This is a genomic window from Micromonospora sp. LOL_023 (genome assembly GCF_048060115.1).
Classification (GTDB): Bacteria; Actinomycetota; Actinomycetes; order Mycobacteriales; family Micromonosporaceae; genus Micromonospora_E.
This window is the reverse complement of the sequence record NZ_JBHMIM010000042.1, coordinates 1-57671: the sequence shown is the minus strand read 5'-3', so window position 1 is coordinate 57671 and position 57671 is coordinate 1. Positions and strand designations below refer to the sequence as shown.

Sequence of the window (57671 nt, the reverse complement as noted above, 5' to 3'; positions counted from 1 at the left end):
AGGCCACGCTCACCGCCACCCTGAGCCGGGGCACCGCCACCGACACCAGGACCTTCGAGGTGACCGTACTGGCCGAGTTCGACGACGCGCAGATCGTCGCCGACGCCGCCACGGCGCTGACCGTGCACAACGTTGACGACGTGCGCGGCAACCTGACCCTGCCCACGGCGGGGGCCGTCGGCACAGCGGTCGCCTGGACGTCCAGCGACCCGGCGGTGATCGCCACCGACGGCACGGTGACCCGACCAGCGGCCGGAGCCGGCGACACCACCGTCACGCTGACCGCCACCGTCACCCGCAACGCGGCCAGCGCCACCCGCGAGTTCACCGCCAGCGTGCCCGAACTGCCGGCACCAGCCGCCCGCACCGGCTACCTGTTCAGCTACTTCACCGGTGAGGGCACCGCCGACGGCGAACAGGTCTACTTCGCCCTCAGCCAGGGCAACGACCCGCTGCGGTGGCAGCAGCTCAACGACGGCCGGCCGGTGCTCACCTCGACGCTCGGCGAGAAGGGGCTGCGCGACCCGTTCATCATCCGCTCCCCGGAGGGTGACAAGTTCTACCAGATCGCTACCGACCTGCGGATCCACGGCAACGGCAACTGGGACGGTGCGCAGCGGCACGGCAGCAAGTCGATCATGGTGTGGGAATCCACCGACCTGGTCAACTGGACCGACCAGCGCCTGGTCCAGGTCTCCCCCGACACCGCCGGCAACACCTGGGCACCGGAGACGTACTACGACCCGTCGATCGGCGCGTACGTCGTCTTCTGGGCTTCCAAGCTGTACGCGGCCAACGACCCGGACCACACCGGGAGCACCTACAACAAGATGCTGTACGCCACCACCCGGGACTTCCACACCTTCTCCGAGCCGCAGGTGTGGGTGGATCCCGGCTACTCGGTGATCGACTCGACGGTGATCGACCACGACGGCGTCTACTACCGGTTCACCAAGGACGAGCGCAACAACTCCTCGTCGACGCCGTGCAGCAAGTTCATCCTCGCCGAGACGGCGACGTCGTTGCGCGACACCGAATGGGACTTCCTCACCGACTGCATCGGCCGAGGCTCGATGTCCCAGGGTGAGGGACCCACCATCTTCAAATCGAACACCGAGGAGAAGTGGTACCTGTTCATCGACGAGTTCGGCGGACGCGGCTACATCCCGTTCGAGACCACCGACCTCGCCTCCGGTGACTGGACACCGTCGAGTGACTACGCGCTACCGTCGCACCCGCGCCACGGCACCGTGCTGCCGGTCACCCAGACCGAGTACGACGCGCTGCTCGCCGCGCACGGACCGGACCCCGGGCCGGAGCCGACCGACGGGCTGCTGGTGCACTACGAGTTCGACGAGACCGGCGGCAGTGTCGCCACCGACTCCTCCGGGCAGGGCCGGCACGGCCGGTACGAGCGGACCCCCGCGTTCGGCACCGGCGTCGACGGCAGCGGCTCGTTCAAGATGAGCGGCGGCGCCAGCAGCTCCACCACCGCGCCGTACGTCACCATCCCCAACGGCGTGTTCGCCGGGGTCACCAGCACCACCGTGGCGACCTGGGTCAAGTGGGACGCCTCCAGCACCGCCAACCAGTGGATCTACGGTCTCGGCCCGAACAGCGACCGCTACCTGTTCAGCACGCCGCGCAACGGCGGTGGGGTGCTGTTCTCGGCGGTCACCACCGGCAGCTGGCAGGCCGAGAAGCAGCTGCGGGCGTCGTCGGCACTGACCGGCGGCGAGTGGAAGCACCTCGCGGTGACCGTCGACTCGGCGACCCGTACCGCCGTGATGTATCTCGACGGAGTCGCGATCGCCCGGGCCACCGACGTCACCGTGCGCCCGGCGGACCTGCACGACAGCACCCGCGCCTACGCCGGATACATCGGACGGTCGCTGTACGGCGCCGACCCGTACTTCGCCGGTGAGGTCGACGACTTCCGGATCTACGGCCGGGCGTTGACCGCCGACGAGGTGTACGCCATCGGCGGTGACCCGACGGCGATCACCGGTGCGACGGTGCCGCAGCTCAAGGTGGATGCGATCGTCGACGCCGACGACCGCCGGGTGATTCTGCCGGTGCGACCGGACGCCGACGTCACCGCCCTGGCACCGGAGTTCACCCTCGCCCCCGGCGCCACGGTCAACCCGGCCTCCGGGACCGTACGGGACCTGAGCACACCGGTGACGTACACGGTCACCGGCGCCGACGGGACCACCGCGACCTGGACCGTCGAAGCCCGACTGATGCGCTCGCCGGTGCTGCCCGGGCTGTACGCCGACCCGAACATCGCGGTCTTCGGCGACCGGTTCTACCTCTACGCCACCACCGACGGGTTCGCCGGCTGGAGCGGCACCAAGTTCTCGGTGTTCTCCTCGGCTGACCTGGTCAACTGGACCGACCACGGGGTGATCCTGGATCTGGAGACCGACGTCGACTGGGCGGACAACAGCGCCTGGGCACCGACGATCGCCGAACGCGACGGCAAGTGGTACTTCTACTTCAGCGGCGGAAAGGCCACCGGCGACACCGGCAAGCACCTGGGTGTCGCGGTCGCCGACTCCCCGACCGGGCCGTTCCGCGACGCGCTCGGCGAGCCGCTGGTGCCGGCCGGGACGTACCCCGGTCAGATGATCGACCCGGCGGTGTTCACCGACGACGACGGCCGCTCCTACCTGTACTGGGGCAACGGCAACGCCCACCAGGTCGAGCTCAACGAGGACATGGTGTCGTTCGACCCGGCCGAGGTGACCTCGCACCGGCCGGCCGGATACAACGAGGGCGCGTTCGTCATCAAGCGGGACGGCCGCTACTACTTCATGTGGTCGGAGAACGACACCCGCAGCGAGGACTACCAGGTGGCGTACGCCGTCGGCGACTCGCCGCTCGGGCCGTGGAGCGAGCGGCGGGGCACCATCCTGCGCAAGGACCTGTCGTTGGGGATCAAAGGCACCGGCCACCACTCGGTGGTGCGGGTGCCGGGCACCGACGACTGGTACATCGCCTACCACCGGTTCGCCATCCCGGACGGCGACGGCACGCACCGGGAGACCACCATCGACCGGCTCGAGTTCGCCGCCGACGGCTCCATCGTCCCGGTGGTGCCGACCCTGGAGAGCATCGCGCCGATCCGGCCGGTCAACACCGCCCCGGTGATCATCGCGGTGACCGGGCCGGCCGGGCCGGTCGCGGCTGGTGCTGAGGTCAGCGTCACCGCGACGTTCAGCGACAACGGCGCCGACGACACCCACCGGTGCCTGGTGGTCTGGGGTGACGGGGCCGTCGGCACCGGCACGATCGACGGCTCCGCCTGCGTCGCCAGCCACGCCTACGCCGAGCCTGGCGTCTACCGGCCGGCTGTCACGGTGCTCGACGACCGGGATGCCGCGCACACCCTGGCCGGCGGCTATCTGGCGGTGCACCGGGCCGACGGCGGGCACGTCGCCGGCTCCGGCCGGTTCACCTCGCCGGCGGGGGCGTACGTCGCCGACGAGCAGGTGGCCGGGCGGGCCGAGTTCGGGTTCGTCGCGGCGGCCGGGCCGGACGCGACCGGGCCGGGCCCGGTGGCGCTGCGCCTGCGCGTCGGCGAGTGGGAGTTCGCCGCGACCAGCCACCGGGGGTACGTGGTCGACGGCCCGCAGGTGCGGTTCAACGGCCGGGGCACGGTCAACGGTGCCGGCGACTACGAATACATGGTCGGGCTGAACGACGAGGCGCTGCGCGAGCAGGGCAAGGATCGCTTCTGGATCCGGGTCCGGGAGGCGGCCACCGGGACGGTCGTCTACGACAGCCGAACCAACGCCAGCACCACGGCGCTCGACAGTGGAGCGGTCGTCGTCGATCTACCGTGAGCAACGCCGGGTCGCCTCCCGGACGGGAGGCGACCCGGTCGCCTGACCTGCGTCGTGACGGGCCGACGCGCCGCCGCGACCGGCGGCGCGTCGGCCCGTACACCGTCCTGGGTCACTTGGCGAGCGGCTGGCCCTGCTTGTCGCTGAACTTGCCGATCAGGATGACGATGAGGTCGATCAGCACCCAGAGGCCGAGGCCACCGAGGGTGACCAGCATCAGCACACCGGTGCCGATCTTGCCGACGTAGAACCGGTGCACGCCGAGCCCGCCGAGAAAGAAGCAGAGCAGCAGCGCGACGATCCAGGACTTCTGCCCGGTGGCCGGCCCTGACATGGTCTGCGACATTTAAGATCCTTCCGAAGTGGACCCCCGCCATGGAGACGCGGGCGGGAGTGGGGAAACCGTAGCCGAACGGGAGATACGTCCGGTCGAATACGACGACTGGGCACGGTACCGCAACCCGATAGGTCAGGTCACGACCGCCGTCGCAATCAGTAGGCAATCACCTCGTGTCGACCGGAACTCAGTGACGCCGCCGATCCTTCACTCCGGCGCCGTACAGCGTCGGTCGGCCGTGGTAGTCGCGGATCAACGCCGGCACGTCCTCGTAGCCTTCGGGATGCCACACCGAGCCGAAGAAGCCCAGTTCCGGTGGTCCAGCCAGTCGATCGCGGCGCCGACGAACACGGATCTCCCACCCGGTCGACCGGACCGCGTACGGGCCGAGCCTGTGGGCCACGTGTTGCGCGACCAGTTGGACGTCGTCGAGGACGAATTCTGGGCCTGTGTCCGAGACGGGACAATGCCCAAGCGGGACAACCCAGATACACCTGCGGAATCGCTTCCCGCCGAACTCGTGCATCTGCTGAGCCGACGGGTCGTGACGCCGCACCGCCCGGCGGCTGTTCGATCACCGTTCGTCACCCTCCGTGTCCTGCGTATGGTTACCGGGGCCAACCGGGACGACGAGAGGACGCCGATGACGCTGCGCGAGCACGCGTTCTGGCTGCGCACCCCCGGCGAAGGTGAGATCAGACCGGTCGAGGTCGGCCCGCCCGGCGAAGGTGAGGTGCTGGTCCGCACCCTGTTCACCGGACTGAGCCGGGGCACCGAGACCCTGGTCTTCCGCGGCGAGGTGCCACCCAACCAGTACGCGACGATGCGCGCCCCCCACCAGGACGGCGACTTCCCCGCCCCGGTCAAGTACGGCTACCTCAACGTCGGGCAGGTCGAGCAGGGTCCCGCCGACCTCGTCGGACGTACCATCTTCTGCCTCTACCCGCACCAGACCCGCTACGTCGTGCCGGCCGACGCGGTCACCGTCGTCCCGGACGCCGTACCGGCCCGCCGGGCGGTGCTCGCCGGCACCGCGGAGACCGCGGTCAACGCGCTGTGGGACGCCGCTCCTCTGCTCGGCGACCGGATCTCGGTGGTCGGCGCCGGCATGGTCGGCGCCACCGTAGCCGCACTCGCCGCCCGCTTCCCCGGCGCACGGGTGGAACTGGTCGACGTCGACCCCGGCCGGGCACCGGTCGCCGCCGCGCTCGGCGTCGACTTCGCCCACCCGGACGACGCCGCCGACGGACGCGATCTGGTCGTGCACGCCAGCGCCACCTCGGCCGGGCTGGCCCGGTCGTTGGAGTTGCTCGCCGTCGAGGGCACAGTGATCGACCTCAGCTGGTACGGCGACCGGACGGTCGCCGTACCACTCGGCGAGCACTTCCACTCCCGCCGGTTGACTATCCGCAGCAGCCAGGTCGGCCGGGTGTCGCCGGCCCGCCGGGACCGGCACGGGTACGCCGGCCGGCTCGCCGTCGCCCTGGACCTGCTCGCCGACGACGTCTTCGACACCCTGCTGACCGGCGAAAGCGACTTCGCCGACCTGCCCGGGTTGCTGCCCCGGCTCGCCGACGGCTCACTGCCGGCGTTGTGTCACGTGATCCGTTACCCGACTGGAGGATGAGAATGTTCAACGTCACCGTCCGTGATCACATGATGGTCGCCCACAGTTTCACCGGTGACGCGTTCGGCCCGGCGCAGCGGCTCCACGGAGCGACGTTCGTCGTCGACGCCAGCTTCAAGCGCACCGACCTCGACGACGACAACATCGTCGTCGACATCGGGTTGGCCAGCGAGCAGCTCAAGGCCGTACTGGCGGACCTGAACTACCGCAACCTCGACGACGAGCCGGCGTTCACCGGGGTCAACACCTCCACCGAGTGGCTGGCAAAGCTGATCGCCGACCGGCTGGCCGACCGGGTGCACGCCGGTGACCTCGGCGTCGGTGCCCGTGGCCTGGCCGGGATCAGCGTCACCCTGCACGAATCGCACATCGCCTGGGCGAGCTACGAACGGGCGCTCTGACCGATGCTCGTCGTGGTGCTGCCCGGCAACGTCGACGATCCGGCGACGCCCAGCGGCGGAAACGTCTACGACCGGCAGGTCAGCGCCGGACTGGCCGCCGCCGGCTGGCCGGTCCACGAGATCGCCGTCCCCGGCGGCTGGCCGCGCCCCGACGAGGCGGCCCGCGCCGCGCTCGGCGACACCCTCGCCGGCCTGCCGGACGCGACGGTCGTGCTGATCGACGGCCTGGTCGCCTGCGGCGTGCCCGAGGTACTCGCCGCGCACACCGACCGGCTGCGGTTGGCGGTCCTGGTACACCTGCCGCTGGCCGACGAAACCGGGCTGGCGCCAGCCGACGCGGCCGCGTTGAACGCGGCCGAACGCGCTGTGCTGACCGACGCCGCGGCGGTGATCGCCACCAGCGACTCGACCGCCCGGCAGTTGACCCGGCGACACGGGCTGGCATCCGACCGGGTCCGGGTGGCGGTGCCGGGGGTTGCTCCGGCGCCACTCACCGCTGGCGACCCGCCCGGCGGACGGCTGCTCTGCGTCGCGTCGGTCACCCCCCGCAAGGGGCACGACGTGCTGGTCGACGCGCTGGCCGGTGTCGCGGACCTGAGCTGGACGTGTGTTTGCGTCGGGGCGCTGGACGCCACCGCGCACGTGGCCCACGTACGCTCGCGGATCGCGCGGCACGGGTTGGCCGACCGGGTGCGGCTGGTCGGCCCCCGCGCGGGCGACGCGCTGGGTGACGCGTATGCCGGTGCGGATCTGCTGGTCCTCCCCTCGCACGCCGAAACGTACGGCATGGTGGTCACCGAGGCACTGGCGCGCGGCGTGCCGGTGCTGGCCAGCCGGGTCGGCGGAGTGCCGCAGGCGCTCGGCCTGGCCGACGACGGCACCGTACCGGGAATGCTGGTGCCACCAGGCGACCCCTCGGTGATCGGCGCGGCGCTGCGGAACTGGCTCGGCGACGCCGACCGGCGGACCCGGCTGCGGGCCGCCGCCGCGCAGCGGCGATCCACGCTGCCGAGCTGGGCCGACACCACCGCCGTGGTCTCCGCCGTCTTGGTCGAACTGCACCGGCGGCAGGAAGGGAGAACCGATGGAGACGATTGATTCGGCCGGCTACAGCCCGGCCTGGCTGGGGCTGCGGGAACCAGCAGACGCGCAGGCCCGGTCGACGGAGCTCGTCGCCGAGCTGCGCCGGCTGCTCGCCGCCGCCGGCCACACCCAGGTACACGACCTTGGATGCGGCACCGGGTCGATGGGGCGGTGGCTCGCCCCGCAACTGCCCGGCAGCCAACACTGGGTGATGCACGACCGGGACGCCGGCCTGTTGGGCTATGCCCGGGCCCGGATGGCACCCGCCGGTGCCGACGGCGGGCAGGTCACCGTGTCGACCCGACCCGGTGACGTCGCTGCGCTGTCCGCCGACGACCTCGCCGGGGCCGACCTGATCACCGCGTCGGCGCTGCTGGACCTGCTCACCCACGACGAGCTGGACGCCCTTGCGCAGACCTGTCTGACAGTGGCCTGCCCGGCGCTGCTGACCCTGACGGTGGTCGGCGAGGTCCGGTTCCATCCGGCGGACCCGCTGGACGACGAACTCGCCGCCGCGTTCAACGACCATCAGCGGCGGCACAGCGCCGGCCGGCCGCTGCTCGGCCCGGACGCGGTGGAGGCGGCCACCGAGGCATTCACCCGACGTGGCGCGACCGTGCTGGTACGCCCCAGCGCCTGGCAGCTCGGCCCCGAACACGCCGAACTCACCACCCGCTGGCTGGACGGCTGGATCGAGACCGCGTACGAGCAGCAGCCGGAGCTGGCCGGCCGGCCCAGCGGCTACCGCCAGCGCCGACTCGCCGCCGCCACCGCAGGCGAGTTGCGGGTCACCGTCGAACATCGTGACCTGCTGGTGCTGCCGAAGTGAACCGCAGGCGACGCCGCGCCGTATCAGTCGGCGGAGGCTCACCAAGGAGGGCTCGGATGGACAGGGCGAGGAGCCCACGGCGTACGGTCAGCACCGGCCGTGACGCGCAGTGAAGGGCAAGATCTGGCCCTGGGTACGGCTGATCGGCGGATTGGGCATCCTGGCGGTGCTGGCCTGGCGTCTCGGTACCGCGGCGTTTCTGGAAAGTCTGCGGGTCATCGACGCGGGGACCCTGCTGATCGCCGCTGGCATCGGACTGCTGACCACGATCGCCAGTGCCTGGCGGTGGTGCCTGGTCGTCCGAGGCATGGGCATGACGCTTCCGTTGGGTGGCGCGGTCGCCGACTACTACCGGTCAATATTCCTCAACGCGGCGTTGCCCGGCGGCGTACTCGGTGACGTGCACCGCGCGGTCCGGCACGGACGGGAAGTCTCCGACGTCGGGCGCGGGGTCCGGGCGGTGGTGCTGGAACGCACCGCCGGCCAAGTGGTGCTGTTCGCCGTCGCCGCGGGCGTTCTGCTGACCCTTCCGGTGCCGGCCCCGGCCGCACTGGTCACCGGCGCCCAGATCGCCGTGGTCGGCGTCGGGCTGGTCGCGACGGTGGCAGTGCTGGTCGCGACGGTACGTGGCCGCCGGCGGGCCGGCGGGCCCGAGCAGGACCTCGCGCAGCAGCCCGCCGCGGCTGCGGCACCGGTCCGGTCCTGGTGGGTGCGGGCGGTCCGGCGGACCATCGCCGACCTGCACGGCGGGCTGCTGGCCCGCCGTACCTGGCCCGGAGTGCTGGCGCTGTCCGTGGTGGCACTCGCCGGTCACCTGGCTACGTTCGTCGTGGCCGCCCGCGCCGCAGGCTCGACGGCTCCGCTGCATCAGTTGGCCCCGCTGATGGTGTTGGCGTTGCTGGCGATGGCGGTGCCGTTGAACGTGGGCGGCTGGGGGCCACGGGAAGGGGTGACGGCGTGGGCGTTCGGGGCGGCCGGGCTCGGCGCGGGCCTCGGCCTGACCGTCGCCGTGGTCTACGGGCTGCTCGCGTTGACGGCGAGCCTGCCCGGCGCGGGTGTGCTCGCCGTGCGGGGACTTCGGAAACTGTCGGTAGGTCGGCTACGGGCCCGACGCCAGGCCCAGCTGAGCCCGCAGCCCGCGACGTGACGGCGACCCGGGACGTGACCGCGTTGACGACCCAGACCCCCCGGCTACCGTCCGTCGAAGCGCGGAGACATGGCGTAGCGCAGCAGCGCCACATCACCGATCTGCCGAACCTCGGCCAGCGTGGCACGCCGGTCGGCGTGCCACGGGAAGCAGCCGTCGCCGACGAACCGGGGTGCCCGCGAGTCACCGACGAAGAACGGCGCGACGACCAACTGCAGCTCGTCGACCAGGCCGGCGGCGAGGAACTGGGTGTGGATCCGGCCGCCGCCTTCGACCATCAACCGTTCGACCCCCCGGCCGTGCAGGTCGTCGACGACGCGGGCGAGGTCGATCGGGTCGCCGCAGTCGATCACGGTGGCGACCCGGCCGAGCCGCCGCCGGGCACCGTCGAGGTTGCCGGTGGCGCAGTACACCAGCTTGTCGACCTCGCCGAGGGTGAAGAACCGGGCCTGCGGGTCCAGATCACCCCGTCCGGTGACGGTCGCCTTCAGCGGCGTCGGCCGCCGGCCGCCGGCCACCCGTTGGCGCCGCCGTTCGTCCGAGCGCACCAGCAGCCGCGGATCGTCCTGACGGACGGTGCCGGCCCCGACCAGAATGGCGTCGCAGCTGGCGCGTACGGCGTCGACCCGGTCGAAGTCCGCGTCGTTGGAGAGCAGCAACCGCTCATCGCCCGCGCTGTCCAGATACCCGTCGATCGACATGCCGCAGCTGAGCAGGACGTAGGGTCGCTCAACCACTGATGGCACCTCCTGGTCGATCGAAAGATAGCCTGCAGGTGAGGCCGGCACACATTCTTCCGTACCGCCCGCCTGTCGGTGCCGGCCGTCTCGACGTCGGCACCGCCGCAGCCCCACCACCACCGATAGGAAGCACCCATGCTTGAACCGCCGCCCCACGCACCTGTCAACGGTAAGCCCGTCACCGCCAACGGGTCGTTTCCCGTGCCGTCGGCTGCGGTCCGCCGGCAGGTCACGGTGCCGCTGCGGTTCTCCGACGGCTACTCCACCGACGCCCGGGTCTTCACCTTCGACGGTCTCGCCGACCGGCGGGAACACGTCGCGCTCGGGCTTGGCGACTGGCGTCGGGCGCTGGATCGGGCCGCCGGTGGCGGGGCATCACCGATGGTCCGCCCACACAGCGAGTGCCTGACCGGTGACGCCTTCGGTAGCCAGCGGTGCGACTGCGGACCGCAGCTACGGGAGGCGGTGGAACGGATCGCCGCCAGCGGCGGGTTCCTGCTCTACCTGCGGCAGGAGGGCCGGGGCATCGGGCTGTACGCCAAGCTGGACGCGTACGCGTTGCAGGACGCCGGCCTGGACACGTTCGAGGCGAACGTGGCGCTCGGCCGGGGCGAAGACGAACGGGACTACACCGTCGCCGCGCAGATGCTGCTCGCGCTCGGGGTGCGCCGGGTGACGCTGCTGAGCAACAACCCGGACAAGACGGCGCAGTTGACCCAGCTGGGAGTCACCGTCACCGAGCAGATCCCGACCGGGGTGCACGTCTCCGCCGCCAACGTCCGCTACCTGGCGGCGAAGGCCAACCACGCCGCACACACCATCGACCTGTCGGTCGCCGACTGAGCTTCCCCGAAGCAGATCGGGATCTCCGACGACGTCGGCGGGGTGGCCCAAAGGCGGCCGGGCGAAGGTCAGTACAGATGCGGCCAGCCGGCGGCGTCGTCGTAGCCGAGCCGGTTGACGCCCAGCAGGGCTGCCCCGCGGCACCTGCAGGCCGGTCGCGACCACCCCTGGGCGTTAGAAGTCGAAGTCGCCGAGGGCCAGCGTGCCGTGGTCGCAGAACACGCGCAGGCGGCGCGCCGGGACTCAATGGACGGAAACCGGCGTGGGGTTCTCATCGACCACCGGACAGAAACTGGACGCCGCCAACGTCCGGCACGCCTTCCGGCGGATCGCCTGACTCGCCGGGCTGGACGAAAGGAGTGGATGCACCGCGAATCGCGACACAGCTTCGTATCGCTGCTGTCGGACAGCGGTTTGAGTCTTGAGCAGATCGTCGACCTGCTCGGCCACACGGGTACCTCGGTCACCGATAAGGTCTACGGTCATCAGCTACGGCCGGTCTGTGCTCAGCGGAGCACGGGCGATGGATGAGATCCACGCGCCCGACGACGAACCCGGCGGAAAAGCACAGACACTCAAGGGCCGCACCGAGTGATCGGCACGGCCCCTGAACTGGTGGGCGATACTGGGTTTGAACCAGTGACCTCTTCCGTGTCAAGGAAGCGCGCTCCCACTGCGCCAATCGCCCTCGTTGTTGACGAGGTGGAGACGGGATTTGAACCCGTGTACACGGCTTTGCAGGCCGTTGCCTCGCCTCTCGGCCACTCCACCGAGGTTGCCCCCGACGTGCTCTGGTGGCATCTCCGAGCGGACGACGGGATTCGAACCCGCGACCCTCACCTTGGCAAGGTGATGCGCTACCAGCTGCGCTACGTCCGCTTGTCTTGCTCGACCGGACCACCCTGAGGTGTTCCTGCCGACGGATGGAAACTTTAGCCCAGCCCTCGCGGTAGTGCCAACTCGGGGTGCCCTCGGCGCGCCCCCGCGGATGCTCCAGACAAAAAGCCCAGACGGCAGCGACAGGCCATGAGTCGCCCGCCTGCGCGCGAACCAGATTCGGATTACCCCATGTCATCGGTTGCCTGAGTCAGGAAATTGACTGGTAACTCATCGTATCGATGATAGTGCGTTACCGTGTTCGCCGTGACAAGACGATCGGCCGAGGTACGCCTCGACTCGCTGCTGCGCACCGCCTGCCAGGTGATCGTGGAGCGTGGTCTGGCCAACACCCGTACCGCAGACGTGGCGGAGGCAGCGGGAGTCAGCCAGGCGCTGGTCTTCTACCATTTCGCCACCAAGGAGCGACTCCTCGCCGAGGCGTTCGCCTTCGCGGCCGAACAGGATCTGGCGCGGCTCGACGCCGTCGTGCGATCCGCGGCGGACCCGCTGGAAAAGCTCAAGAAGATCATTCGGCTGTACGCGCCGACAGGCAGGTCGAAGTCATGGACGCTCTGGATCGACGGTTGGTCCGAGTCGCTGCGGACCCCCGCGTTGAACCGGGTCTGCCGCAACCTCGACCTGCGCTGGAAGGAGGCGCTGACCGGGGTGATCGCCTCAGGATGCGCCGACGGCACCTTCGACTGCCCGGATCCCAAGGGTGCCGCGTGGCGGATCAACGCACTGATCGACGGGCTGGCCGTCCAGGCGGCGATCCACGATCGAGGAGTGACCCGCCGGCAGCTCACCGACTGGATCCGACTGGCCGTGGCCCGGGAGATCGGGCGGGAGCCGGCAGAGCTCGGCTGAACGGCCGGGACCGGCCCGTCGGGTGTAGCCGGTGTCGCGGACGTAGGTCCGGCCGCCCCAGCGGTTCGTGCCGGAGACGTCCTGCATAGTCAGCCGGAAAGAACTCGTCGATGTTGGCAGATTCCCGTGCGCCGGGCGGACCGCCCGAACCGGGCGACCGCCGGTGTTCAACAGCGGTCGACACGCGGATAATCGCCGCAGCGTTGTGACGTTTCAGGCCAGCGCACCGCCACCATCGAAGGAGACACAGGTGCCGGGACCAGCGATCAGCATCCGGGACGTCGCCTCCCGTGCCGGTGTCTCGGTCGGCACCGTGTCGAACGTGCTCAACCGGCCGGACATCGTCGCGGCCGGCACCCGGACGAGGGTGCTCGCCGCGATCAGCGAACTCGGCTTCGTCCCGAACGACGCGGCCCGGCAACTGCGTCGTGGCCGGGGCCGCACCCTGGGTCTGGTGGTGCTGGACGTGGCGAACCCGTTCTTCACCGACGTGGCCCGTGGCGTCGAGGACGCCACCAGTGCCGTCGGGATGCCGGTGATCTTCTGTAACAGCGACGGCGACGCCGCCAAGGAACGCGCCTATCTCGACCTGCTCGAGGAGCAGCGGGTGCAGGGGGTGCTGATCACACCGGTCGACGACGCGAGCGAACGGTTGATGCGGCTGCGGGAGCGCGGCGTACTGGTGATCCTGCTGGACCACCGGTCACGCCGGCCGGACATCTGCTCGGTCTCCGTCGACGACCGGCTCGGTGGCACGCTGGCGCTGCGGCACCTGATCGACGCCGGGCATCGGCGGATCGCGTTCGTCGGCGGACCGCAGCATCTGGAGCAGGTGCGGGACCGGTACGCCGGCGCGGTCCGGGCACTGGCCGAGGCCGGCCTGCCCGAGGGGCAGCTGCGCCGCTTCGACACGCCGAGCCTGACCGTCGCCGCCGGCCGCGACGCCGCCGCCCGGATGCTGGGGACGCCGCGTACCTCCCGGGTCACTGCGGTCTTCTGCGCCAACGATCTGCTCGCGCTCGGGGTCCTGCAGGGGCTTACCCGTCAGCAGGTGCGGGTGCCGGACGACATCGCCCTGGTCGGCTACGACGACATCGAGTTCGCCGCCGCGGCCGCGGTGCCGTTGTCGTCGGTGCGCCAGCCGCGGCAACGGCTCGGGCACACCGCCGCGACCCTGCTCCTCGACGAGGCAGCCAACCCCGGCACCCACCGGCACCGGCAGGTCGTCTTCGACCCGGAGCTGGTGGTCCGCGAATCCAGCCAGGAGTCCCGCAACCAGCGCTCCGGTGCCTGACCGCAGGCGTCCGGCGCGCCCGGCGTCCTTGACAGTCACATCGAAGCACTCGTATGTTCGGGATCCATCTTTGAAACGGTTCAGTTCAGGAGTTGGCGTGCGGCGATACTGCTTCATGCTGCGGGTCCGCCCGGAGCGACTCGCGGAGTACCGGGTCCGGCACGCAGCCGTCTGGCCGGAGATGCTGTACGCGCTACGCGACGCCGGCTGGCACGACTACTCGCTCTTCCTGCACCCCGACGGGCTGCTGATCGGATACGTCCGGACAGCCGACCTGACAGCGGCGCGGGCGGCGATGGCCGCCACCGAGGTCAACGCCCGCTGGCAGGCCGAGATGGCACCTTTCTTCACCGAGCTTGACGGCCGGCACCCGGACGAGGGCCTCGTCCTGCTCGACGAGATCTTCCACCTCGATGAGCAGCTTGCCGAGGTCCGGGACGCGCACCGGTAGGGCGCGGTCCGAAAGGCGCGACAGCACGACGGGATCCACCCGACGCGACACGAAAGGGCGTGAGATGGCCGAACGGATCAAGGCCGCGCTCCGCGACCAACAGATCGAGGTGCCGTCCTGGGCGTACGGCAACTCGGGCACCCGGTTCAAGGTCTTCGCCCAGCCCGGCGTGCCCCGTACGCCGCAGGAGAAGATCGCCGACGCCGCCCAGGTACACGCCTTCACCGGCATTGCCCCGATCGTGTCGCTGCACGTCCCGTGGGACCGGGTCGACGACTATCAGCAGCTCGCCGACCATGCCGATGGGCTCGGCGTACGGATCGGCACCATCAACGCCAACGTCTTCCAGGACGACGACTACCGGCTGGGTAGCGTCACCAACCCCGACCCGAGGATCCGCCGCAAGGCCGTCGCGCACCTGATCGACTGCGTCGACGTGATGGACGCGACCGGGTCGACCGACCTCAAGCTGTGGTTCGCCGACGGGACCAACTACCCCGGGCAGGACAGCATCCGGGCCCGCCAGGACCGCCTCGCCGAGGCGTTGCACACCACGTACGCCCGGCTCGGTGACCGGCAGCGGCTGCTGCTGGAGTACAAACTGTTCGAGCCGGCCTTCTACACCACCGACGTGCCGGACTGGGGCACCGCGTACGCGCACTGCCTGCGGCTGGGCGACCGGGCGAAGGTGGTGATCGACACCGGCCATCACGCCCCCGGGACCAACATCGAGTTCATCGTGGCGTTCCTGCTGCACGCCGGCAAGCTGGGCGCGTTCGACTTCAACTCCCGCTTCTACGCCGACGACGACCTGATGGCCGGTGCCGCCGACCCGTTCCAGTTGTTCCGGATCATGTTCGAGATCGTTTCCGCCGACGCGCTGCGCCCGGCGCGCGGCATCAACTTCATGCTCGACCAGTGCCACAACATCGAGCCGAAGATCCCCGGCCAGATCCGTTCGGTGCTCAACGTGCAGGAAGCAACGGCGAAGGCACTGCTGGTCGACGCCGAAGCGCTGGCCGCCGCGCAGGCCGCCGGTGACGTGCTCGGCGCCAACGCCGTACTGATGGACGCGTACCACACCGATGTCCGGCCGCTGCTGCGCGAGCTGCGCGCCGAGCAGGGGCTGGACCCGGACCCGATGGCGGCCTACGCCCGCAGCGGGTACGCGCAGCGGATCGCCGCCGAGCGGGTCGGTGGTCAGCAGGCCGGCTGGGGGGCGTGAGGACGATGAACGACGAGCCGCACCAGCCGGTCCACGACGAGGTCGCCGCGCTGCTGGCCCGGGGGCACCGACTCGGTGCCGACCGGCGGACCACCAACTTCGGTGGTGGCAACATCTCCGCCAAGGCCCACGCCGGCGACCCGGTCACCGGTGAGCCGGTCGAACTGATGTGGGTCAAGGGCTCCGGCGGCGACCTCGGCACGCTGACCGCCCAGGGGCTGGCGGTGCTGCGCGTCGACCGGCTGCGCGCGCTCGCCGAGATGTACCGGGGCGAGGCGGTCGGGTCGCGGCGGGAGGACGAGATGGTGCCGGCGCTCGACTACTGCCTGCACGGCCGGGGCGGTGCCGCGCCGTCGATCGACACCGCGATGCACGGCCTGGTCGACGCCGCGCACGTCGACCACCTGCATCCGGAGGCCGGGCTGGCGTTCGCCACCGCCGCCGACGGTGCCGAGTTGACCCGACGCTGCTTCGGTGATCGGGTGCGCTGGGTGCCGTGGCGTCGGCCCGGTTTCCAACTCGGCGTCGACATCGCCGCGATCGCCCGGGACCATCCGCAGGCGATCGGGGTGGTCCTCGGTGGACACGGCATCACCGCCTGGGGTGCGACCAGCGACGAATGTGAAGCACGTTCACTGGAGATCATCCGTACCATCGAGCGATTCCTGGCCGAACACGGCCGGCCCGAGCCGTTCGGCCCGGTCCGTGGCGGGTACGTCGCCCTCGCGGCCGGGCAGCGCCGGGCACGGGCCGCCGCGCTCGCCCCGGTGATCCGGGGCCTGGTCAGCACCGACACCCGGCAGGTCGGCCAGTTCAGCGACGACGACGCCGTGCTGGACTTCCTGGCCCGCGAGGCGCATCCGCGGCTGGCCGCGCTCGGCACGTCCTGCCCGGACCATTTCCTGCGGACCCGGGTCCGGCCGCTGCTGCTGGACCTGCCGGCGGACACCCCGCTGGACGACGCCGTCGCGCGGCTCCGCGAGCTGCACCAGCGGTACCGGGCCGACTATCAGGCCTACTACCAGCGGCACGCCGGACCCGACTCGCCACCGATGCGGGGTGCCGATCCGACGATCGTGCTGGTGCCGGGGGTCGGCATGTTCAGCTACGGGTCCGACGCCGCCACCGCCCGGATCGCCGGCGAGTACTACCGCAACGCGATCGAGGCGATGCGCGGCGCCGAGGCGGTGTCGACGTACGCGCCGATCGACGAGGCGGAGAAGTTCCGCATCGAGTACTGGGCCCTGGAGGAGGCGAAGCTGCGGCGGCTGCCGGCGCCCCGCCCCCTGGCCGGGCGGATCGCGCTGGTCACCGGTGGCGGGTCGGGCATCGGCGCGGCGACCGCCCGACGGCTGGCCGCCGAGGGTGCCGCCGTGGTCGTCGCCGACCGCGACAGCGCCGCCGCCTCGCAGGTCGCCGAGGACATCGGCGGGCCGGACCGGGCGGTGGCGGTCACCGTCGACGTGACCGACACCGACGCGGTCGACACGGCGTTGACCCGGGCCGCGCTGGCCTTCGGCGGCGTCGACCTGGTGGTCAACAACGCCGGGCTGTCCCTGTCCCGGCCGTTGCTGGAGACCACCGACGCCGACTGGGACCGTCAGCACGGCGTGATGGCCCGCGGGTCGTTCCTGGTGTCGCGGGCCGCCGCCCGGCTGATGATCGACCAGGGGCTCGGCGGCGACATCGTCTACGTGGTCAGCAAGAACGCCGTCTTCGCCGGGCCGGCGAACGTCGCGTACGGGGCGGCCAAGGCCAGCCAGGCGCACCAGGTGCGGCTGCTCGCCGCCGAGCTGGGCGCGCACGGCATCCGGGTCAACGGCGTCAACCCGGACGGGGTGGTCCGCGGCTCCGGCATCTTCGCCGCCGGGTGGGGTGCGCAGCGGGCTGCGGTGTACGGCATACCCGAGACGGAGCTGGGCGCCTTCTACGCGCAGCGGACCCTGCTGAAACGGGAGGTGCTGCCCGAGCATGTGGCGAACGCCGTGTACGTGCTGACGGCGGGCGAGCTGTCGCACACCACCGGCACCCACCTGCCGGTCGACGCCGGCGTGCCGGCGGCGTTCCTGCGGTGAGCGCGGGTACGGACGGCCGGCGACCCCGTAGGACCGCCGCCACGGTCGCCGCCGTCGACCTCGGCGCGGCCAGCGGGCGGGTGATGCTCGGCGAGGTCGACGGGGACGGCGTACGCCTGACCGAGCTGCACCGCTTCGACAACGGCGGGGTGCGGATCGGCGCCACGTTGCACTGGGACGCGCTCCGGCTGTACGCCCAGACCCTGACCGGGCTACGCGCGGCGCTGGCCCGCCGCGCCGACCTGGCGAGCATCGGCATCGACTCGTGGGCGGTGGACTTCGGGCTACTGGACAGCACCGGCGCGCTGCTGGCCAACCCGGTGCACTACCGCGACCGGCGCACCGACGGGGTCGCCGAGCAGGTCGTCGCCCGGCTCGGCGCCGAACGGCTCTACCGCACCACCGGCGTACAGCAACTGCCGTTCAACACCCTGTTCCAGCTGGTGGCGGGGGCCGCGTCCCCGGCCATGGCGGTCGCCGACCAACTGCTGATGATCCCCGACCTGATCGCCTACTGGCTGACCGGTCAGGCCGGTACGGAGGTCACCAACGCCTCCACCACCCAGCTGCTCGAGGTGCGTACCCGCCGGTGGGCGACCGACGTGATCACCGGCGCCGGCCTGCCGCAGCGGATCTTCGGACCGCTGCGGCAGCCGGGTGACGCCGCCGGCGAACTCACCGGGGAGGTACGCGCGGAGCTCGGCACCGACCGGGCGGTGCCGGTCACCACGGTCGGCTCGCATGACACGGCCTCGGCGGTGGTCGCCGTGCCGGCGACCGACGAGAGTTTCGCGTACATCTCGTGCGGCACCTGGTCGCTGGTCGGCCTGGAGCTGGCCGCCCCGGTGCTGTCGGCGGCCAGCCGGGTGGCCAACTTCAGCAACGAGGCCGGGGTCGACGGCACGGTACGGTACCTGCGCAACGTGATGGGGTTGTGGCTGCTCCAGGAATGCCTACGGCACTGGCGGGCGCAGGGCCGGCCGGTGGAGCTGGCGAAGGTACTGGCCGACGCCGCAGGCGTCCGGCCGCTGGCTGCAGTGATCGACCCGGACGACCCGGTCTTTCTGCCGCCTGGCGACGTGCCCGGCCGGGTGGCGCACAGGTGTGCGGCCAGCGGCCAGCCGGTGCCGGACTCCCCCGCGTCCGTGGTCCGCTGCGTCCTCGACAGCCTCGCCCTCGCCCACCGGGCGGCGGTACGCGAGGCGGCCCAACTCGCCGGACGTACGGTGACGGTGATTCACCTGGTAGGTGGCGGCGCCCGCAACGAACTGCTCTGCCAGCTCACCGCGGATGCCTGTGGCCTGCCCGTGGTCGCGGGTCCGGTCGAGGCGACCGCGTTGGGCAACGTGTTGGTGCAGGCCAGGGCACTCGGCGTGGTCGACGGTGGGCTGTCCGAGCTCCGCGGGCTGCTGCGACGCCGCTGCCGGCTGCGTACCTACCGGCCGGATCTGACCGCGGCCCCCGCCTGGGCGGCCGCCGCAGCGAGGATTCAGGCACCGCGATCGGGGTAGCCCCGTTCGTGGCCGCCGCCCGAAAGAACGCCGCCGGTGAGGAGAAGCAGTCCCAGCTGGCGGCCACCGTCGACCGGGTCCGGCGGGGGGTGCGGGCCCTACCGGCCCGCGGGTTGCGTGAAGGTCGTCAGCGGCTACGGCATCTGCGCGGCAGATCGATCATCCCGGTGCAGGCCGGCGTCGCCGCCGCGCTGGCCTGGCTGCTCGCCGACGACGTGCTGCGCAACCCGGACCCGGTGTTCGCGCCGGCGGTCGCGGTCGGCACCATCGTCTCGGCACTCGGTCAGCGGCTGCGGCGCACCATCGAGACGGTGGTCGGCGTCGCCGTCGGCATCGCCGCCGGCGACCTGCTGGTGGCGCTGCTCGGCGCTGGTCCGTGGCAGACCGGTCTGATCGTCGCGCTCGCCGTGGTGGTGGCGATCCTGCTTCGTGGCAGCAGCACCCTGCTCGTGCAGACCGGCGGCACCGCCGTGCTGATCGCCACTCTGACACCCGCGAATCCGGAGATCGGGTTGCCCCGCTTCCTCAACGCCCTGATCGGTGGTCTGGTCGGGCTCACCGTGGTCCTGGTGCTGCTGCCGCTCAACCCGTTACGCCTGGTGCAGCGGGCGGTCGGCCCGGCGCTGGAGCGGTTGGCAGCCCTGCTGGACCGGTCGGCAGCAGCGTTGGCCAGCCACGATCTCGACCGGGCCAGGGCGGCGCTCGACCAGGTACGCGACTTCGACCCTCGGTTGACCCAGCTCCAGGAGGCGTTGCAGGCGGCCAACGAGGTGGTCACGCTGGCACCGCGACGCTGGTCGAACCGGCATGTGCTGGCCGAGTTGACCGACGGCGGTGATCACATCGAACGGGCCGCCCGCAACTGTCGGGCGATGCTGCGCCGGGTCGTGTCGGTGCTCGAGGACGACGAGCCGGTCCCTGACCGGCTACCGACCGCGCTGCGCCAGCTCGCTGCGGCGCTGCAGGCGATGCACCGGGAGCTGGACCGGGGCCGGGAGTTCGCCGAGACCCGGGAACGGGTGCAGCGGGCGGTCAGCGAGGCGGGCGAGGCGTACGCGCTGGGGCTCGGATACTCGGGGAACGTGGTGGTCGCACAGGTCAGGACGGCCGGCAGTGATTTGCTGCGGGCTACCGGGATCGGCCGGCGGGACGCCAACCGGACCGTACGCCGGGCTGCCGGACGTAGCCGGCCACCGTCACCGCCGCCGGCCCCGCCCCGGCCGTGACCGTACCTGGGTCTGGGTCTGGGGCCAGCTGACAGCGGGACGGGGTGCGGTGGTCCGCGGTTGGCGCGCGGTTGGTGCGGTCGCCGACCGCCACAGGGTGCCGGTCCGGTCTGGGCTGTCGACGTCGCCGGTGGCCCGTAGCAACCTGGCGCGGACCCGCATCAGCAGGCCGAAGCCGACGAAGACCAGGGCACCGCCGGCGATGAACCACGCCACCGGGATACCGGACGTGTCGCCGGCCGGGATGGCGCCGGTCGGCTGGGCCGCGCCGCCGCCGGCACCGGCCGCCGCATCGGTGGCACCGCCGACCGGCTCGTCCTCCACCAGGTCCACCGGCGTCTCGGACGGTTGCGGGTCGGCCGACGCACCGGCCTCGGCCACCACCGGCAACGTCGCGGCGGTGTCGGCGAGCAGCTCGGCGTCGACGTTGTACGCCTCGGCGGTGAAGGTCACCCGCCCTTCGGCGTCGTCGGTGAAGCTGAACTGGTACTCCGCGGTGACCGTCCGGTCCTGACAGAGGTTGCCGGGGTCGAGTTGGACATCGGTGAGCCGGACGGTGTCCCCGTCGACCTGAACGTCGAGGGCGAACTCGCCGCCCTGCTCGATGCGGGCCGCCCGGATCTGGTCCAGGCCGACGCCGTCCGACCGCAGCACGATCGACCAGCGGACCTTCTCGCAGTCACCGCCGAGGTCCCGGCTGACCTCGACGGTCATCCCGACCGGCCCTTCGCCGGCCACGGCCTCCTCCGGCAGGTCGAGGATCTGCGCCCGGTAGCCGCCCTGGGCGAGTGCCGGTGTGGCGACGGCGAACAGAATTCCGGCTGCCCCGGCCAGCCCGACCGCGACGCGGGTCCCGAACCGCCCCACCGTGCCCACCACCTTCGTCACTCGTACCGCCGATCAGGTCCATCCGCCACAGTACGGGCGTACCGGTGGACCGGACAGGGTCCGTTCTTCTCACCCACTGCAAAGTAGACAGGGTGAATTCACCACCTGTGGTGAACCGGTAACGACGGGCCGAGGAGTTGGTCGGAAGACCGGCGCGGCACAATCCGGGTCGTGTCTGCTGATCTGTCTGGTTTCGTCCGCGCCCATGCCCGACTCGCTCCGGTGCCGCACGTCCCCGAGTTGCAGCTCTACCAGGCGGCCGAGCCGATCGGGCTCTGGGAACTGACCGAGGGCGAGTTCCGCAGCGAGCAGCCACCGCCGTTCTGGGCGTTCGCCTGGGCCGGCGGGCAGGCCCTGGCCCGCTATCTGCTGGACCACCCGGACACCGTCGCCGGGCTGCGGGTCCTGGACCTGGCGACCGGCTCCGGACTGGTCGGGATCGCCGCCGCCCGGGCCGGAGCGGCGGCAGTACGCGCGGTCGACGTGGATCCGGTGGCCGGCGCCGCGGCCGGGCTCAATGCGACGGCCAACCAGGTGCCGCTGCAGGTCGTCACCGGCGACGCGCTGGCCGGCGACCACGGGGACGCGCAGGTCGTCCTCGCCGGCGACGTGTTCTACAGCGAGGCGATGGCGTCCCGGGTCCTGCTGTTCCTGCTGACCGCCGCCGCCGACGGTGCTCGAGTGCTGGTCGGTGACCCGGACCGGGCGTTCCTGCCCCGGGGCCGGTTCACCGAGTTGGCCGGCTACCGGGTGCCGGTGCCGGTGGCGCTGGAAAGCGTCTCCCAGCGGCACGCCCGGGTCTGGCAGCTACGCCCGCCGGTACGCCGTCCGACGCGGGGGCTAGCGTGATCAGGTGTTGTTCCGCAACTGGGAGCGGGTCGACGACCGGTGGCCGCCGGTGGTCGAGGTCGCCGACCACACCGGCACCGCCCATCTGCTGGTGACCCGGCACGCCCTGGTCCGCCAGGTGCTCGCCGATCCGGAGACCTTCCGGCCGGACAACGCGCTCGACGCGGTCACCCCGATCCCGGTCGCGGCCCTGCGGATCCTCGCCTCGTACGGCTTCCGGCTACCACCGACCCTGGCCAACAACGGCACGTCGAGCCATCCGGGAATCCGGTCGGTGCTCGCCGAGGCGCTGCACCCGATGAGGGTCGCCGCCCAGCGGGACTGGCTGGCCGCGACGGTCGCCGCCCGGGTTGCCGGACTCACCGAGGCGCTGGACGCGGGCCGGCCGGTCGACCTGTACGCGGAGCTCGCCGCCGACCTGCCGCTGCTGGTGCTGGCCCGGTTGGTGCAGCTACCGGACGCCGCGACCGGCACGGTGAAGCGGTTCGCCCGCGCGGCGCTGGAGCTGTTCTGGGCGCCGGTCGACGCGGGGCGGCAGCGGGAACTGGCGCACACGGTGGGCCGGTTCCACACGGTGCTCCGCGAGTTCGCGGTGACCGGCGGTGGATTGGCGAAGGCACTGCGCGACGCCGGGCACCCACCGGACACCGTCGTCGGCGCGTTGTTCTTCCTGCTGGTCGCCGGGCAGGAGACGACGTCTCAGTTCCTTGCCCTGTTGCTGCACCGGCTGGCCGGCGAGCCGGTGGTGCTCGCCGGTCTGGTCGACGGCTCGATCGGGGTCGACGACGTGGTGGAGGAAGGGCTGCGGCTGGTGCCACCGATCGTCACCTGGCGGCGGCGGGCAGCGGTCGACACCACGTTGGGCGACACGGCCGTGCCCGGTGGTTCCAGCGTGGTGCTGTGGCTGGCCGCGGCCGGCCGGGACCGGTCGGTCGTGACGCACACCGACCAGTTCCAGCCCGGCCAGCGGGGATCCCGCCGGCATCTGGCGTTCGGGGCGGGCGTACACCGCTGCGTCGGGGCGCAACTCGCCCGGATGGAGACGGCGGTGGTCGTCGGGCAGGCGGCACCGCTGCTGGTGGACTGTGAGGTGGTGCGGGCGCCGTGGTCGCCGGACAACCTGTCGTTCCGGATGCCGGACGCGTTGGTGATCCGCCGGCACCGCGCCGACGTCGCGCAGCGGGCATCGGACGGGCCGGTCAGCTGACGTCGTCAGCCCAGGCCCGCCAGTCGTCGAGTACGCCGTACAGCGCCGGAGTCAGCCAGCCTGGTGCCGAGCGGCGGAACACCCCGGGTTCCATCGCGCCGGCCCCGTCCGGCAACGCGCCGACCATGGTGGGCACCAGCTCGCTCAGGTTCGCCCAGTGCACCAGCTCCGGCTCGGCCGGCCAGGCACCGAGCACGACACCCGCCGGGATCGCCCGACGTTCGAGCGCCTCCAGGGTGAGTGCGGTGTGGTTGAGGGTGCCGAGGCCGGCGCGGGCGACCACGACGGCCGGGGCGCCCAGCGACACCGCCAGGTCGGCGACGGTCCAGGACTCGCCGGAGGGCCGCAGCCCCATCGGCACCAGGAGTCCACCGGCGCCTTCGACGAGCACGAGGTCGTGTTTGTCGGCCTCTTCGCGTACCGCGTCGACCGCGGCGTACAGCTCCAGCGGCTCGGCGGCGGCGACCCGGGCGGCGGCCAGCGGCGCGAGCGGCTCCGGATAGCTGACGAGGGTGCGTACGGTCGCCGGGTCGGCGAGCCGGGTGACGATGTCGGCGTCCGACGGGTCGCCGGTGACCGTACCGGTCTGCCCGGGTTTGACCATGGCCACCCGCAGCCCTGCGGCCTGGGCGGCGGCGGCGATCGCCGAGGTGACGATGGTCTTGCCGACCCCGGTGTCGGTGCCGGTGACGACGACCGGCCCCCACCAGCCGGTCACGGGGCGCACTCCACGATCACGTCGAGCGCCCGGTCGAACTCGGCCCGGGGTACGCCGACGTTGACGGTGATCCGCAGCCGGGCCCGATGGTCCGGTGTGGAGGGCGGACGGAAGCAGCCGACCGCGACGCCCCGGTCGTGGCAGTCACGGGCCCAGGCCACGGCGGACTCCGGTCCGGGCGCGCCGATCGACACGACCCCGCCGGCAGGAGGGCCGCCGACGTCGAACCCGGCACCGGTGAGCCGGTCGACCGCCGAGGCGACCCGGTCGGCGAGCTCGGCCCGCAGCTGGTCACCGTCGCGGGCCAGGCATAGTGCGGCGTGCACCCCGGCGGCGACCGCCGGCGGCAGCGCGGTGTCGAAGATGAAGGTCCGACCGGTGTCGATCACGTGCCGGATCAACGGCTCGGGGCCGGCCAGCACCCCACCCGCGCCGCCGAGCGCCTTGGACAACGTGGCGGTGACCAGCACGTCGGGTTCACCGGCGAGCCCGGCGCCGGCCACTGCACCGGCGCCGGCCGGACCGGTCACCCCGAGCGCGTGCGCGTCGTCGACCAGCAGCAGCGCACCGTGCCGGCGGGCGACCGAGTGCAGTGCCGCCAGCGGTGCCGGGTCGCCGTCGACCGAGAAGACGGACTCGGTGACCACGACGGCCGGCCGCCCGGGATGCCCGGCCAGCACCGACTCCACCGCGGCCGGGTCGGCGTGTGCGACGACCTCGGTCTGCGCGCCCGACAACCGACATCCGTCGATCAGCGAGGCGTGGTTGTACGCGTCGGACACCAGCAGGGTGCGGGGCCGCACCAGGGCCCGGATCGCACCGAGGTTGGCCAGATAGCCGGAGGAGAAGACCAGGGCCCGGTCGGTGCCGAGCCAGCCGGCGAGGGCCGTCTCCACCTCGGTGTGCGCGTCGGTCGAGCCACGGACCAGCCGGGAGCCGGTGGCGCCGAGTCCGTACCGGTGCAGTGCGTCGGCCGCCGCCGCGACCACCTGGGGATGTCGGGCGAGCCCGAGGTAGTCGTTGCCGGCCAGATCCGTTCGCGCCTCGCCGGGCGAGCGGGGACGCAACTCGCGGGTCAGTCCGGCCTTGGCCCGTAACGCGCCACGGCGTCGCAGGCCGTCCAACCAGTCCGCCACGGGTCCCCCTCGTCAATTACGCCGCCTTGTAGGGTACGACCATGTCAGAGATCCTCGACCTAGCCAGCGCTCAAGTCCTGGAGCGTGGCGTCGGCCTGGACGAGGCCGGTGTCCTCGCCGTGTTGCGCCTGCCCGACGAGCAGGTGCCGGCCGCCCTGCAGCTCGCCCACGACGTACGGATGCGGTGGTGTGGGCCGGAGGTCGAGGTGGAGGGGATCGTCTCGCTCAAGACCGGCGGCTGCCCGGAGGATTGTCACTTCTGCTCGCAGTCGGGGCTGTTCGCCTCGCCGGTACGGGCGGTGTGGCTGGACATCCCGTCGCTGGTCGAGGCGGCGAAGCAGACGGCGGCCACCGGTGCCACCGAGTTCTGCATCGTGGCGGCGGTGCGGGGGCCGGACGCCCGGCTGATGGAGCAGATGCGGGCGGGCGTCGCCGCGATCAAGGCCGAAGTGGACATCCAGGTCGCGGCATCGTTGGGGATGCTCAGCCAGGAGCAGGTCGACGAACTGGTCGAGATGGGTGTGCACCGGTACAACCACAACCTGGAGACGTGCCGCTCGTACTTCCCGAACGTGGTGACCACGCACACCTTCGAGGAGCGGTGGGAGACGCTGCGGATGGTGCGCGACTCGGGTATGGAGGTGTGCTGCGGCGGCATCCTCGGTCTCGGCGAGACGATCGAGCAGCGGGCCGAGTTCGCCGCGCAGCTGGCCGAGTTGGACCCGCACGAGGTGCCGTTGAACTTCCTCAACCCACGGCCGGGCACCCCGCTCGGTGACCGACCGGTGGTCGAGGCCCGGGACGCGTTGCGGGCCATCGCCGCTTTCCGGTTGGCGATGCCGCGCACGATCCTGCGGTACGCCGGCGGCCGGGAGATCACCCTGGGCGACCTGGGCACCCGGGACGGGTTGCTCGGCGGCATCAACGCGGTGATCGTCGGTAACTATCTGACGACGCTGGGCCGACCGGCGACCGAGGATCTCGCGCTGCTGGACGACCTGAAGATGCCGGTCAAGGCGCTGTCGGCGACGATCTGAGGCCGGGCCGGTGGACCCGATCTGGTGCGACCGGTGCGGCGCGGCCGCCAGCACCGGTACGCATGACGACTGCGTCGCGGCGCGCGCCTGGGAGCCGCCACGCTACTGCGCCCGGTGCCGGCGCCGGATGAAGGTGCAGGTGCTGCCGGCCGGCTGGTCGGCGTGGTGCGTCGAGCACGGCAACGTGAATAGGGACAAGACCCCATCAGATCGGAGTTGACCTATCACATCTCCGACACGAAGAGTGACCGTTTACTGATCCTGAGTCACGCTTCTCCCCGGCGGTCCACCCGGTCCGCCGTATCCGGAGGAGGACACGTGACACCTCGCTCAGGCCCGACCCGCACCATGAAGCCCGGCGGCGTGCCGCGCCTGCTCGGCACCGTCGGCGCCGCCACCCTGCTCGTCTGCACCTTGCTCGTCGCCCCGGCCGGGGCGGCACCGGCCGCCGGGACCGCCGCCCGCGACACCGGCCGCGCTGCCGTGGTCACCGCCGCCATGGCCCAGGCATACCTCAACGCCCATCCCGGGCTGAGCGCCGACGCCGCGGCCAGGGCCGCCGAGGCCCAGTCCCACGGCGAAGCGCTCAAGACCGAACTCGTCAAGCGGCCGGAGACCTTCGGCGGCGCCTGGTTCGACCCGTTCTCGGCGACCTACCAGGTCGCGGTCACCACCACCGCCGCCGAACGCGATATCATCAAGGTCGGCCGCGACCTGGGCGTCCCGGTTCGCACCCACCGGGTCACCCGCACCTACGCCGAACTGGAACAACGGGCCGAGGCGCTGCGTACCGGCAGCGACCAGCTCGGCCGGGTCGCCGCCGGCCTGGTCGGCATCGACGTCGAGACCAACCAGGTCGTCGTCGCGTTGCCGCAGCGGCAACGCGACGCGCTCACCGGCACCGTCCCGGCCGGTGTCACGCTGGTGACCGCCGACGCCCGCCCGTTCGACCTCGACGTCTGCAACTCCCGCAACGACTGCAACGACAGCCTCCGGTCCGGCCTGGTGATCCGCCGCTCCGGCGGTTCCTGCTCCGCCGGTTTCGCCGCCCGAGGCAGCACCGGCGTGCGCTGGCTGCTCACCTCCGGCCACTGCGCCGGACTCAACGCGGCCTGGTCGACCGGCACCACGACCCCCACCACGATCGGCACGATGACCGACGCCATCGACTCCGGCGTCGTCGACGCCGGCGCCATCCAGGTCACCAACGCCGCCTACCGCGCCGACACGGTGGGACGGATCTACATGCACAACGCGGCGGGCCGCTCGGTGCCGGTCGACGGCGCGGCTCCGTCCATGGGCTTCATCCTGCAGGGCGAAACGGTCTGCCTCGCCGCCCGGATCATCGACCCGGCGAACCCGGGTAACCCGTGCGGCACCATCACCTCGGTCAGCGACCCGAACAAGCGCGGCATGGTCCGCGTCGGCGGCTACGACGCCTGCCCCGGTGACAGCGGGGGCGGCTGGTACTGGCTCAGCTCCAGCGGCAGCCGTTGGGCGTACGGCCTGCACAGTCGCAGCGAGAGCGGCTGCAACGCGGCCCCGAACAACTCGTGGTTCAGCCCGCTGCCGTCCTTCTGGACCGGCCTGACCTACGAGCTCGGCTGACCGGTCCGCCAACGGTGTCCCGGGCCGGCCGGTGGGTGACCCCGATCGGCCGACCCGGCCCGGCACCGGCCACCGGTCAGGGCGTAGTGGACTGTCGGCAACCACACCGACCGCCTACCGTGGATGGGTGCTGCTCCCCTCTGCCCCAGCGCTGCGCGGCGCCCGAGTCGTCCTGCGCCTGGCGACCCCGGCCGACGTCGCGGCGCTGTCCGCGATCCGGTCCCAGCCCGAGGTGACCCGCTGGTGGACCGACCCGAGCGACGAGGCGACCATCCGGGCCGAACTCGACGACCCCGACGTCGAACGGCTCGCGGTCTGGTTCGCCGGGCGGGTGGTCGGCGCCATCCAGTGGTACGCCGAACCGACGCCGGCCTACCGGCATGCCGGGATCGACATCTTCCTCGACCCACCGGTGCACGGACGCGGGCTGGGCAGCGACGCCGTGCGTACCCTCGCCCGGCACCTGTTCGACGCGCATCGGCACCACCGGTTGGTGATCGACCCGGCGGCCGGCAACGCCGACGCGATCCGCTGCTACGCCCGGGTCGGTTTCCGCCCGGTCGGGGTGCTGCGCCGCTACGAGCGGCTACCCGACGGCGGGTTCCGCGACGGGCTGCTGATGGATCTGCTGGCCGGCGAACTCACCGAACCGGCCTAGCCAGCGGCTGCCGGGTCAGGGCAGGGTGCCGGTGGGCTGTCGCCGACCGCCTCGGCCACGGTGCCGCTGATCTGGCACAGCCGCCGCACGGCATGGTCCGGGTCGAGCTGCCACAGTTGAAGGGTCGTGTCCCACGAGCCGGAGACCAGGACACCGTCGGGGGTGAAGGCGATCGCGTTGATGTCGCTGACGTGCCCGGTCAGCACCCCGACGAGCTGAGTGCTCCCGGTGTCCCAGAGCCGCAACAGGTCGTCAGTGACCAAGCTGGTGGCCAGCTGGGCGCCATCCGGGGTGAAGGCGATCCGTTCGACGGTGGCGCTGTGTGCCGGAAGTGCCCGCAGCAGTTGGAGTCCGTCGAGGTGCCGCAGCTCGACCCGCCGGCTTGTTCCGGCGACGGCGAGCAGTCGACCGTCCGGGCTGACCGCCAGGTCGGTGACTCGCTGTTGTCCCGCCGCTGCCTGACCAGCTGGGGACAGGTCGGCGGCCCGCCAGGACCAGATCTCGGCCCGCAGGGCCCGGTCGAAGCCTTCCTCCTCGGCGTGGTTGACCGCAGCGAGTAGCCGGGTGCCGTCCGGGGTGAAGGCCAGCGCGGCCGGTGCACCACCGCCGGTCAGCAGGAACGTCGCCGGCTGCGCCGTGTCGAGCTGCCAGACCGCGACGCCATCCTGCGCGGCACCGTCCGGCCCGATCCGGGTCGCGATCACCGCCAGCTGGCTGCCGTCCGGCGAGTACACCGGCTCGTACACCCTCTTCTCGGCCCCATCAGCAATCAGTAGCTCACCAGCGAAGGTGCCGTCGGCCGCGTAGCGCAACACGCGCCCATCGGCGGTCGCCACCGCCAGGGTGCCGTCCGATGCGAGGGCCAGACCTGCTGCCGTCGCCTCGGGGCGAAACGTCACCAACTCCCGGCGGGCCGCGAGGTCCCAGACCCGGACCACTCCGTCACCGCCGGCGGTGGCCAGGCTGTCCCCAGTGGGGGCGACGGCCAGGTACTGAACCGACTCCGGATGCTGCAGTCGGCTTTCGCCCCGGCGGAACAACATGGTGGGGGCGTCCGGCCCGGTGACCGCGACGACCCGCCCGTCGGTCGAGACGGTCAGGTCCACCAGGGTCTGCCCGGCGAAGCCGACGTATGCCCGCCCGACGGTTCCCTCGGTGATCGCCCAACCGTCCACCCGGACCGGCTGCCAGCCGCCGAGGCTGAGCAGTGTCCCGTCCGGCGTGACGGCCAGCGGGGCCGGCGGGCGTCGCGGGCCGGTCTGCAGCGGACGGGGCGGCTCGTCGGACCCGAACGTCCAGACCGCCAGGTCGCCGTCGAAGCCACTGACCGCAAGGGTGTCCGACGGGCCGAACGCGACGTGCTGGGCGTCGCCCGGAATCGCCAGCGCCTGCGCCTGGTCAGCCAGCCGCCATACCTGAGCGCCACCGTCGGTGGGATTGGCGATCGCCAGCAGCCCGCCGTCCGCATTGACGGCCAGGTCGTAGGCCAGCATGCCGGTGGGCAGCGCCAACACGAGTTCCCCGCTGGTCACGTCCCATCCGCCGACCTGCAGGTCCGGAGTCAGGTCGGCACCGACCCGGCTCGCCACCAGGGTCGTGGTGCCGGGCAACCAGCCGAGCGCACCGACAGCGGGCAGCCGATGGAGCAGGCTACCGGTGGCCACGTCCCACACCTGCACCCCCTCGGCGCTCAACGAACCGGAGGCCAGGAATCGCCCGTCCGGGGAAAAGGCCAATGAGATGACCGGCTTGCGGTCGGCCTGCCACAGCACGACGTCCCGGGGGCGCAGGCTGGCCACCTCCCAGATCCGCACCGTGCCGTCGGTGTGCCCGACCGCGGCCAGGGCACCGTCGGGGCTCAACGCGACCGACATGCCACCCGACTCGGTGCCGAGCGGACCCAACGTGACGGTGGCCTGCGCCGAGATCAACGCGCCGTACGCCTCGACCGTCGGCGCCTGCGCCCAGGCGTCGAGCGCCTTGCGTACCGACAGCAGTTCGTCGCTCTCGGCTGCGATCAGCGACTCGGCGGCGTACTGCCGGGACGTCGCCTGGCGACGTTGCTCGTTCGCGGTGCCCTGTTGGTCCAGCGCGACCAGTCCACCGGCGACCGCCAGCAGCAGCGCCGCCGCCAGCCCGACCACCAGGCGGCGCAACCGGCGGACCCCGCTGCGCCGGGCCGCTTCGGCGGCGTCGGCGGCGGCGACACTGGCCGCCAGATAGTCGATCTCCGGTGGCCGCAGATCGTCGCGGCTGACGGCCCATTCCCGGACCGCCGTGAGCCGGGATCCACGCAGCAGCAGGTCCGGATCCTGACCGGCGGCCTGCCAGTCCTGAGCCGAGGCGATGAACCGCTGCCGCAGGATCAACTCGTCGCGGGCCTGCGTCAACCAACGGGCCAGCCGGGGCCAGCTGGTCAGCAGGGCCTCGTGGCTGATCTCGACGGTGTCTTCGCCGGTGGTGACCAACCGGGCCGCGACGAGCCGAGCCAGCACATCGGGGTCCGACCCGGTGCCGTCACCGCGTCGGCGTACCACCGCGCCGGTGTCGGCGACGGTCACCAGGTTGAGCAGCGCCGCCCGCAACGCCCGGCGGCCGGGCTGGTCGAGGTCGAGGTAGATCGCCTCGGCTGTCTCGGCGACCGCGCGGTGGATGCCGCCGGTCGCGCGGTAGCCGTCGACGGTCAACCGGCGGCCGTCGCGCCGCGCCCAGGTCGCGCGCAGCGCGTGACCGAGCAGCGGCAGCGCACCGGGGTCGTATCCGGCGGGGGCCGACGCGCCGAGGTCGGCGAGCAGCAGCTCGACCAGGCCAGCCTCGATGTCGAGACCGGCGCGACTGGTCGGCTCGAGCACTGCCCGGCGCAGTTCGTCGACGCTCAACGGGCCGAGGAACAGATGGTCCGCCGCCAGTACCTCGGCCAGCGGTGGCAGCTCGGCGCAGGCGGCGTAGAAGTCGGCCCGGACGGCGATCACCACCAACGCGGGGGCGGCGTTGGCCAACGCGGTGGCGTAGGCGAGCCGCTCGGCGGGGTCGGCGCAGTGGGTGAACAGCTCCTCGAACTGGTCCACCACGATCACCAGCCGGCCGGTCGCGGCAACCGGGCCGGCGGCGTCGGTAGTGGTAGCTGCCCGGGCGATTCGGGCGGCGAGTTCCCCGAACCGGGTCGGATCGTCGAGTACCGCCACGGTGTCCAGCTCGCCGGGGTCGGTGCCGCCGCTGGCGACGGCGCGCTCGACGAGCCCGGTCAGCGGATGCGCACCCGGGGTGGTCAGCAGCCAGGGCCAGCCGGCTGGGTCGCCGAGCGCCCCGCCGGCCACGGCAGGCAGTACTCCGGCCCGCAGCAGTGAGGACTTCCCGACTCCGGACACGCCGGTCAGCAGCAGCGGCGGCCCCCCGGCGGTCTGCTCGGCGAGGCGGCCCAGCACCTGTGCCACCTGCGCCTCACGGCCGCGGAACCAGGCCGCGTCCGCCGGCTGAAAGCTGGCCAGACCCGGGTACGGGCAGATCAGCGCCGGGTCGGTGCCCGACTGTTCGGCCACCGCCGGCTGGGTGCCCGGATCCCGCCGGTCGGTCAGGCCGGGGCGGTCGGTCCGGGCTTCGTCGACCCGGCCGGTCAGATAGGTGATAGTGATCAGTTGCCGCCTGATCCGCTCCATCTCGACGCGCTGCTCGTGGCTGCGCTCGGCAAGCTGCCGCTGCAGCTCACCGAGCACCTGCTGCACGTCGGTGACCATCCAGTGCAGTGCGCCGATGTCCCGTCCGAGCAGGTGGAACGTGGCCGCGAGCTCGTCGCGCAGCTGCGGGTCGCTGCGGACCGCCTCGGAGAGCGCGACCTCCACCGCGTCCACGGCCCGCAGCAACCGTCCGATGTCGGCGTGGATCGCGTGTGCCTGCTCGTCGTCGGCGTTGAGCCGGGCCAGCAACTCCTCGGCGATCGCGTCGCGCCACTCGGACTCGGTGACCTTGCGGCCACGCAGCCGCTCGGCAGTGTTGGACAGGACATCGCTGAGGTAGCCGCCGCCGACCTGGCCGAGCTGGTCGAGGGCCGCACCGAACAGACCACCGGCACCCAGACCGGCACCGGCGATCGGGGCGAGGGCCGAAGCCGCCAGGAACGCGAGGATTCCGTACGGCGTGGCGTTGCGGAGCCCACGCCCGGTGCGCCGGCCGACCTCCCGGACCCATCCGCGTACCCCACGCCTGGCCCGGTCGACCGGGGCGTCGCCGTCCTCCACCGACATCGGCGCTCCGTCCCGAAGACATACGTCGCTGGCCGTCCAACCCAGACACTACTCAGGGGCGGCCGATCGAGATGACCCGTTGACGGGACGACAGTCTTCGTTGTCATAACACCAGCGATATACCAAAGGTGACGGGTAGTCATATCGCTACTCTTCGCGACAGTGAAGGGATGGACACCTCATCGATACGTAGGCTGCTGGCCGCCGGTATGCTCGCCGCACTGGCAGCCGCCGGCAATCCCGCCCCTACGCACGCCGCCGACCGATCCGCCGACCAGGTCGGCGAGATCCGCCGAGCCGGTGGCGCCACCGCCCTACCAGACAGCTACATCGTCGTGCTGCGGGCCGACCGCGTCGACGATGCCACCGTCCGACTGCTGAGCCAGCGGTACGCCGCGAGCGTCGACCGTGTTTACCGCAACGCGGTCACCGGCTTCGCCGCACGGATGTCCGCCACGCAGGCCAGCCGACTCGCCACCCATCCCGCGGTCGCCTACGTGGAACAGGATCACGTCGTCGCACCGTTGGCCGCCGGCGTACAGCTGAACCCGCCGTCGTGGGGCCTGGACCGGATCGACCAGCGCAACCTGCCACTGGACGGCCGATACGCGTACCCGACGACCGCGCCGAACGTGCGGGTGTACGTGATCGACACCGGTGTCCGACGTTCCCACACCGACTTCGGTGGCCGGGTCACCGCCGGGTTCGACGTCATCGACGGCGGCCCGGCCGACGACTGCAACGGGCACGGCACCCACCTCGCCGGCATCATCGGTGGCCGGTCGCATGGGGTCGCGAAAGCCGTCCAGATCGTGCCGGTACGGGTGCTCAGCTGCGCCGGCTCCGGCACCACCGCAGGGGTGATCGCCGGCATCGACTGGGTCACCGCCAACGCGGTCAAGCCGGCGGTGGCCAGTCTGGCCCTGGGCGGCAGCCCCAGCGCGGCGCTGGACGCCGCCGTCACCAGTTCGATCAACTCCGGGATCAGCTACGCGGTGCCCGGCGGCAGCTCCGCCACCAGCGCCTGCAACACCTCCCCGGCCCGGGTGCCGGCGGCACTGACCGTGGCCGGCACCACGGTCACCGACGCCCGGATGAGTTCGGCGAGCTACGGACCGTGCATCGACCTCTTCGCCCCAGGTGCGGGCATCACCTCCACCTGGCACACCGGCGACACCGCGACCGCCACGATCAGCGGCAGTTCGATGGCGGCCGCGCACGTCGCCGGCTGCGCCGCACTGGTGCTCGCCGGAAATCCGCTGTGGAGCCCCGCACCGGTCGCCGACCGGCTGGTGTCGACCGCCACGGTCGGCGTGGTAACCAACCCCGGCAGCAACACGGCCAACCGTCTCGTCTACTGCGTCGGCTGATCCCGGCCGTCCATCAACCTGGAAGGCAGCACTCGGCCCCCACTGTCCGGTCCAGGACCGATGCACATGGTCAGCGGAGCCTGGTCGGCGGACGGCCGGACCCTGCCGGCCGCGCTCGACAGCGAACACAACCTGTCCGGGGGCACCGTGCTACGGGCCGGGCCAGGCATCGATGCGAAACTGGATCACCGACTTCCCCGGCGCGGGTGCCGACAGGCTGTGTCTGTCGGCACCCACGCCGGTCGGTCCTACTCGACGCCGGTCAGCCGATTGAGCAGACCAGATCGTTCACGGTGAACGAGGTGGGTCGGGGGTTACCGCCCGAGTGGGTGCCGTTGAAGCCGATGCTGACGCTCGCCCCCGGTGCCAGGCCACCGTTCCAGGACGCGTTGCCGGCCGTCACCCGATTGCCGGTCTGCGACCAGGTAGCCGACCAGCCCTGGGTGACCTGCTGAGCGCCGGGGAAAGCAAACCGCAACGTCCACCCGTTGATCGGCGCGCTGCCCGTGTTGGTGATCGTGACCGTACCGGTAAACCCGGTCGACCAGTCGTTGGTGTTGTATCCGACCCGGCAACCCCGCACCGGCGGCGTCGGGGAGATCGTCGGTGTCGGCGTCGGGCTGATCGTCGGGGTCGGCGTCGGCGTCGGGGTCGGGCTGATCGTCGGCGTCGGAGTCGGAGTCGGAGTCGGGCTGATCGTCGGCGTCGGCGTCGGCGTGGGGCCGGTGGGCTCCTGCCCCCAGATCAGGACACCGTCGTCGTACAGCGGCACCGACCTGTTCGGCCCGGCAGCCGCCTGGTAGGACGGGTCGTTCGCGGGGGTCCAGGTGCCGCCCTCGGCCACCCCGACCTTGAGCTGCACCTCCATCCGGTGCGCCGACTGCCCGGCCGGTGCGATGGTGTGGCCGGCGCAGTCGACCTCGACGTACCACAGGTCACCGGAATGCTGCCGGGCCGTCGTCGGCTTGGGGCAACCCTGGCTGTACGGGCTACTCACCTCCAGCGCCCCGGAGCCGTCACGCACGAAGTAGTAACGGAACTTCGCCCCGGTGAGCGCACGCGCAGGGAACGCCGACTTGTTGTAGATGATCGCCTTGACACCGGTCGACCGCGTCTCGTTCTGCATGATCGTGGTCTCGATCGACATCTCGTCGATGTCCGGCGTCCCCGGCTGCGGGAAGTTCGCCAACGGTGTGCCACCGTACTCTTGGTGGAGCCGGACCAACGCCGAGGTGAAACCGGCGTTGTAGTCGGTGGCGACCTCGTTCATCACGTAGTCGTCCCGCCGGTCGGTGTAAGCGTCGTCCGGCGCGGACGGACCGCCGACCAGGGCACCGGTCAGGACGTGCCGGGTCTGCTCCGGCACCTGCATGCTGTCCCACCAGGAACCATGCGCGGTGCGGTGGTGCGGATTGCGCGGCGGGTTGGCACCGAACCCGATGACGTAGCTGGAGGCGCGCGGGTTGTCGCCGAGCGCGTAGTTGATCTGCCGGACCGCGAAGTCGTGGTAGCGAACCTTGCGGGTGCTGTCGGTGATCTGATCGCTGTAGACCAGCGCGGCGAATGCCGTGTTCGCCGCGTACCGCAGTGCACCCCAGGTGTCCAGCACCGCCATGCCACCGGGCGAGGTACGGACCCGTTCGCCCCCCACCCCGACCGTCCAGTAGTCCAGCCACCGGTTGGCATCGTCGACGTACTTCTGCTTGCCGGTCAGATTCGCCAACAGCACGTACGCGCCGAACTGTTTGTTGTCCCAGGCCAGGGTCCACTTGTAGGCCCGGGTGGTGGTCTGCGGTTCGGTGCCGAGGTTGTCGTACCCGGCTTCGGCCTTGGTCAGGTACGCGGCCTCGCCGGTGGCCCGGTGCAGCCAGATCGCCCCCCAGACGAGCTCGTCCTGGTAACCGCTCCACGAGCGGTAGAAGCTGGTCGCGTCGGTGATGCACTCGTGGTAGGCCCTACGTACGGTGTCGGCGAAGGTGTAGAGCTGCCGAGCGTGGCTGACCAGTGTGTTCGCGTACGCCGGATCCGTCGGACGGAAGACCATCGAGGATGCGGCCATCGCCGCAGCGGTCTCGGCGGCAAGGTCCGAGCCGCCGCAGGTCGCGTCGATGCGGTACGCCGGCCGCGCCATCGGCATGACCTCGGCCGGCCCCCACCACTTGTGGTCGTCGTCGCCCTTGCCCACCTGGCCGTACAGCACGTTCGGGGCCGGATGCGCCTTGATGAAGTAGTCGTTGACGAATCGCAGGTTGTCGAGCAGGTGCGGCAGCTGTCCCGAGGTGCTGTACCCGGCCCGGTACTCGATGGCTCCCCAGGCGAGCATCGTGGTCGAGAAGGCCATCGGGAAACCGAACTTGACGTGGTCCCCGGCGTCGTACCAGCCGCCGGTGAGATCCAGGCCGACATCGGCGCCGTCGTTGAGGGCCGAGTCCCCGCGCCACGAGACGCGGTTCCACTGCGGCAGCGGACCGGACTGCTGTGCCTCGTAGAACAGCAATGACTTCTGCAGCGCCTCGGCGTAGTTGAACGGGGGTGCCACGGCGGCGTCGGAAGGCGGTGCCGCCGCCACGACAGCCGCCACGACACCGGTGGCGGTGAGCAGTACGGCCAGCCCGGTCGCGGCCAACCGGCGGTACCACTGATTCTGGCCGGCCGGGCGGGCCGGCCGATTGCTGTCGCGCACTACACTCGCTCCTGTCCGTGGAGCCGCGCGCGACATCGCGCAGTGGAGGGACACCAAGGGGCGGATGTGGGCGCATCCGCCCCTCACCTCGTGCTGGACGCGCCGTCACGGCGGAGTCAGCGGTCGACCTGACGGTCAAGCCGGGCCGGCCGGGTGATACTGGGCGTGGAGCCACATGGGACACCAACGCCTGGGAGCGCTCCCATCCATAGAGAGCGATCACCACGCGCACCGATGATTTAACCGCCTCGAAACCGATTTGGGAAGCCCCGCCACCACCAGATCCAGCCACGACTCGGCGGTCGGCGGTCGAGAGCAACCCGGACACGAAAAGAGCGGGGTCTCCTCCTGCCGTCCTACAGGAGGAGACCCCGCGTGCCACCGCAGACCGAGTCGACCGACGCACCGGCCCCGCACCAGGACCGGGACGTCGGGGCAACCGCCTAGGTCATGGTGGCGGGAGTCGGTGCCGCGACGTCGACCGGCCGATCGACCAACGGCACCGTAACGCTCATCAGGTCACCATCACGCTCCACCTCGCCAGGGCGGTTCAGCCGGGCCAGGGTCCGGAGCATCCCGAGGTCACCGGCGGCGACGTGGGCCACCAGGGCGGACTGACCGGTCCGGCCGGCGTAGGCGACCAGCCGGCGCAGCAGCGCGGTGCCGACCCCGCGACGACGCCAACCGTCCTCCACCAGCACAGCCACCTCGGCGAGGACACCCTCGACGACGAGCCGCCCGGCACCGACGATCCGCTCGCTCGTACCGCTGCTGTCGACGGCAACCAGCAGCAGCCCCCGCGGCTGGTCGAGGATCCGCCGCAGACGCGCGGTGACCACCTCGGCGGGGCAACCGACCAGACCAGGGGTACCACCCTCCGGCGAGCAACGGCCGACCATCGCCTGCAGCTCGGCGAGGTCGTCGGTGCTGGCTCCACGCAGCACCAGCTCCGCGCCGCCGGCGAGCATCAGGGCCAGCTGGTCGCCGTTACGCCGGCTCACCCCCGCCGCCAACTCCACCAGGGCCTGCGCCCGGGCGAACTCGGCCGGGGTGAAGCTCGGCTCCCGCCGGACGATGTCGTAGCAACCGCCGGCCGGGTCAGGCAGGCGCATCGTGTCGGTCAGCCGGGTCGCGGTCTGCGCCGCTGGTGCCGGACGCCAGGTCACCGACGTCGCGCCGAGCAGCGTACGCAGCACGTCGCCCAGCGCCTCCGGATCCCGGACCAACCGGTTGGCCAGGGCCAGCGCCCGGGTCGGCTGGTCCGCCAGGCCACGGGCCTCGGCCCGGGCGACCCACGGGTCGCGGCCTCGGCCACGCTCCACGGCGGCGATCAGGTCCGCCTCGGTCATCGTCTCCGGTCCGTCGACCAGAAAGTCGTCGACCGCTCCGCCCTCAGTGGTGTGCACCTGGACGGCAAGGATGTTCACCGCACGCAACGCCAGACTCGCGGTGAGCACGGCCAGGTAACCCGGCCGGTCGTCCACCGTCGCTCTGATCCGCCACAGCGCCATCGGCTGTTCCTCTCCCCCAGGGTGCTCGGTGCCCGCTCGATCAGCGCCGCGCTGCGCCCACTTCCCAGCTTGCCGTCATGCTGTTTCCCTCAGATTGCCCAGTGGTGACTTCTCTCGGTGACATCGGCCACCGGTCCGGACGTCGAGGACACCGACGTCGATCGGCTCACCGCTGGCGCGTCAACGCTGGGCGACGACCGGTTCGGCGGTAACCAGATCAAGCCGGTCACCGAGAATCACCGTCGCTGCCCGGACCAACTGGGCGATCCGGTCCACCTCGGTGATGTGGAAGGCGGCCGGGGGCAGCCCGTCACCGTCGGTCCGGGCGACGATCAGCACCAGACCGGCCCGACCGAACGGCACCGAGGCGTACCGCACCCCGTCCGGCCCCTCCATCGGCCGCGCCCGCAACGGAGTGACTTCGGGCAGTCGCAGCGGCACTGGAGCTCGCCAGCTGGCGTAGCCCACCGCAGGCTCGCCGCCGGTCGGCGGCTCGTCGACCGGCACCGTCAGACCCGCCACGAATCCGTCACCGGAGCGAGGAGGAACGTCGAGGCGCAGCTCAGCGTCGAGCGAGCCGAGCGCCGTCGGCGCCGTCGCACCGGAGGATGGCCTCGAACCACTGCGAATCGCCCAGTCCGCCGGCACCACGGCGGCGGCGGCCCAGTCGGCCGCGAGCAGCCCGGGCACCGCGTCGACCAAGGTGGCGAGTCCATCGGTGGGGTTGGCCGCCACCTGCGCGAGCAGCTCGGCGTCCTGACCGCCGTTGACCGGGGCGCCGATAGCGCGCCAGACCCCGTCGACCTGGACACCCGGGATGGCGGCGAGTCCGGCGAGCAGCCGGTCCACCCGGGCAGTCCCCGGCCAGACCACCGAGAAGTCGTCCACCGCCCGGCCCCCGAGCCGCTCCAGCACCGTCACCTGGACGATGTCGGCGCCCGCCACCCCCAGTGTGCGGGCCACCTGTCCGAGCGCACCGGGCCGGTCCGGCAGGGTCACACGAACCCTCAGCAACATTTCAGTCCTCCAGTCGCGCCGGCCAGCCACTCCCCGGTCGTCAACCAGACTGCCCGATGACCATTTCATCCCTGTTGCGATGACATGACTCGCCAGGAAATCACCTGGTCGACCCATCGGTTCTGGTCTCGCCATCACCCGTTCGGATGATCTTCAGGACAGGACGAGGCGTCCGTTCACGCTGAGGCTCGCGGCACCATATGTGTCTCCAGCAGGACATAAGGTACCTGCAACTCATCGCGCCTGATACGGGACAACAGCAGCCGGGCCATCTGCCGCCCCATCTCCTCGACCGGCTGGTACACGGTCGTCAACGGCGGGTCGGACTGCCGGGCGATCGGGGCGTCCTCGAATCCGACCACCGCCACATCGTCGGGCACCCGGCGGCCCGTCTCGCGCAGCGCCCGCAGTGCCCCGCAGGCCATCAGGTCGGACGCGACGAAGACGGCGTCCAGATCGGGGTGACGCTCCAGCAGGTGGCGCATGGCCGCGGTTCCGCTGCCCTCGCTGAAGTCCCCGAACGCCACCATCGTGGCCCCCGCCGGCTGGCCGCTGTGCCGGATCGCCTCGTGGTAGCCGGTCAGCCGGGCGACGCCGACGCCCATGTCCTGCGGTCCGGCGATCGTCGCCACCCGCCGACGTCCCCGGGCGAGCAAATACTCGACCGCCAGTCGGGCACCACCGGCGTTGTCGACGTCGACGAAGTAGGCCGGGCGCGCGTCCGGATGCAGCATCCGCGCCGGCCGGCCACCCAGCACGCTCGGCAACCCGCGTTGCTCGAGCAGGGTCGGCAGCGGATCCGCGTCGTGCAGCGACAGCAGCAGTACGCCGTCGACGTGCTGGTTGGTCAGATGGTGCTCGACCCGCTCCCGCTCCGCCGGCGACTGGGCCATCGCCAGCCACAGCTGCATCGGGGTGTCGAGCAGTCCGGAACTGATGCCCCGCACGATGCCCGCGAAGAACGGCTCCCCGAACACCCGCTCCTCGGACTCGGAGACCACCAGAGCGACCGAGTCGGTCCGCTGGGTGACCAACGCTCGGGCGGCGCGGTTCGGCACGTAGCCCAACTCGGCGATCGCCTGTTGGACGGCCGCCCGAGCCTCCGGGCTGACCTGCGGTGACCCGTTGACGACACGGGACACCGTGCCCCGCCCCACCCCGGCTCGCGCGGCTACCGCGTCAAGAGTGGGCCGGCCGAGCGACCGGGTGCGCTGGGTAGTCATCGTCTGTTCCTCCGACCTGGGCCGCCGTGGCGCCGGTTCCGGGCGGGAACCGGCGCCACGGCGGCCAGTTGTTGCTGGCTGACCACGCCTATTGTGCGGCCAGACCGTTACGTCGGATCACATCGGCGTACCACCTGGCGCTCGACTTGGGGATCCGAAGCTGCGTTCCGTAGTCGACGTGGATCATGCCGAAGCGCTTCGAATAGCCCCAGGCCCATTCAAAATTATCCATGAAAGACCACGCGAAGTAGCCCCGCACCGGCACTCCAGCCGAGATTGCTTCGTGACACGCCCGCAGGTGCAGGTCGAAATAGGTCAACCTGTCCGGGTCATCAACTTTGTCGTTGACGACCTCGTCGACGTAGGCCGAGCCGTTCTCGGTGATGTAGATGGGCACCTCGGGGTACTCGTCGTGCACCCGGCGGAGCACCTCGACCAGCCCGGGGGCGTCGACCTCCCACCCCATGTCGGTCACCGGCAGACCTCGATCAACGAACCGGACCCGCTCGCTGCCCGGCCAGTTGGACGGTTCGACGGCGGCGTCCGGCACCGGTGCGGCGACCACGTGGCGGGTGTAGTAGTTGATCCCGAGCACGTTGAGTGGGGTGGCGATGACATCCAGGTCCCCGTCGCGCACGTGCGCCTGATCGGTGACCGGTGCCAGATCCTCCACCACGTCCGACGGATACTGCCCGCGCAGGATCGGGTCCAGGAAGATCCGGTTCGCCAGCCCGTCGATCCGCCGTGCCGCGTCGACGTCGGCCGCCGAATCGGTCTGCGGGGACACCGCGTACAGGTTCAGTGTGACGCCGAAGTCGTGGTCCGGGCGGGCCGCCCGCATCGCCTGCACGGCAAGGCCGTGCCCGAGCATCAGGTGGTGCGCGGCGCGGACCGAGGCGGCACCGTCGGTGACGCCCGGAGCGTGAACGCCGGAGCCGTACCCGAGGAACGCCGAGCACCACGGTTCGTTGAGCGTGGTCCAGTAGCGCACCCGGTCACCCAACGCGCCATGCACCAGTTCGGCGTAGTCGGCGAACCGCGCGGCGGTGTCCCGCGCAGGCCAGCCGCCCGCGTCCTCCAGCGGCTGCGGCAGGTCCCAGTGGTAGAGGGTCAGCCATGGCTCGATCCCCTGAGTCAGCAGTTCGTCGACCAGGCGCCGGTAGAAGTCCAGGCCTGCCTGGTTGGCCGGACCGGAACCACCGGGCTGGACCCGCGGCCAGGACACTGAGAACCGGTAGGACTTCAGGCCCAGTTCGGCCATCAGCCCAACGTCGTCACGGTAGCGGTGGTAGTGGTCACAGGCCACGTCCCCGCTGTCCCCACCGAGGACCTTGCCCGGCGTGTGACTGAAGGTGTCCCAGATGGACGGTGTCCGGCCATCGACGCTCGCCGCACCCTCGATCTGGTACGCCGCCGTTGCGGCACCCCAGAGGAAACCTGGTGGGAACAAGAACTGACCGGAGCCTTCCCGGAACTCCGCGGTCTGCGGACTTGCTGCTTTGGTCACGACTTGACGGCGCCTTCCATGATGCCGCCGATGATCTGGCGGCCGAAAAGAATGAAGACAACGAACAGCGGGAGCGTCGCGATCAGCGTCCCCGCGAAAATCTGGGAATTATCGGCAAAGTACGCCGAGTTCAGGCTGCGCAAGGAAATCTGCACCGTCGGGTTGGCCGGATCGGCGAGCACCACGAAAGGCCAGAAGAACTGGTTCCACTGCTCCATGAAGGTGAGCAGACCGAGCACGGCTGCGGCAGGACGCAGCGCGGGCGCCACCACGTGCCAGTAGATGCGCCAGGTGGAACAGCCGTCGACCCGGGCCGCCTCGATCAGTTCGTTGGGTACCGCCTGCTCGGCGTACTGCCGCATCATGAAGATCCCAAAGCCGCCGATGAGGAACGGCACGATGACCGACGGCATCCGGTTCAGCCAGCCGAGCTCGGACATCAGGATGTAGAGCGGAAGCACGCCGAGTTGGATCGGGATCATCATCGACGCCAGAACGACCAGCAGCAGGGCGTTCTTGCCACGGAACCGCAGCTTGGCGAAGGCGAAGCCGGCGAGCGAGCCGAAGAAGACCGTGGCGATGGTGATCGTGCCCGACACCAGGACCGAGTTCATCAGCCCCTTGAGGATGTTGGCGTCCTGGTTGGCCAGCACCCGTCCGATGTTTTCACCGAGGTTGCCGCCGGGCAGGAACGGTGGCGGCCATGCGTTGGCCGCGTCGTTGGTCCGGGACGCGATGACGATCATCCAGTAGAACGGGAAGAGTGACAGGATCACCCCGAAGATCAGCCCGATACGGGTCAGCGGGCTCGCCTTGAACAGCCGCTCGGAGGTCGACGATGGGCCCTTGCCGCGCTTGGGCCTATGCGCCACTGGTTGCAGGGTTGCGGTGGTCATCGTGCCTCACTTGTCCGAGCTGATCCGGCGGGCCAACAGGTAGTTGACGAGCGACATGAACGCGATGAGTATGAAGAGCAGCAGTGAGACGGCGCCCGCGTAGCCCCACTGGAATCGTTGGTTCATGACGTCGAGCAGGTACATCGTGATGGTCTGGAACTGACCCTGTGATCCACCGGAGATTCCGCCGGGCCCACTGGTGAACAACAGCGGCTCGGTGAACAGTTGCAACCCGCCGATGGTCGAGATGATCAGGGTAAAGATGATGGTGGGCCGCAACTGCGGCACGGTAATCGACCAGAACTGCCGGGTCCGGGAGGCACCGTCGAGCGCGGCGGCCTCGTACATGTCCTTGGAAATCGCCTGCATCCCGGCGAGGTAGATCAGCGCGTTGTAGCCGACCCACCGCCAGTCGACCATCGTGGAGATCGCGAACCAGGAAGCGAACTTACCGGCCCGGAAGTCGATAGGGTCCGCGCCGAACAGCGACAGCAGCCAGTTGATCAGCCCGAAGTCGCGGGCGTAGATCATCGAGAAGATCAGCGCGACGACCGCAGTCGAGGTGATGATCGGCATCGCGATGGCCATCCGGAAGAAGGTCTGACCCTTGATCCGCCGGTTGAGCGCGTTGGCCAGCATCATCGCAAGTACCAACTGCGGAACCGTGGCCATCACGAACATACCGAGCGTGTTGTAGACGGCGTTCCAGAACTGGGGATCGTCGGCGATCAGCCGGACGAAGTTGTCCAGGCCGATGAAGCTGGTCTCGGCGTTCAGCGGTGACCGGTCGGTCATCGCGATCCAGACGGTGTAGACGATCGGGTAGATGCCGAAGGTCGCGAAGATGACGAAGAATGGCAGAATGTAGAGGTAGGGGGAGAATTTGAGGTCCAGGCGGGTCAGCGAGCGGCGTCGGGCCTTCTCACCACCGGCCGGACCCGCCCGGTGTCCACGCGGCTGCGCCGACGCGGGGGTGTCAAGCTCCAGGCTCATCGGGAAGTCCTTCAGTTGTACGGCGGCCGGCCGCCGTTGGCCAGGGAGTCCGCGCGCCGCTGGCACCGCGACGCGGCGGGAGAGGTGGCGTCGGCAGATCCTGCCGACGCCACCTCTCACACGGTTTGTCGCACCGCTTATCGACCGGCAGCAGTACCGTTCGTCACGGCGTCCTGCCAACCCGCGTCCGGAGCCTGGCCCTGCTCCACCGCCCGCAGCGCGTTCTCGACCGCCGTACGGACCGCCTGGTTCTTCGGACCGAGGTAGACCGGCTTGAGCTCGCTGGCGCCGGCGGCGAAGATCTCACCGGTCGGAGCGTCCGAGAAATAGTCGTTGACCGCTGCGGCGACCGTCGGGTCCTCCAGCGCCTGCGGCGAGGACGGCAGGTTGCCGACCGACTCGAACGCGGCGATGTGACCCTCCGGGCTGGTTAGGTACTTCACCAGCTCGGCGGCAGCAGCCTGGTGCTTGCCGGAGGTGGGCACCGCGAGGAACGAACCGCCCCAGTTGCCGCCGTTACCCGGCGCCTTGGCGATGTCCCACTTGCCGGCAGCCTCCGGACCGGCCTGGCCCTCGATGACACCGGTCATCCAGGCCGGGCAGGCGATGGTGGCGAAGCTGGCGTTCTTGAAGCCGGCGTTCCACTCGTTGGAGAACGACCGCAGGTTGTTCGACAGCCCGGCACCGATCATGTCGGTGGTCAGGTCGAACGCCGCCCGCACGTCCGGGTTGCTCTCCAGGACGAACTGGTTGTCGGTGTCGTAGTAGGTGTGTCCGCTACTGCCACCGGCGATCTGGCTCAGCACCAGGTTGTAGAAGCTGGTCGCCGAGTCGACGAACGCCTTGTCCGGGGTGGCGGCCTTGAACTGCTCGCCGACCTCGATGAAGTCCTCCCAGCTGGACCAGAGCGCGCCGACCTCGTCGCGTTCGGTTGGCAGGTTGGCGGCCTCGAAGTGGTCCTTGCGGTAGCACAGCGCCATGCCGCCGACGTCGGTGCCGAGCGCGAGCACCTTGCCGTCGGGCAGCACGCCGGCCTCCCACTTCCAGGGCAGGAAGTTGTCCTTGAGGTCGTTGGCGCCGTACTCCCCGAGGTCGACGAACTTGTCGGCCTGGGCGAAGAACTGCGAAATCGTGCCCTCTTCGATCGCCACCACGTCTCCGGCACCGGAGCCGGCGGTGATCTGCTGGGTGAGGCGGGTGTTGTAGTCATCCAGGCCAAGGCCCTTGCCCCGCTGCTGCACAGTGACGTTCGGGTTGTCGTTCTGGTACTGCTCGATCAGTTCGTCGTATCCGAAGCCCGCGTCGCCGAAGATGTCGACAACCAGGGTAATCGGGCCGTCCGGATCCGAATCGGCGTCGGAGCCGCAGGCCGTGGCCGTGAACATAACGGCTGAGGCGAGTGCGACCGCGGCGTACCGCCGGAGCATGACGCTCATCCTGACCCCTCTCAAGGTCGCTTTTCATGGTGGGGGGGTGACCGTGCGGTGTCCACTCCGGGGGATGGAGCCGCGTTGGCGGGGGTGGGAACCGTCGCGCGGAGCGGGCACTGCACAGCCACGCTCCGCGGTGATCTAGCAAGTGACGTGAATCTCACTCACCCCGGCCGGGAGCGCTCCCATGAGATTGCCGGGAGGTTTCGGAGGTGTCAAGGGGCCAATGGGAGCGTTCCCATTTCGTTACGGCGACAACCGAGATTTTCTCGGCCGCCCGAGGTGGGCCCGCTGACGGCCCGCCGACGGCCGGCAAATCACCGCAAAGCAGTAGGAGATACGCAGTTCAGTGCAGGGAGATCGCGGGTCGGTCGGCGGATTGGCTCAGCCGAAGCGGCCGGGCTCAGGTCAGCCGACGCAGCAACGTCGTCACCCGGCCGGCGTCGAAGGCCGCCGGATCGAACCGGATCCCCACCGTCGCGACCATCTCGGCGTGCCGGGGATCAGCCGGGTCGGCGACCGCGGCCAGGAACTCGGCGTAGCCGAAAGCGCCCCCCACGTCCTCCGGCGGGCAGGCGGACGCCCCGTCGGAGCAGAGCGGATACCGCACGGCCGGCTCGGGCGGGCCCACGTCCTCCACCACGACGTCGTGCTCCCACCAGTCACCGAAGTCGTAGGTGTAGCGAAACCGGGCGCCCTTGGCGACCACCGCGTCCAGCCTGATCTCCAACTCGTCACGCAGCAGCAGCTCACCGTCCGGACCCGGTTCGCCGTACTGGGCGCCGTTGATCTCGAACGAGTGCAGGTGGCAGTCCTGCCAGCCCATGGCGTGCTGGATCACCCGGTGCACCCGGTCGAGCGTGTACCCGCCCGGCACCTGCACCCGACGCCAGACCGGCGGCGCGACATCGGACAAGGTGACCAGCAGGTGGAAGATCCGACGGGGCATGTCTGCCGTTCCTCTGGCCTAGGCTCGCACCCATGATCTGCGGCGTGCGCCGAGAAGGCCAGTACTCGAAGTGTCGGGTCGGTGACTGGTGGGGTTCTCGCCACCGTACCCCCGCACCCGCCGGGCCGGTCCACGGACAGGCCGGCGGATGAGCGACCCGACGTCGGGTTCGATCCGACGGCTGGCACCGGACCCGAACAACGCCGCCCTCGACGACGCCGACCTGATCACCGGGTACGCCGTCGCGCCCGGCCCGCACCTGCGAGCCAACTTCGTGACCAGCGCCGACGGCGCGGTGTCCGTCGCCGGCCGGTCCGAAGGGCTGTCCGGCCGCGCGGACAAACGGATCTTCGCCATCCTGCGGATGCTCTGCGACGCACTACTGGTCGGGGCCGGAACCCTGCGGCAGGAGCAGTACCGGGCGCTGCGACTCGACGAGCGACGACGGCAGTGGCGGCGACGGCAGGGCCGCCCGACCCAGCCCACCCTGGTGGTCGTCTCCGGCTCGCTCGATCTCGACCCGAGCCAGTCCGCCTTCGCCGACGCACCGGTCCGGCCGATCGTGCTCACCACGGCCGACGCACCGGTCCAGCGCCGGAAACGACTGGCGGAGGTGGCCGACGTCCTGGTGACCGGAGACCGAACCGTCGATCTCCCCCATGGGCTCGACCAGGTCCGCGCCCTCGGCTATCAGCAGTTGCTCTGTGAGGGGGGTCCGCTGTTGTTCGGCACCCTGACCACCGCCGACGCCATTGACGAACTTTGTCTCACCGTCTCCCCGCTGCTCGCCGGGGCGGGTTCCGGCCGGATCACCGCCGGCCCGACCAGCGTGGTTCGGACGATGCGCCTGCGGCAGGTACTCGGCGACGACGACGGGATGCTGATGCTGCGCTACACCCGGGACGGCCGCCCGCGCTGAACCCGCTCGGCCCTCGACGGCCGCCCGGCCCGCCGGGACACGAACCTGACCGCACGCCGGGTCGGATGCCGCCGTGGTCGTACCCGTGGGGCAGGATGCAACCCGTGGGAACGAAGCGACGCGATATGCAGCAACCAGGGCATCACCATGAGTGAGGAAGTGTCGCCGGGCACCCCGGTCGGCCGGGTGCTCGGCACCGCCGACGCCACCCCGCTGCAGTTCTGGACGGCGGTAGGCACCGGCAGCTACCTGCAACTCGACGACGTCGTGGTGACCCGTCGGGAGTTGCCGGGCGGCGAGACGGTCACCATCGCCGGCGTCGTCACCCAGGTGCGCGCCCGGCACGAGGGTGCGCAGTTCGACTCCGACGTGTTCGCCATCGCCGACGGCACACTGCCCGCCCAGGTACAGGAGGCGGCCGAGATCACCGCCACTCGGGTCGACCCGGAGATCTACGTGCCGCCGGAGCCCGGCGCTCCGGTGTGGCGAGCCGAGGGCGACGCCCGCGCCCGCGCCCTGCACTTCGACCGGATGGAGCGCCGGATCCCGATGGGCACCGGCCGCGACGGCGTGCCGGTCCATCTCAACGCCGACTTCCTCGACGGCCAGCGGGGTGCCCACGTGTCGATCTCCGGCATCTCCGGGGTGGCCACCAAGACCAGCTTCGCCACCTTCCTGCTCTACTCGGTGTTCTGCTCCGGCACCCTCGGCGGCGACGCGGTCAACGCCAAGGCGCTGATCTTCAACGTCAAAGGCGAGGACCTGCTCTTCCTCGACCACCCGAACGTCCGGCTGGACGAGGCGACGACCGCCGCGTACGCCAAGCTCGGCCTGCCCGCCGGCGCCTTCCCGGACGTACGGGTCTACGCTCCGCCGCGCGTCGGCGACGCCTCCGGCACCCCGGACGTGACCAGCCGGCTCGCCGGCGTGGACAGTTACTACTGGACGGTGACCGAGTTCTGCGAGCAACGGCTGTTGCCGTACGTCTTCGCGGACGCCGACGACGAACGCCAGCAGTACACGATGGTGGTCCACGCGGTCACCGCCTACCTGCACCGACACGCCCAGCCGGCCGACGGCGGGATCAGCCTCGATGGCCGGCGCATCCATTCCTACCCGGATCTGGTCGACCACGTCGTCGACCAGCTCGGCGACGAGGAGACCCGGTCGGCCTGGGCCGGCTCGGCGGTCGGCATGGGCACCGTGAACGCCTTCGCCCGCCGGCTGATCGGCAGCAAACGCGACCTGTCCCGGCTGATCCGCGGCGACCTGGCCACCCGCCGGCCGCACCAGATCAGCACCGACGATAGTGCCCAGGTGACGGTGGTCGACCTGCACAACCTGCCGGACCGGGCGCAGCGGTTCGTGGTCGGTGTGACGCTCAAGGGCGAGTTCGAGCGTAAGGAGCGGGCCGGCACCGCCAAACCGCTGCTGTTCGTGGTGCTCGACGAGCTGAACAAGTACGCACCCCGGGACGGCTCCTCCCCCATCAAGGAGGTTCTGCTCGACATCGCCGAGCGGGGTCGCTCGCTCGGCGTGATCCTGATCGGCGCCCAGCAGACCGCGAGCGAGGTGGAGCGGCGGATCGTCACCAACTCGGCGGTCCGGGTCGTCGGCCGGCTCGATCCGGCCGAGGCGTCCCGGCCGGAGTACGGCTTCCTGCCGGCGGTGCAGCGCCAACGGGTGCTGCTGGCCAAGCCCGGCACCATGTTCGTCAATCAGCCGGACATCCCGGTGCCGCTCTGCCTGGAGTTCCCCTTCCCTGCCTGGGCCACCCGTTCGTCGGAGGCGGGTGCCGCGCCGTCAGGCACCCTGCGCTCCATCGTGCAGGCGGCCGATCCGTTCGCGGTGGTCGGCAGCAAGTCGACGATCACCGACGACGAAATCCCGTTCTGACCCGAGGCCGAGGAGGTCCCCCGATGCGGATCCTGCACACCTCCGACTGGCATGTCGGCAAGGTCCTCAAGGGACAGCAGAGACTGGCCGAGCAGATCCAGGCACTCGGCCAGGTGGTGGAGATCGCCCGAGCCGAGCACCCCGACCTGGTGATCGTCGCCGGTGACCTCTACGACACCTCGGCACCCAGCCCGGACGCCACCCGGGTGGTCACCAGAGCGTTGACCGCGTTGCGCGGCACCGGCGCCGCCGTGGTGGCCATCGGCGGCAACCACGACAACGGGGCCGCGTTGGACGCGTTGCGGCCGTGGGCCGAGGCCGCCGGCATCACGCTACGCGGCAGCGTACGGGACAATCCAGACGAACACGTCATCGACGGGGTCACCGACGGCGGCGAACGGTGGCAGCTGGCCGCGCTGCCGTTCCTGTCCCAGCGGTACGCGGTACGCGCCACCGAGATGTACCAACTGAGCGCCGCCGAGGCGACCCAGACCTACGCCGACCATGTCAGCCGGGTCATCGCCAGATTGACCGACGGCTTCGGCGCGCCCGGCGTGATCAACCTGATCACCGCCCACCTGACCGTGGTCGGCGGCCGCTCCGGCGGCGGCGAGCGGGAGGTGCACACCGTCCTCGGCTACGCCGTACCGGCCACCGTCTTCCCGACCGGCACGCACTACGTGGCGCTGGGTCACCTGCACCGGGCACAGCAGCTCGAGGCGCCCTGCCCGGTGCGCTACAGCGGAAGCCCGCTGGCGGTCGACTTCGGTGAGGAGGAGAACGTCGCCTCGGTCAGCGTCGTCGACGTCACCGCCAGCACCGCCGCCCGGGTACGCGAGGTGCCGGTCGCCGCCGCCACGACGCTGCGTACCGTCCGAGGCACCCTCGAGGAGCTGGCCGCCACCGACCACGGCGACGCCTGGCTGCGGGTCTTCATCCAGGAGGCACCCCGGGCCGGACTTCGTGAGCAGGTGCAGGAATTGCTGCCCCGGGCGCTGGAGATCCGGATCGACCCGGAGTTCGCCCGTACCCAGCCCGGCCCCAGTCGTACCACCCAGCGCACCGGGCGGGCCCCCGGCGAGCTGTTCGCCGACTACCTCGACGCGCGCGGGCACGGCGACGACGGTGTCCGGTCCCTGTTCGACACCCTCTACGAGGAGGTGACCTCGTCGTGAGGCCGCTGCGGCTGGACCTGGCCGGTTTCACCGTCTTCCGCGAGGAGACCACGGTCGACTTCACCGACGCCGACTTCTTCGCGCTGGTCGGACCGACCGGATCGGGCAAGTCCAGCATCCTGGACGCGATCTGTTTCGCCCTCTACGGCCAGGTTCCCCGCTGGGGCAGCAGCCGGGGCATCGCCTCCGCGCTCGCCCCTTCCGCCAACGAGGCCAGGGTGCGGTTGGTCTTCGAGAGCGCCGGCAGCCGCTACGTCGCCACCCGGGTGATCCGTCGCGACTCGCGCGGCGTGGTCAAGACCGGCAACGCCGGGCTGCAGCTGATGCCACCGGGTTTCGACGTGACCCGGCTCGACACCGGGATGAGCCCGGACGACCTCGGCGAGGTGCTGGCCGGCACCCCCGCCGAGATGGGGCAGGCGGTACTGGACGCCGTCGGGCTGCCGTACGAGCAGTTCACCACCTGCGTGCTGCTGCCTCAGGGCCGGTTCGCGGACTTCCTGCACGCCAAACCGGCCACCCGCCAGCAGATCCTGGTCAACCTGCTCGGGCTGCACGTCTACGAACGGATTCAGAAACAGGCCACCGCGCGGGCGGCCACCGCGGAAGCGGCGGTCGCGGCCGTCGATCAGCTGCTCGGGGGTCTGGCCGACGCCGACTCCGCGGCGGTCGACGCCGCGGTGACCCAACTCGACGCGATCCGGACCTTGACGGCGGCGGTCGAGGCTGCCCTCCCAGAGCTGGAACAGGCACAACGGACGGTGGCGAGCGCCACCGACCAGGTCACCGGGCTCGACGGCGACATCGGCCTGCTCGGCCGGGTCGAGCCGCCGGCGGCGGCTGCCGCGCTCGCCGACGAAGTGGCGGCGGCCCGGGCCACGGCCGCCGAGGTGGAACGGTCCGTCACCGTCGCCGAGGAACGCGAAGAAAAGATCCGCGCCGAGTTGGCCGCCGCCGGTGACCCGGCCACCCTGCGACTGCTGGTGCAGGCCCACGCCGAACGGGACCGGGTCGCCGCCGAATCGGCCGAACTGGCCCCGGTGGTGGCCACGGCGCAGACCGAGCACGAGGCGAGCGTCGCGGCGCTAGGGACGGCGCGCGCGGCCGCCGCCGCTGCTGCCGCGGACCTGGAGCAGGCCCGCCGGGCGTACCAGGAGGCGCAGACCGCCGACCTGGCGGCGGCGCTGCGCCACGACATGGTGGCCGGCGAGGACTGCCCCGTCTGCGAACGACCGGTCGACGTCGTTCCGGCGGTCCCGGCCGGTTCCCGGGTGGCCGAGGCGAAAGCCGCCGGGCAGGTGGCGCGGGCCACCGCCGACCGGGCGCAACAGCAGGTCACCGCCGCCGAGCAGGTGGTCCGGGAGGTCGAACGCGCCCTCGACCGGGCCCGGGTACGGGCCGAGCAGCTCAGCGTCCGGTTGGCTCAGCTCGACACCGAGCTGTCCGCCTCCCCTGGTGTCGAAGCGGTGCGGGCCGAGCTGGCCGTCGTCGACCGGCTGCAGGGCTCGCTCGACGAAGCGGGCGGGCAGGTACGACGGGCCAGGGAGGCCGCCCGTCGGGCCCAGCGTGCCGCCGTCGCCGACGAGCAACGGCTACAGGCGGCGTGGCGGGAGTTCGATGCCGTCCGGGACACCGTCGCCCGGCTGGCGCCACCGGCGACCGACCGTTCCGACCTGGCCACCGCCTGGACGCAGCTCGCCGGCTGGGCACAGGAGCTGGCGGCTGACCGCCGCGCGGCCCGGGTTTGCGCGGACTCCGAGCTGGCCGCCGCCCGGGCAGCGGCCGACAGGGTCGGCGCGCGCGCCGACGAACTGTTCGTCGCCGCTGGTCTGCGCCCGCCCGGCGCGGACGGTTCCGGGCCGGACGGTTCCGGGCCGGCCACCCGCCGCTCCCGCCCGGCCGGCACCGGGGCGCCGCAGCCGGCCGAGTACCGGCAGGCTGCCGCGCTGGCGGTGCAGCGGGCGCAGAGCGAACACGACCGGGTCGCCGAACGGTTCGCCCAGGCCGGTGAGCTGCGCCAGCGGCGCACGGAACAGGAACGTTCCGCCCAGGTGGCCCGGACACTGGCCGGGCATCTGCGGGCGAACAACTTCGAACGGTGGCTGCTGGTCGAAGCGCTGGACCTCCTGGTGGACGGTGCCTCGCTGATCCTGCGGGAGTTGTCCAGCGGGCAGTACGAACTCGTCCACGACGCCGGCGAGTTCTTCGTCGTCGACCATCACGACGCCGGGCTGCGCCGCGGCGTGCGTACCCTGTCCGGCGGCGAGACCTTCCAGGCGTCGCTGGCACTGGCGTTGGCGCTGTCCGAGCAGCTGGCTGGGATGTCGACCAGCGCGGCGAGTCTGGAGTCGATCGTGCTCGACGAGGGATTCGGATCGCTGGACGCCGCGACGCTGGACACCGTCGCGGCGACCCTCGAAGCACTGGCCGCCCGGGGGGACCGGATGGTCGGGCTGGTCACCCACGTCCCGGCGCTGGCCGAACGGGTACCTGTGCGGTTCGAGGTACGCAAGGACGCCCGGACGGCGTCGGTTCACCGGAGCGGAATGTGACCGCCGCGGCGACGCAGCAGCGGGCCGACGGCGTCCGCTGGTTCGTCGAAGGGTGGCAGCCCGGCTACGGCACGTCGTTCGAGGCGCCGGAACCGGGGGGTCCGGCTACGACGGACGACAGTCAGGACGCCACCGATCTCGCGGTGGAGCTGGACCCGGCGGCATGGCAGCCCCTGCGCCAGCCAGCCGATGTCCGGGCACCGGACGTGGTGCTGCTGGTCGACGGGGTACGCCGGATCGACGCTTCGCTGTGGAGCGACGAGCCGGACGGGGTCTCCTATCCGGCCGTGGCCGCCTCGTACGCCGCCGGAGTGGTCCGGTGTGACCTGCGCCGAGGGGCCGCGACGTTGGCCGGAGCCCGCCCGGAGCGCGGCCTGTTCACCCCGAACGCCGCCGCGACCGACCTGGCCATCGGCCAGATTCGCTACCCGGCGAGGCGGGTCGACCACACGGATCCGGCGACCCTGGCGCAGGCGGTGCAGCCGGCGCTGGCCGCGCTGGAGATCGCCGTGTCCGAGCAGGCCCGTGCCGAGGCCGGCACCGACGGCGAGCTGCTGGTGGTCGACGGTCCGCTACGCGGGCGGCAGTTGCCGAACACCGTCGGATACGTCAAGTCGCACAGCCGTACCTATCTGCCGGCGAGCCTGATGCCGGTGGTGACCGGGCTGCGACCGGCCGAACGTTCCCCGGTGTTCCTGCATGGCACCCGGTGGCGCAACTACTCGTGGTACCTACGGCTACCCGGGCCCCGCGGAGCGCCCTGGGCTGGCATCGTCCGGGTGGAGTGCCGACCGGACGTCACCGCTCAGGCTGCGATCGCGTTGGCCGATCTTTCGCTGGCCGCGCTGCCCCGGTTCGCCTCGACGCCGTACAAGGATCCGCGGGCGCCGCAGAACCTCGTGCCGATCGCCGGACTGGAACGGCGGCTACGGGCGATGCTCGGCGACGCGCGGCTGCTACACCGGGCGTTGAGCCTCGGGGCCGCCCGCGGCTGAAGCGGGCGGGTGCCGGCGGGCCACGGCGGAGGCGGGCCACGGCGGAGGCGGCCGACAGCGGCTGGACCGGCACCGGCCATACTGATCCGGTGGGCCGCACCCGTAGGACTGCGCCGCCGACGGTGCAGGTCGACACCGGCACGGCACAGCTCGCCGTGGACCCGGACCGCCGCCGCGCGTACACCCTGCTGTTGGACGGCACCCAGCAGTCACACGTCGACCTGGACGACCCGACGCACCTGGAGTTCGAGTACGTGCGCCGGATCGCCGCCGCCGTCGACCTGGCCGCCCTGCCCGGCAAGCCGTTGCGGGTGCTGCACCTGGGCGGCGGGGCGCTGACCCTGCCCCGGTACCTGACCGCCACCCGCCCCGGGTCGAGCCAGCGGGTGGTGGAGATCGACGCCGCGCTGGCCGAGCTGGTCCGCCGGGAACTGCCCTGGCCGCCCGACCGCAACCTGCGGGTACGCGTCGGCGACGCGCGGGCGGCCGTCGAGCAGGCTCGCCCCGGCAGCTACGACCTGGTGATCGCCGACGTGTTCGCCGGTGCCCGTACCCCGGCGAGGCTGACCTCGGTGGAGTTCGTCGCCGAGGTCGCCCGGGTGCTCGCCCCCGACGGCCAGTTGCTGTCCAACGTGGCCGACGGGCCACCGCTGCGCTGGGCACGCCGACATCTGGCCTCGGTACGGCAGGCGCTGCCCGGGATCTGCCTGATCGCCGACGCGGCGGTGCTGCGGCAACGCCGGTACGGCAACCTCGTCGTCGTCGCCGGGAAGACCCTCCCCAGGGTCGCCGATCTGGCCCGGCGGGCCGCAGGCGACTGGTTCCCGAGCCGGGTGGTGCACGGCACCGAACTCGACCGGCTGATCGCTGGCGCCACCCCGATCGGCGACGCGACCGCGCAACCGTCGCCGCCGCCACCGAACAAAACTTTTCCCGATGGGCTTTGATCCGTACGCCGGCCGACTCCGTACTTCGGGGTGGGCCCCCAGCCGCGGGCCGCTTGTCGGTTTCGTCGGATGGAGGTCCTGCGATGTACGCGGTCGCGAGCGGCTGGCAGGCGCAACCGGTCCGGCTAGGCGTCACCGGCAGCAGGTCACGCAGCACCGGGACCACGCAACGTTGGCAGACCATCGACGGGAGGGCGGCCGAGCGCGATGATGAGCCGGTGACGCCACGGACCACCCACAGCCGGCACCAGGCCGGGATGCCGGAGTCCAGCCATGGAGACGAGCTTGTCCGTACGCTCTACGCGGAACACGCCCGGCCGTTACTGGGCTTCGTGCTCCGGCTGACCGGGGGGGACCGGCAGCGGGCGGAAGACATCGTCCAGGAGACACTGCTACGGGCGTGGCGCAACGCCCACCGGCTCGGTGCGCAGGGTCAGGCGTCGTTGCGACCTTGGTTGGTCACCGTGGCCCGACGGATCGCCATCGACGATCACCGTAGTGAGAAGGCCAGGCCGACCGAGGAGTACGACCGGGACCTGGAGAGTTTCGCCGAATCCGACGGCACCGATCAGGTACTGCGTCAGATGACCGTCACCGATGCGATGCGGACGCTGAGTCAGCCGCATCGGGAGATCCTGGTCGAGACCTACTTCCGAGGCCGGACGGTGCCCGAGGCGGCTGCCGCGCTGGGGCTGCCATTGGGGACCGCGAAGTCGCGGGTCTACTACGCGCTACGAGCGCTGCGGTCGGCGCTGCAACAGCGGGGGGTTACAGAATGACACGGTCCGCGCACTGGGATGTCGGAGCGTACGCGCTCGGCGCACTCGACCCCGACGACGTCGAGCAGTTCGAGGAGCACCTGGCGGGATGTTGGGCCTGCGCGGCCGAGCTCGAATCGCTGATCCCGATCATCGGACTCATGTCTACGGTAGACATCAGCCAGCTGGAGGACAGCCCTGCCCTCCCTCAGGCGAGCCCCATCGGTGTGAACCGGGCTGGTGGGGCAGCCGACGGCGACAACGACGTTCCGGAGCCGACCAGGTCGGCCGGCGGACTCGGCGCCGATCGGCATCGCGACCACGGTCAGGTCCGTCCGCTCGGCCACGCCCGTAGCTCCCGGCGATGGCTGACCGGTCGCCCCTTGCAGATCGCCGCCGGGTTTGTCCTGACCGCAACGTTGACCGGTGCCTCGTTCCTCGCCGGCTCGCAGTGGTTCGGTGACACCGGCACCGTTCCGCAGGCCGGTCCGGACACCACCTTGTCGACCACCGCACCGACGACTGATCCCCAGTCCGGGGTGGGTGGCCCCGAGGTCACCGGTGAGAAGTTCAGCACCGTGGACCCCTCCACCGGAGTCGAGGCCGACGTGGTGCTCGACGAGGCGGCCTGGGGTACCCAGGTGTCGTTCGCGTTGCGCCGGGTGCCGGGGCCGATGCAGTGCCGGCTGGTGGTGATCCGGGCCAGCGGGACGGCCGAGGTGCTGTCGACCTGGTCGGTGCCGGAGGCCGGGTACGGGACCGCGCAGCAACCCGCACCGCTGCTGCTGACCACGTCGACGGCGGCACCACGCGACGACATCGAACAGATTCAGGTGCAGGCGGTCGACCGGTCCGGGGTGGCCACCGCGATCGTGACGGTACCGGTCTGACCGAAGGATCAGCCGTTTCCGATATCAGCGGTACCGACTGTGGAAAGCGAAGCTCGTGGGTGTCCGGGTAGACCCGGACACCCACGAGCTGTTTGTTCGTATCGACTGGGATACGGACGGCCCGTACGCCTCGACGGGGACGCGGGACGTGCGCACACGCAGCCGACGGAGGCCTGGTTCAACCCGTGGCTGTGAAATTGTGCACCTTGGGATCCCGATCCAAACCCGCAGATGCTGCGTATTCCTAGTTGAAGCCCGATGTGGACGAAATAGGGAGGGCACGTGGCACTGGGAAAGCGGACCGTCATAGTCGCAGGCGCACTGGCGGCACTCGTGTTGCCGGGTTGTGCCCCGGCAGGTTACAACCCGGACGACTTTGGCGGCGCTCAGGCCCAGCCAGTCGTCAACGCCGCGAACGCGGCGCAGGCATCAGCGGCGCCCGAGCCGGTCGACAACGAGGACATCGCGGTCGACATCGCCGACGAGGACCTGACCAAGGAACTGGTCGGCAAGGCCGTCGACAAGATGGGCGACGTCGTCACGGACGACGACGGCTGGCTGCTCTACCGCTTCGAGAACGACTCCAACGACCCGGCGACCTCGAACTGTGAGGGCGACTGCGCCAAGATCTGGCCGCCGGCGCTCACCGACGGGGACCCGATCCTGTCCGGAGTGGATGAGGACCTCGTCGGGACGGTCAACCGGCCCGACGGCACCCGGCAGCTGACCATCGACGGATGGCCGATCTACTACTACGCGGGCGACGAGAAGCCCGGCGAGTGGAAGGGCCAGGGTGTCGGCGGCACCTGGTTCGTCGTCCAGCCGGACGGCAAGAAGAACCTGGAATGCCTGCCGGAGGGGACGCCGAAGCCGATCGCGGTGCCGGACGGTGATGGTCGCGACAACATCAACGGCAAAGACGGCTCCAAGGACGACTCCGATCTGGACAGCGATCTGGACAGCGATCTGGACGACTCGGGCGACTACGACTACTGACCCCACGGCGCCCGTTTGAAACGCGGCGGCCGGTCGTTGCCAGGGAGGGCGCGGCCGGCCGCCGCCGCGTATGCGGGAGAATCCCGTAGTTGCGCATGCACGATCAGCGAGCTTGAAATTCACGTTAAGCCACTCCTAAGTGTTTCGTAGTTACGTGAAGCCTTGTTGACTGAGCCTTTGCGAGTAACGGTCCGCGACTGGGTGTAGTGCCGGTACTCGGCTCAGGTGGTTCGGTTGTG

The 57671-nt window shown here is 71.1% G+C and carries 46 protein-coding genes and 3 tRNA genes (1 of these 49 running past the window's edge); 30 read left to right on the top strand and 19 right to left on the bottom strand.

Annotated elements, in window-relative coordinates; translation table 11 throughout:
• Window positions 1-3848 carry the 3' portion of a family 43 glycosylhydrolase gene (locus tag ACFHVL_RS21640; protein WP_416630203.1) on the top strand. 952 nt of this gene lie to the left of the window's left edge, so only the last 3848 of its 4800 coding nucleotides appear in the window; its start codon lies off the left edge, out of view; it ends in the stop codon at window positions 3846-3848.
• A gap of 112 nt (window positions 3849-3960) precedes the next feature.
• Here the strand turns inward: ACFHVL_RS21640 and ACFHVL_RS21635 are convergent, their stop codons facing one another.
• Window positions 3961-4194, bottom strand: coding sequence for a TM2 domain-containing protein (locus tag ACFHVL_RS21635; protein WP_416630202.1), 234 nt, complete (start codon window positions 4192-4194; stop codon window positions 3961-3963).
• A gap of 178 nt (window positions 4195-4372) precedes the next feature.
• Window positions 4373-4588, bottom strand: a complete 216-nt coding sequence (locus ACFHVL_RS21630) for a hypothetical protein (RefSeq protein ID WP_416630201.1) — start codon at window positions 4586-4588, stop codon at window positions 4373-4375.
• Between the two features lie 240 nt (window positions 4589-4828).
• Here ACFHVL_RS21630 and ACFHVL_RS21625 point away from each other — a divergent pair, with 240 nt between their 5' ends.
• The 5 genes from ACFHVL_RS21625 to ACFHVL_RS21605 all read left to right on the top strand — a co-directional run bounded on the left by ACFHVL_RS21625 (window position 4829) and on the right by ACFHVL_RS21605 (window position 9272).
• Window positions 4829-5812, top strand: a complete 984-nt coding sequence (locus tag ACFHVL_RS21625; protein ID WP_416630200.1) for a zinc-dependent alcohol dehydrogenase — start codon at window positions 4829-4831, stop codon at window positions 5810-5812.
• 2 nt (window positions 5813-5814) lie between these two features.
• Window positions 5815-6213: a 6-pyruvoyl trahydropterin synthase family protein gene (locus tag ACFHVL_RS21620; RefSeq protein WP_416630198.1), complete on the top strand. Its 399-nt coding sequence runs from the start codon at window positions 5815-5817 to the stop codon at window positions 6211-6213.
• A 3-nt stretch (window positions 6214-6216) separates the two neighbouring features.
• A complete protein-coding gene (locus tag ACFHVL_RS21615) occupies window positions 6217-7311 on the top strand; it encodes a glycosyltransferase family 4 protein (RefSeq protein ID WP_416630197.1) in 1095 nt (364 codons plus the stop codon).
• Window positions 7298-8125: a class I SAM-dependent methyltransferase gene (locus ACFHVL_RS21610; protein WP_416630196.1), complete on the top strand. Its 828-nt coding sequence runs from the start codon at window positions 7298-7300 to the stop codon at window positions 8123-8125. Before ACFHVL_RS21615 ends, ACFHVL_RS21610 begins: the two co-directional genes overlap by 14 nt.
• A gap of 109 nt (window positions 8126-8234) precedes the next feature.
• Entirely contained in the window at window positions 8235-9272 is a 1038-nt protein-coding gene (locus ACFHVL_RS21605; protein ID WP_416630195.1) for a lysylphosphatidylglycerol synthase transmembrane domain-containing protein, read from the top strand.
• A 44-nt stretch (window positions 9273-9316) separates the two neighbouring features.
• On the opposite strand, the gene ACFHVL_RS21600 is transcribed toward ACFHVL_RS21605, so the two are convergent.
• A complete protein-coding gene (locus ACFHVL_RS21600; protein ID WP_416630193.1) occupies window positions 9317-10009 on the bottom strand; it encodes a RibD family protein in 693 nt (230 codons plus the stop codon).
• 204 nt (window positions 10010-10213) lie between these two features.
• On the opposite strand from ACFHVL_RS21600, the gene ACFHVL_RS21595 reads away from it, so the two are divergent.
• A complete protein-coding gene (locus tag ACFHVL_RS21595; protein WP_416630211.1) occupies window positions 10214-10855 on the top strand; it encodes a GTP cyclohydrolase II in 642 nt (213 codons plus the stop codon).
• A 613-nt stretch (window positions 10856-11468) separates the two neighbouring features.
• Here the strand turns inward: ACFHVL_RS21595 and ACFHVL_RS21590 are convergent.
• From ACFHVL_RS21590 to ACFHVL_RS21580, 3 genes are all read right to left on the bottom strand, one after another.
• A tRNA-Val gene (locus ACFHVL_RS21590) sits at window positions 11469-11543 on the bottom strand.
• 12 nt (window positions 11544-11555) lie between these two features.
• Window positions 11556-11626: transfer RNA gene (locus tag ACFHVL_RS21585), tRNA-Cys, on the bottom strand.
• A 35-nt stretch (window positions 11627-11661) separates the two neighbouring features.
• A tRNA-Gly gene (locus ACFHVL_RS21580) sits at window positions 11662-11734 on the bottom strand.
• A gap of 264 nt (window positions 11735-11998) precedes the next feature.
• Between ACFHVL_RS21580 and ACFHVL_RS21575 the strand changes: the two genes are divergently transcribed.
• The 7 genes from ACFHVL_RS21575 (at window position 11999) to ACFHVL_RS21545 (ending at window position 20383) form a co-directional block, all read left to right on the top strand.
• Window positions 11999-12601: a TetR/AcrR family transcriptional regulator gene (locus tag ACFHVL_RS21575; RefSeq protein WP_416630191.1), complete on the top strand. Its 603-nt coding sequence runs from the start codon at window positions 11999-12001 to the stop codon at window positions 12599-12601.
• Between the two features lie 250 nt (window positions 12602-12851).
• Window positions 12852-13895 carry a LacI family DNA-binding transcriptional regulator gene (locus tag ACFHVL_RS21570; protein WP_416630189.1) on the top strand — a complete coding sequence of 348 codons (1044 nt, stop codon included), beginning with the start codon at window positions 12852-12854 and terminating at the stop codon, window positions 13893-13895.
• Between the two features lie 97 nt (window positions 13896-13992).
• Window positions 13993-14346 carry an L-rhamnose mutarotase gene (locus tag ACFHVL_RS21565; RefSeq protein WP_416630187.1) on the top strand — a complete coding sequence of 118 codons (354 nt, stop codon included), beginning with the start codon at window positions 13993-13995 and terminating at the stop codon, window positions 14344-14346.
• A gap of 64 nt (window positions 14347-14410) precedes the next feature.
• Entirely contained in the window at window positions 14411-15571 is a 1161-nt protein-coding gene (gene rhaI, locus ACFHVL_RS21560; protein ID WP_416630185.1) for an L-rhamnose isomerase, read from the top strand.
• A 5-nt stretch (window positions 15572-15576) separates the two neighbouring features.
• Complete coding sequence (locus ACFHVL_RS21555; protein WP_416630184.1) at window positions 15577-17646, top strand: bifunctional aldolase/short-chain dehydrogenase; 2070 nt, start codon at window positions 15577-15579, stop codon at window positions 17644-17646.
• Window positions 17643-19157 carry a rhamnulokinase gene (locus tag ACFHVL_RS21550; protein WP_416630183.1) on the top strand — a complete coding sequence of 505 codons (1515 nt, stop codon included), beginning with the start codon at window positions 17643-17645 and terminating at the stop codon, window positions 19155-19157. Before ACFHVL_RS21555 ends, ACFHVL_RS21550 begins: the two co-directional genes overlap by 4 nt.
• 8 nt (window positions 19158-19165) lie before the next feature.
• Window positions 19166-20383, top strand: a complete 1218-nt coding sequence (locus tag ACFHVL_RS21545) for an FUSC family protein (protein WP_416630181.1) — start codon at window positions 19166-19168, stop codon at window positions 20381-20383.
• Here ACFHVL_RS21545 and ACFHVL_RS21540 read toward each other — a convergent pair.
• Complete coding sequence (locus ACFHVL_RS21540; RefSeq protein WP_416630179.1) at window positions 20354-21271, bottom strand: hypothetical protein; 918 nt, start codon at window positions 21269-21271, stop codon at window positions 20354-20356. The two genes, ACFHVL_RS21545 and ACFHVL_RS21540, sit on opposite strands and share 30 nt — an antisense overlap.
• A 171-nt stretch (window positions 21272-21442) precedes the next feature.
• Between ACFHVL_RS21540 and ACFHVL_RS21535 the strand changes: the two genes are divergently transcribed.
• Together ACFHVL_RS21535 and ACFHVL_RS21530 are read left to right on the top strand one after the other, a co-directional pair.
• Window positions 21443-22120: a class I SAM-dependent methyltransferase gene (locus ACFHVL_RS21535; RefSeq protein WP_416630177.1), complete on the top strand. Its 678-nt coding sequence runs from the start codon at window positions 21443-21445 to the stop codon at window positions 22118-22120.
• A gap of 4 nt (window positions 22121-22124) precedes the next feature.
• Window positions 22125-23327: a cytochrome P450 gene (locus tag ACFHVL_RS21530; protein WP_416630175.1), complete on the top strand. Its 1203-nt coding sequence runs from the start codon at window positions 22125-22127 to the stop codon at window positions 23325-23327.
• On the opposite strand, the gene bioD is transcribed toward ACFHVL_RS21530, so the two are convergent.
• Together bioD and ACFHVL_RS21520 are read right to left on the bottom strand one after the other, a co-directional pair.
• A complete protein-coding gene (bioD, locus tag ACFHVL_RS21525; protein ID WP_416630173.1) occupies window positions 23320-24054 on the bottom strand; it encodes a dethiobiotin synthase in 735 nt (244 codons plus the stop codon). The genes ACFHVL_RS21530 and bioD overlap by 8 nt on opposite strands.
• Window positions 24042-25181 (bottom strand): 8-amino-7-oxononanoate synthase, encoded by a 1140-nt coding sequence (locus tag ACFHVL_RS21520; RefSeq protein ID WP_416630171.1) that lies wholly within the window; start codon window positions 25179-25181, stop codon window positions 24042-24044. The genes bioD and ACFHVL_RS21520 overlap by 13 nt, the downstream gene beginning before the upstream one ends.
• 41 nt (window positions 25182-25222) lie before the next feature.
• Here ACFHVL_RS21520 and bioB point away from each other — a divergent pair, with 41 nt between their 5' ends.
• The 4 genes from bioB (at window position 25223) to ACFHVL_RS21500 (ending at window position 28484) form a co-directional block, all read left to right on the top strand.
• Window positions 25223-26218 carry a biotin synthase BioB gene (gene bioB, locus ACFHVL_RS21515; protein ID WP_326554550.1) on the top strand — a complete coding sequence of 332 codons (996 nt, stop codon included), beginning with the start codon at window positions 25223-25225 and terminating at the stop codon, window positions 26216-26218.
• A gap of 10 nt (window positions 26219-26228) precedes the next feature.
• Complete coding sequence (locus ACFHVL_RS21510) at window positions 26229-26438, top strand: hypothetical protein (protein ID WP_416630168.1); 210 nt, start codon at window positions 26229-26231, stop codon at window positions 26436-26438.
• Window positions 26439-26536: 98 nt separating this feature from the next.
• Window positions 26537-27826 (top strand): hypothetical protein, encoded by a 1290-nt coding sequence (locus tag ACFHVL_RS21505; RefSeq protein WP_416630166.1) that lies wholly within the window; start codon window positions 26537-26539, stop codon window positions 27824-27826.
• Between the two features lie 151 nt (window positions 27827-27977).
• A complete protein-coding gene (locus ACFHVL_RS21500; RefSeq protein WP_416630210.1) occupies window positions 27978-28484 on the top strand; it encodes a GNAT family N-acetyltransferase in 507 nt (168 codons plus the stop codon).
• On the opposite strand, the gene ACFHVL_RS21495 is transcribed toward ACFHVL_RS21500, so the two are convergent.
• A complete protein-coding gene (locus tag ACFHVL_RS21495; protein WP_416630165.1) occupies window positions 28481-32725 on the bottom strand; it encodes an AAA family ATPase in 4245 nt (1414 codons plus the stop codon). The genes ACFHVL_RS21500 and ACFHVL_RS21495 overlap by 4 nt on opposite strands.
• Before the next feature lie 170 nt (window positions 32726-32895).
• Here ACFHVL_RS21495 and ACFHVL_RS21490 point away from each other — a divergent pair, with 170 nt between their 5' ends.
• Complete coding sequence (locus tag ACFHVL_RS21490) at window positions 32896-34095, top strand: S8 family peptidase (protein ID WP_416630163.1); 1200 nt, start codon at window positions 32896-32898, stop codon at window positions 34093-34095.
• A gap of 262 nt (window positions 34096-34357) precedes the next feature.
• Here ACFHVL_RS21490 and ACFHVL_RS21485 read toward each other — a convergent pair whose 3' ends face one another.
• The 9 genes from ACFHVL_RS21485 to ACFHVL_RS21445 form a co-directional block, all read right to left on the bottom strand.
• Window positions 34358-36778, bottom strand: coding sequence for a glycoside hydrolase family 9 protein (locus tag ACFHVL_RS21485; RefSeq protein WP_416630161.1), 2421 nt, complete (start codon window positions 36776-36778; stop codon window positions 34358-34360).
• Between the two features lie 443 nt (window positions 36779-37221).
• The gene (locus ACFHVL_RS21480) at window positions 37222-38289 is read right to left on the bottom strand and encodes a GNAT family N-acetyltransferase (RefSeq protein ID WP_416630160.1); all 1068 of its coding nucleotides are present in this window, start codon (window positions 38287-38289) and stop codon (window positions 37222-37224) included.
• A gap of 180 nt (window positions 38290-38469) precedes the next feature.
• The gene (locus ACFHVL_RS21475; protein WP_416630158.1) at window positions 38470-39306 is read right to left on the bottom strand and encodes an amino acid-binding protein; all 837 of its coding nucleotides are present in this window, start codon (window positions 39304-39306) and stop codon (window positions 38470-38472) included.
• Window positions 39307-39482: 176 nt separating this feature from the next.
• Complete coding sequence (locus ACFHVL_RS21470) at window positions 39483-40529, bottom strand: LacI family DNA-binding transcriptional regulator (protein WP_416630157.1); 1047 nt, start codon at window positions 40527-40529, stop codon at window positions 39483-39485.
• An 88-nt stretch (window positions 40530-40617) separates the two neighbouring features.
• Window positions 40618-42036, bottom strand: a complete 1419-nt coding sequence (locus tag ACFHVL_RS21465; protein ID WP_416630155.1) for a GH1 family beta-glucosidase — start codon at window positions 42034-42036, stop codon at window positions 40618-40620.
• Window positions 42033-42932: a carbohydrate ABC transporter permease gene (locus ACFHVL_RS21460; protein WP_416630154.1), complete on the bottom strand. Its 900-nt coding sequence runs from the start codon at window positions 42930-42932 to the stop codon at window positions 42033-42035. The genes ACFHVL_RS21465 and ACFHVL_RS21460 overlap by 4 nt, the downstream gene beginning before the upstream one ends.
• A gap of 6 nt (window positions 42933-42938) precedes the next feature.
• Window positions 42939-43925, bottom strand: a complete 987-nt coding sequence (locus ACFHVL_RS21455) for a carbohydrate ABC transporter permease (RefSeq protein WP_416630153.1) — start codon at window positions 43923-43925, stop codon at window positions 42939-42941.
• Window positions 43926-44062: 137 nt separating this feature from the next.
• Window positions 44063-45361: an ABC transporter substrate-binding protein gene (locus ACFHVL_RS21450; RefSeq protein WP_416630151.1), complete on the bottom strand. Its 1299-nt coding sequence runs from the start codon at window positions 45359-45361 to the stop codon at window positions 44063-44065.
• Between the two features lie 397 nt (window positions 45362-45758).
• Window positions 45759-46304 carry a plasmid pRiA4b ORF-3 family protein gene (locus tag ACFHVL_RS21445; RefSeq protein ID WP_416630149.1) on the bottom strand — a complete coding sequence of 182 codons (546 nt, stop codon included), beginning with the start codon at window positions 46302-46304 and terminating at the stop codon, window positions 45759-45761.
• A 148-nt stretch (window positions 46305-46452) separates the two neighbouring features.
• Here ACFHVL_RS21445 and ACFHVL_RS21440 point away from each other — a divergent pair, with 148 nt between their 5' ends.
• From ACFHVL_RS21440 to ACFHVL_RS21400, 9 genes are all read left to right on the top strand, one after another.
• On the top strand, window positions 46453-47223 hold the full coding sequence (locus ACFHVL_RS21440) for a pyrimidine reductase family protein (RefSeq protein ID WP_416630148.1): 771 nt from the start codon (window positions 46453-46455) through the stop codon (window positions 47221-47223).
• A gap of 147 nt (window positions 47224-47370) precedes the next feature.
• Window positions 47371-49119, top strand: a complete 1749-nt coding sequence (locus tag ACFHVL_RS21435; protein ID WP_416630146.1) for an ATP-binding protein — start codon at window positions 47371-47373, stop codon at window positions 49117-49119.
• Between the two features lie 23 nt (window positions 49120-49142).
• Entirely contained in the window at window positions 49143-50294 is a 1152-nt protein-coding gene (locus ACFHVL_RS21430; protein ID WP_416630144.1) for an exonuclease SbcCD subunit D, read from the top strand.
• Window positions 50291-52846 carry an AAA family ATPase gene (locus ACFHVL_RS21425; RefSeq protein ID WP_416630142.1) on the top strand — a complete coding sequence of 852 codons (2556 nt, stop codon included), beginning with the start codon at window positions 50291-50293 and terminating at the stop codon, window positions 52844-52846. The genes ACFHVL_RS21430 and ACFHVL_RS21425 overlap by 4 nt, the downstream gene beginning before the upstream one ends.
• Window positions 52843-53841 (top strand): DNA double-strand break repair nuclease NurA, encoded by a 999-nt coding sequence (locus tag ACFHVL_RS21420; protein WP_416630140.1) that lies wholly within the window; start codon window positions 52843-52845, stop codon window positions 53839-53841. Before ACFHVL_RS21425 ends, ACFHVL_RS21420 begins: the two co-directional genes overlap by 4 nt.
• A gap of 89 nt (window positions 53842-53930) precedes the next feature.
• Window positions 53931-54788 (top strand): spermidine synthase, encoded by an 858-nt coding sequence (locus ACFHVL_RS21415; protein WP_416630138.1) that lies wholly within the window; start codon window positions 53931-53933, stop codon window positions 54786-54788.
• A gap of 83 nt (window positions 54789-54871) precedes the next feature.
• Window positions 54872-55567, top strand: coding sequence for a sigma-70 family RNA polymerase sigma factor (locus tag ACFHVL_RS21410; protein ID WP_416630137.1), 696 nt, complete (start codon window positions 54872-54874; stop codon window positions 55565-55567).
• On the top strand, window positions 55564-56436 hold the full coding sequence (locus tag ACFHVL_RS21405; RefSeq protein ID WP_416630135.1) for an anti-sigma factor family protein: 873 nt from the start codon (window positions 55564-55566) through the stop codon (window positions 56434-56436). The genes ACFHVL_RS21410 and ACFHVL_RS21405 overlap by 4 nt, the downstream gene beginning before the upstream one ends.
• A 282-nt stretch (window positions 56437-56718) precedes the next feature.
• Complete coding sequence (locus tag ACFHVL_RS21400) at window positions 56719-57432, top strand: hypothetical protein (RefSeq protein WP_416630134.1); 714 nt, start codon at window positions 56719-56721, stop codon at window positions 57430-57432.
• Window positions 57433-57671: the final 239 nt, after the last annotated feature.

What these genes read in the sequence shown, in the direction of transcription:
- ACFHVL_RS21620 (WP_416630198.1), top strand. Translation starts at nt 5,815, where the DNA reads ATGTTCAACGTCACCGTCCGTGATCACATGATGGTCGCCCACAGTTTC.
- ACFHVL_RS21490 (WP_416630163.1), top strand. Translation starts at nt 32,896, where the DNA reads ATGGACACCTCATCGATACGTAGGCTGCTGGCCGCCGGTATGCTCGCC.
- ACFHVL_RS21625 (WP_416630200.1), top strand. Translation starts at nt 4,829, where the DNA reads ATGACGCTGCGCGAGCACGCGTTCTGGCTGCGCACCCCCGGCGAAGGT.
- ACFHVL_RS21610 (WP_416630196.1), top strand. Translation starts at nt 7,298, where the DNA reads ATGGAGACGATTGATTCGGCCGGCTACAGCCCGGCCTGGCTGGGGCTG.
- bioB (WP_326554550.1), top strand. Translation starts at nt 25,223, where the DNA reads ATGTCAGAGATCCTCGACCTAGCCAGCGCTCAAGTCCTGGAGCGTGGC.
- ACFHVL_RS21460 (WP_416630154.1), bottom strand. Translation starts at nt 42,932, where the DNA reads ATGACCACCGCAACCCTGCAACCAGTGGCGCATAGGCCCAAGCGCGGC.
- ACFHVL_RS21475 (WP_416630158.1), bottom strand. Translation starts at nt 39,306, where the DNA reads ATGTTGCTGAGGGTTCGTGTGACCCTGCCGGACCGGCCCGGTGCGCTC.
- ACFHVL_RS21635 (WP_416630202.1), bottom strand. Translation starts at nt 4,194, where the DNA reads ATGTCGCAGACCATGTCAGGGCCGGCCACCGGGCAGAAGTCCTGGATC.
- ACFHVL_RS21470 (WP_416630157.1), bottom strand. Translation starts at nt 40,529, where the DNA reads ATGACTACCCAGCGCACCCGGTCGCTCGGCCGGCCCACTCTTGACGCG.
- ACFHVL_RS21480 (WP_416630160.1), bottom strand. Translation starts at nt 38,289, where the DNA reads ATGGCGCTGTGGCGGATCAGAGCGACGGTGGACGACCGGCCGGGTTAC.
- ACFHVL_RS21615 (WP_416630197.1), top strand. Translation starts at nt 6,217, where the DNA reads ATGCTCGTCGTGGTGCTGCCCGGCAACGTCGACGATCCGGCGACGCCC.
- ACFHVL_RS21450 (WP_416630151.1), bottom strand. Translation starts at nt 45,361, where the DNA reads ATGAGCGTCATGCTCCGGCGGTACGCCGCGGTCGCACTCGCCTCAGCC.
- ACFHVL_RS21455 (WP_416630153.1), bottom strand. Translation starts at nt 43,925, where the DNA reads ATGAGCCTGGAGCTTGACACCCCCGCGTCGGCGCAGCCGCGTGGACAC.
- ACFHVL_RS21495 (WP_416630165.1), bottom strand. Translation starts at nt 32,725, where the DNA reads ATGTCGGTGGAGGACGGCGACGCCCCGGTCGACCGGGCCAGGCGTGGG.
- ACFHVL_RS21410 (WP_416630137.1), top strand. Translation starts at nt 54,872, where the DNA reads ATGTACGCGGTCGCGAGCGGCTGGCAGGCGCAACCGGTCCGGCTAGGC.
- ACFHVL_RS21430 (WP_416630144.1), top strand. Translation starts at nt 49,143, where the DNA reads ATGCGGATCCTGCACACCTCCGACTGGCATGTCGGCAAGGTCCTCAAG.
- ACFHVL_RS21405 (WP_416630135.1), top strand. Translation starts at nt 55,564, where the DNA reads ATGACACGGTCCGCGCACTGGGATGTCGGAGCGTACGCGCTCGGCGCA.
- ACFHVL_RS21440 (WP_416630148.1), top strand. Translation starts at nt 46,453, where the DNA reads ATGAGCGACCCGACGTCGGGTTCGATCCGACGGCTGGCACCGGACCCG.
- rhaI (WP_416630185.1), top strand. Translation starts at nt 14,411, where the DNA reads ATGGCCGAACGGATCAAGGCCGCGCTCCGCGACCAACAGATCGAGGTG.
- ACFHVL_RS21445 (WP_416630149.1), bottom strand. Translation starts at nt 46,304, where the DNA reads ATGCCCCGTCGGATCTTCCACCTGCTGGTCACCTTGTCCGATGTCGCG.
- ACFHVL_RS21555 (WP_416630184.1), top strand. Translation starts at nt 15,577, where the DNA reads ATGAACGACGAGCCGCACCAGCCGGTCCACGACGAGGTCGCCGCGCTG.
- ACFHVL_RS21435 (WP_416630146.1), top strand. Translation starts at nt 47,371, where the DNA reads ATGAGTGAGGAAGTGTCGCCGGGCACCCCGGTCGGCCGGGTGCTCGGC.